The 56687-nt window shown below is 54.7% G+C and carries 55 protein-coding genes, 1 tRNA gene and 1 pseudogene (1 of these 57 running past the window's edge); 20 read left to right on the top strand and 37 right to left on the bottom strand.

Annotated features, from left to right (window positions below; genetic code table 11):
* The 4 genes from phnC to phnE (D6C13_RS15775) all read left to right on the top strand — a co-directional run.
* Positions 1–659 carry the 3' portion of a phosphonate ABC transporter ATP-binding protein gene (phnC, locus tag D6C13_RS15790; protein ID WP_120133664.1) on the top strand. It extends 175 nt beyond the left edge of the window, so the window shows 659 of its 834 coding nt (coding positions 176–834); its start codon lies off the left edge, out of view; its stop codon occupies positions 657–659.
* Positions 660–764: 105 nt separating this feature from the next.
* Positions 765–1697 carry a phosphonate ABC transporter substrate-binding protein gene (gene phnD, locus D6C13_RS15785; protein ID WP_112291356.1) on the top strand — a complete coding sequence of 311 codons (933 nt, stop codon included), beginning with the start codon at positions 765–767 and terminating at the stop codon, positions 1695–1697.
* A 223-nt stretch (positions 1698–1920) separates the two neighbouring features.
* Positions 1921–2784 carry a phosphonate ABC transporter, permease protein PhnE gene (gene phnE / locus D6C13_RS15780; protein ID WP_120133730.1) on the top strand — a complete coding sequence of 288 codons (864 nt, stop codon included), beginning with the start codon at positions 1921–1923 and terminating at the stop codon, positions 2782–2784.
* Positions 2784–3707 carry a phosphonate ABC transporter, permease protein PhnE gene (gene phnE, locus D6C13_RS15775; protein WP_120133663.1) on the top strand — a complete coding sequence of 308 codons (924 nt, stop codon included), beginning with the start codon at positions 2784–2786 and terminating at the stop codon, positions 3705–3707. The genes phnE (D6C13_RS15780) and phnE (D6C13_RS15775) overlap by 1 nt, the downstream gene beginning before the upstream one ends.
* Positions 3708–3786: 79 nt before the next feature.
* On the opposite strand, the gene D6C13_RS15770 is transcribed toward phnE (D6C13_RS15775), so the two are convergent.
* Positions 3787–4908, bottom strand: coding sequence for a ribosomal protein uL16 3-hydroxylase (locus D6C13_RS15770; RefSeq protein ID WP_120133662.1), 1122 nt, complete (start codon positions 4906–4908; stop codon positions 3787–3789).
* 170 nt (positions 4909–5078) lie between these two features.
* Entirely contained in the window at positions 5079–6458 is a 1380-nt protein-coding gene (locus tag D6C13_RS15765; protein WP_120133661.1) for an NAD-dependent succinate-semialdehyde dehydrogenase, read from the bottom strand.
* A gap of 338 nt (positions 6459–6796) precedes the next feature.
* Between D6C13_RS15765 and D6C13_RS15760 the strand changes: the two genes are divergently transcribed.
* Both D6C13_RS15760 and ddlA read left to right on the top strand, forming a co-directional pair.
* Complete coding sequence (locus D6C13_RS15760) at positions 6797–7126, top strand: DHCW motif cupin fold protein (protein WP_120133729.1); 330 nt, start codon at positions 6797–6799, stop codon at positions 7124–7126.
* 58 nt (positions 7127–7184) lie between these two features.
* Complete coding sequence (gene ddlA, locus D6C13_RS15755) at positions 7185–8282, top strand: D-alanine--D-alanine ligase (protein WP_120133660.1); 1098 nt, start codon at positions 7185–7187, stop codon at positions 8280–8282.
* A gap of 54 nt (positions 8283–8336) precedes the next feature.
* Here the strand turns inward: ddlA and D6C13_RS15750 are convergent, their stop codons facing one another.
* From D6C13_RS15750 to D6C13_RS15730, 5 genes are all read right to left on the bottom strand, one after another.
* Positions 8337–9551 carry an MFS transporter gene (locus tag D6C13_RS15750; RefSeq protein ID WP_120133659.1) on the bottom strand — a complete coding sequence of 405 codons (1215 nt, stop codon included), beginning with the start codon at positions 9549–9551 and terminating at the stop codon, positions 8337–8339.
* Between the two features lie 246 nt (positions 9552–9797).
* Entirely contained in the window at positions 9798–10055 is a 258-nt protein-coding gene (gene bhsA / locus D6C13_RS15745; protein ID WP_120133728.1) for a multiple stress resistance protein BhsA, read from the bottom strand.
* Positions 10056–10215: 160 nt separating this feature from the next.
* Complete coding sequence (gene bhsA, locus D6C13_RS15740) at positions 10216–10473, bottom strand: multiple stress resistance protein BhsA (protein ID WP_120133658.1); 258 nt, start codon at positions 10471–10473, stop codon at positions 10216–10218.
* 168 nt (positions 10474–10641) lie between these two features.
* Positions 10642–10899 (bottom strand): multiple stress resistance protein BhsA, encoded by a 258-nt coding sequence (bhsA, locus tag D6C13_RS15735; protein ID WP_120133657.1) that lies wholly within the window; start codon positions 10897–10899, stop codon positions 10642–10644.
* Between the two features lie 419 nt (positions 10900–11318).
* Positions 11319–11576 carry a hypothetical protein gene (locus D6C13_RS15730; RefSeq protein WP_120133656.1) on the bottom strand — a complete coding sequence of 86 codons (258 nt, stop codon included), beginning with the start codon at positions 11574–11576 and terminating at the stop codon, positions 11319–11321.
* 200 nt (positions 11577–11776) lie between these two features.
* Between D6C13_RS15730 and D6C13_RS15725 the strand changes: the two genes are divergently transcribed.
* Together D6C13_RS15725 and D6C13_RS15720 are read left to right on the top strand one after the other, a co-directional pair.
* Positions 11777–12436 (top strand): TetR/AcrR family transcriptional regulator, encoded by a 660-nt coding sequence (locus D6C13_RS15725; RefSeq protein WP_120133655.1) that lies wholly within the window; start codon positions 11777–11779, stop codon positions 12434–12436.
* A gap of 45 nt (positions 12437–12481) precedes the next feature.
* The gene (locus D6C13_RS15720; RefSeq protein WP_244212706.1) at positions 12482–13321 is read left to right on the top strand and encodes an oxygenase MpaB family protein; all 840 of its coding nucleotides are present in this window, start codon (positions 12482–12484) and stop codon (positions 13319–13321) included.
* A gap of 3 nt (positions 13322–13324) precedes the next feature.
* On the opposite strand, the gene abgT is transcribed toward D6C13_RS15720, so the two are convergent.
* The 3 genes from abgT to D6C13_RS15705 form a co-directional block, all read right to left on the bottom strand.
* Positions 13325–14848, bottom strand: coding sequence for a p-aminobenzoyl-glutamate transporter (abgT, locus tag D6C13_RS15715; protein ID WP_120133653.1), 1524 nt, complete (start codon positions 14846–14848; stop codon positions 13325–13327).
* Between the two features lie 80 nt (positions 14849–14928).
* On the bottom strand, positions 14929–16383 hold the full coding sequence (locus D6C13_RS15710) for a M20 family metallopeptidase (protein ID WP_120133652.1): 1455 nt from the start codon (positions 16381–16383) through the stop codon (positions 14929–14931).
* Positions 16383–17699, bottom strand: coding sequence for a M20 family metallo-hydrolase (locus tag D6C13_RS15705; RefSeq protein WP_120133651.1), 1317 nt, complete (start codon positions 17697–17699; stop codon positions 16383–16385). Before D6C13_RS15705 ends, D6C13_RS15710 begins: the two co-directional genes overlap by 1 nt.
* Before the next feature lie 201 nt (positions 17700–17900).
* Here D6C13_RS15705 and D6C13_RS15700 point away from each other — a divergent pair, with 201 nt between their 5' ends.
* Both D6C13_RS15700 and D6C13_RS15695 read left to right on the top strand, forming a co-directional pair.
* Positions 17901–18797, top strand: coding sequence for a LysR family transcriptional regulator (locus tag D6C13_RS15700; RefSeq protein WP_120133650.1), 897 nt, complete (start codon positions 17901–17903; stop codon positions 18795–18797).
* A gap of 141 nt (positions 18798–18938) precedes the next feature.
* Complete coding sequence (locus D6C13_RS15695; protein WP_120133649.1) at positions 18939–20045, top strand: suppressor of fused domain protein; 1107 nt, start codon at positions 18939–18941, stop codon at positions 20043–20045.
* Between the two features lie 175 nt (positions 20046–20220).
* Here the strand turns inward: D6C13_RS15695 and D6C13_RS15690 are convergent, their stop codons facing one another.
* Positions 20221–21714 carry an MFS transporter gene (locus D6C13_RS15690; protein WP_120133727.1) on the bottom strand — a complete coding sequence of 498 codons (1494 nt, stop codon included), beginning with the start codon at positions 21712–21714 and terminating at the stop codon, positions 20221–20223.
* Positions 21715–22074: 360 nt separating this feature from the next.
* On the opposite strand from D6C13_RS15690, the gene osmF reads away from it, so the two are divergent.
* The 4 genes from osmF to D6C13_RS15670 are packed head-to-tail and all read left to right on the top strand — an operon-like array spanning position 22075 to position 25939.
* The gene (gene osmF / locus D6C13_RS15685) at positions 22075–23013 is read left to right on the top strand and encodes a glycine betaine ABC transporter substrate-binding protein OsmF (protein WP_120133648.1); all 939 of its coding nucleotides are present in this window, start codon (positions 22075–22077) and stop codon (positions 23011–23013) included.
* Between the two features lie 60 nt (positions 23014–23073).
* Positions 23074–24243 carry an ABC transporter permease gene (locus tag D6C13_RS15680; protein WP_120133647.1) on the top strand — a complete coding sequence of 390 codons (1170 nt, stop codon included), beginning with the start codon at positions 23074–23076 and terminating at the stop codon, positions 24241–24243.
* On the top strand, positions 24240–25184 hold the full coding sequence (locus D6C13_RS15675; protein WP_120133646.1) for an ABC transporter ATP-binding protein: 945 nt from the start codon (positions 24240–24242) through the stop codon (positions 25182–25184). The genes D6C13_RS15680 and D6C13_RS15675 overlap by 4 nt, the downstream gene beginning before the upstream one ends.
* Positions 25181–25939, top strand: a complete 759-nt coding sequence (locus D6C13_RS15670; protein WP_120133645.1) for an ABC transporter permease — start codon at positions 25181–25183, stop codon at positions 25937–25939. The genes D6C13_RS15675 and D6C13_RS15670 overlap by 4 nt, the downstream gene beginning before the upstream one ends.
* Before the next feature lie 63 nt (positions 25940–26002).
* Here D6C13_RS15670 and D6C13_RS26135 read toward each other — a convergent pair.
* Positions 26003–26104, bottom strand: a pseudogene (locus D6C13_RS26135) (hypothetical protein); the annotation flags it as partial.
* 223 nt (positions 26105–26327) lie between these two features.
* Here D6C13_RS26135 and yedA point away from each other — a divergent pair.
* Positions 26328–27245, top strand: coding sequence for a drug/metabolite exporter YedA (gene yedA / locus D6C13_RS15665; RefSeq protein ID WP_120133644.1), 918 nt, complete (start codon positions 26328–26330; stop codon positions 27243–27245).
* A 2-nt stretch (positions 27246–27247) separates the two neighbouring features.
* On the opposite strand, the gene D6C13_RS15660 is transcribed toward yedA, so the two are convergent.
* Genes D6C13_RS15660 through D6C13_RS15620 form a run of 9 tightly spaced genes read right to left on the bottom strand, consistent with a single transcriptional unit; the run spans position 27248 to position 34158 of the window.
* The gene (locus D6C13_RS15660) at positions 27248–27784 is read right to left on the bottom strand and encodes a DUF3833 domain-containing protein (protein WP_120133643.1); all 537 of its coding nucleotides are present in this window, start codon (positions 27782–27784) and stop codon (positions 27248–27250) included.
* Between the two features lie 22 nt (positions 27785–27806).
* Positions 27807–28334 (bottom strand): hypothetical protein, encoded by a 528-nt coding sequence (locus D6C13_RS15655; RefSeq protein ID WP_120133642.1) that lies wholly within the window; start codon positions 28332–28334, stop codon positions 27807–27809.
* Positions 28331–28834 carry a DUF2878 domain-containing protein gene (locus D6C13_RS15650; RefSeq protein ID WP_120133641.1) on the bottom strand — a complete coding sequence of 168 codons (504 nt, stop codon included), beginning with the start codon at positions 28832–28834 and terminating at the stop codon, positions 28331–28333. The genes D6C13_RS15655 and D6C13_RS15650 overlap by 4 nt, the downstream gene beginning before the upstream one ends.
* Positions 28831–30063, bottom strand: a complete 1233-nt coding sequence (locus D6C13_RS15645; RefSeq protein ID WP_120133640.1) for an SAM-dependent methyltransferase — start codon at positions 30061–30063, stop codon at positions 28831–28833. The genes D6C13_RS15650 and D6C13_RS15645 overlap by 4 nt, the downstream gene beginning before the upstream one ends.
* 2 nt (positions 30064–30065) lie before the next feature.
* A complete protein-coding gene (locus tag D6C13_RS15640; RefSeq protein WP_120133639.1) occupies positions 30066–30782 on the bottom strand; it encodes a DUF1365 domain-containing protein in 717 nt (238 codons plus the stop codon).
* On the bottom strand, positions 30779–32137 hold the full coding sequence (locus D6C13_RS15635; protein WP_120133638.1) for an NAD(P)/FAD-dependent oxidoreductase: 1359 nt from the start codon (positions 32135–32137) through the stop codon (positions 30779–30781). The genes D6C13_RS15640 and D6C13_RS15635 overlap by 4 nt, the downstream gene beginning before the upstream one ends.
* A gap of 1 nt (position 32138) precedes the next feature.
* On the bottom strand, positions 32139–32855 hold the full coding sequence (locus tag D6C13_RS15630) for an SDR family NAD(P)-dependent oxidoreductase (RefSeq protein ID WP_120133637.1): 717 nt from the start codon (positions 32853–32855) through the stop codon (positions 32139–32141).
* A complete protein-coding gene (locus D6C13_RS15625; protein ID WP_120133636.1) occupies positions 32855–33307 on the bottom strand; it encodes a nuclear transport factor 2 family protein in 453 nt (150 codons plus the stop codon). The genes D6C13_RS15630 and D6C13_RS15625 overlap by 1 nt, the downstream gene beginning before the upstream one ends.
* Positions 33307–34158 (bottom strand): MerR family transcriptional regulator, encoded by an 852-nt coding sequence (locus D6C13_RS15620; RefSeq protein ID WP_120133726.1) that lies wholly within the window; start codon positions 34156–34158, stop codon positions 33307–33309. The genes D6C13_RS15625 and D6C13_RS15620 overlap by 1 nt, the downstream gene beginning before the upstream one ends.
* Before the next feature lie 180 nt (positions 34159–34338).
* Here D6C13_RS15620 and D6C13_RS15615 point away from each other — a divergent pair, with 180 nt between their 5' ends.
* Together D6C13_RS15615 and D6C13_RS15610 are read left to right on the top strand one after the other, a co-directional pair.
* A complete protein-coding gene (locus D6C13_RS15615; RefSeq protein ID WP_120133635.1) occupies positions 34339–34908 on the top strand; it encodes a helix-turn-helix domain-containing protein in 570 nt (189 codons plus the stop codon).
* A 25-nt stretch (positions 34909–34933) separates the two neighbouring features.
* Complete coding sequence (locus D6C13_RS15610) at positions 34934–35470, top strand: GNAT family N-acetyltransferase (RefSeq protein ID WP_120133634.1); 537 nt, start codon at positions 34934–34936, stop codon at positions 35468–35470.
* Positions 35471–36064: 594 nt separating this feature from the next.
* Here D6C13_RS15610 and D6C13_RS15600 read toward each other — a convergent pair.
* The 15 genes from D6C13_RS15600 to rutA form a co-directional block, all read right to left on the bottom strand.
* Positions 36065–37063 (bottom strand): ABC transporter permease, encoded by a 999-nt coding sequence (locus D6C13_RS15600; RefSeq protein WP_425272720.1) that lies wholly within the window; start codon positions 37061–37063, stop codon positions 36065–36067.
* 8 nt (positions 37064–37071) lie between these two features.
* Positions 37072–38553 carry a sugar ABC transporter ATP-binding protein gene (locus D6C13_RS15595; protein ID WP_120133631.1) on the bottom strand — a complete coding sequence of 494 codons (1482 nt, stop codon included), beginning with the start codon at positions 38551–38553 and terminating at the stop codon, positions 37072–37074.
* A 684-nt stretch (positions 38554–39237) separates the two neighbouring features.
* The gene (locus D6C13_RS15590) at positions 39238–40098 is read right to left on the bottom strand and encodes a VOC family protein (protein ID WP_120133630.1); all 861 of its coding nucleotides are present in this window, start codon (positions 40096–40098) and stop codon (positions 39238–39240) included.
* A complete protein-coding gene (locus tag D6C13_RS15585; RefSeq protein ID WP_120133629.1) occupies positions 40091–41200 on the bottom strand; it encodes an alkylhydroperoxidase domain protein in 1110 nt (369 codons plus the stop codon). The genes D6C13_RS15590 and D6C13_RS15585 overlap by 8 nt, the downstream gene beginning before the upstream one ends.
* Positions 41197–42258 carry a putative FMN-dependent luciferase-like monooxygenase gene (locus D6C13_RS15580; protein WP_120133628.1) on the bottom strand — a complete coding sequence of 354 codons (1062 nt, stop codon included), beginning with the start codon at positions 42256–42258 and terminating at the stop codon, positions 41197–41199. Before D6C13_RS15580 ends, D6C13_RS15585 begins: the two co-directional genes overlap by 4 nt.
* Positions 42259–42289: 31 nt before the next feature.
* On the bottom strand, positions 42290–43909 hold the full coding sequence (locus tag D6C13_RS15575) for a dipeptide ABC transporter ATP-binding protein (protein ID WP_120133627.1): 1620 nt from the start codon (positions 43907–43909) through the stop codon (positions 42290–42292).
* A complete protein-coding gene (locus tag D6C13_RS15570) occupies positions 43906–44769 on the bottom strand; it encodes an ABC transporter permease (RefSeq protein WP_120133626.1) in 864 nt (287 codons plus the stop codon). Before D6C13_RS15570 ends, D6C13_RS15575 begins: the two co-directional genes overlap by 4 nt.
* Positions 44766–45725, bottom strand: a complete 960-nt coding sequence (locus D6C13_RS15565) for an ABC transporter permease (RefSeq protein WP_120133625.1) — start codon at positions 45723–45725, stop codon at positions 44766–44768. The genes D6C13_RS15570 and D6C13_RS15565 overlap by 4 nt, the downstream gene beginning before the upstream one ends.
* A gap of 17 nt (positions 45726–45742) precedes the next feature.
* A complete protein-coding gene (locus D6C13_RS15560) occupies positions 45743–47383 on the bottom strand; it encodes a TIGR04028 family ABC transporter substrate-binding protein (protein ID WP_120133624.1) in 1641 nt (546 codons plus the stop codon).
* 255 nt (positions 47384–47638) lie between these two features.
* Complete coding sequence (gene rutG, locus D6C13_RS15555; protein WP_120133623.1) at positions 47639–48988, bottom strand: pyrimidine utilization transport protein G; 1350 nt, start codon at positions 48986–48988, stop codon at positions 47639–47641.
* A gap of 25 nt (positions 48989–49013) precedes the next feature.
* Positions 49014–49592, bottom strand: a complete 579-nt coding sequence (rutF, locus tag D6C13_RS15550; RefSeq protein WP_244212705.1) for an NADH-dependent FMN reductase RutF — start codon at positions 49590–49592, stop codon at positions 49014–49016.
* Positions 49593–49624: 32 nt separating this feature from the next.
* Positions 49625–50425 (bottom strand): pyrimidine utilization protein D, encoded by an 801-nt coding sequence (rutD, locus tag D6C13_RS15545; RefSeq protein ID WP_120133622.1) that lies wholly within the window; start codon positions 50423–50425, stop codon positions 49625–49627.
* A 39-nt stretch (positions 50426–50464) separates the two neighbouring features.
* On the bottom strand, positions 50465–50851 hold the full coding sequence (gene rutC / locus D6C13_RS15540; protein WP_113878315.1) for a pyrimidine utilization protein C: 387 nt from the start codon (positions 50849–50851) through the stop codon (positions 50465–50467).
* 26 nt (positions 50852–50877) lie between these two features.
* Positions 50878–51630, bottom strand: coding sequence for a pyrimidine utilization protein B (rutB, locus tag D6C13_RS15535; protein WP_208642905.1), 753 nt, complete (start codon positions 51628–51630; stop codon positions 50878–50880).
* On the bottom strand, positions 51627–52718 hold the full coding sequence (gene rutA / locus D6C13_RS15530; RefSeq protein WP_120133621.1) for a pyrimidine utilization protein A: 1092 nt from the start codon (positions 52716–52718) through the stop codon (positions 51627–51629). The genes rutB and rutA overlap by 4 nt, the downstream gene beginning before the upstream one ends.
* 335 nt (positions 52719–53053) lie before the next feature.
* On the opposite strand from rutA, the gene rutR reads away from it, so the two are divergent.
* The gene (gene rutR / locus D6C13_RS15525) at positions 53054–53743 is read left to right on the top strand and encodes an HTH-type transcriptional regulator RutR (protein ID WP_120133620.1); all 690 of its coding nucleotides are present in this window, start codon (positions 53054–53056) and stop codon (positions 53741–53743) included.
* Positions 53744–53753: 10 nt separating this feature from the next.
* Positions 53754–54743: a metal-dependent hydrolase gene (locus tag D6C13_RS15520; RefSeq protein WP_120133619.1), complete on the top strand. Its 990-nt coding sequence runs from the start codon at positions 53754–53756 to the stop codon at positions 54741–54743.
* Positions 54744–54827: 84 nt separating this feature from the next.
* Here the strand turns inward: D6C13_RS15520 and cycA are convergent, their stop codons facing one another.
* The gene (cycA, locus tag D6C13_RS15515) at positions 54828–56228 is read right to left on the bottom strand and encodes a D-serine/D-alanine/glycine transporter (RefSeq protein ID WP_120133618.1); all 1401 of its coding nucleotides are present in this window, start codon (positions 56226–56228) and stop codon (positions 54828–54830) included.
* 367 nt (positions 56229–56595) lie between these two features.
* Here cycA and D6C13_RS15510 point away from each other — a divergent pair.
* Positions 56596–56671, top strand: a tRNA-Lys gene (locus tag D6C13_RS15510).
* Positions 56672–56687 lie beyond the last annotated feature (16 nt).

Genomic DNA, 56687 nt, shown 5'->3' with positions numbered 1-56687 from the left:
GGTCCGGCGCAGGGAAATCAACTCTGTTGCACGTCCTGAACGGTACCATTGCGCTCACTGAAGGTAGTGTAGTGTGTCATTACGAAAACGGTGAACAGCAGCAGCTGGCTGGTTTAACCGGTAAATCTCTGCGGCGCTGGCGCTCTGGTTGCGGAATGATTTTCCAGGATTTTTGTCTGGTTCCGCGTCTCGATGTGTTGACTAACGTATTGCTGGGCCGCCTGAGCCATACCTCAACGTTCAAATCTTTCTTCAATCAGTTTGACGACGAAGACCGTGCCCGCGCGATTTCTCTGCTCGAGTGGCTGCATATGTTGCCGCATGCGTTGCAGCGTGCTGAAAACCTCTCCGGCGGTCAGATGCAACGCGTAGCGATTTGTCGCGCCCTGATGCAGAACCCGAAAATCTTACTGGCTGATGAGCCTGTTGCGTCGCTGGACCCGAAAAATACGCTGCGCATCATGAATGCGCTGAAAAAAGTCAGCGAAGAAAATATTGCCGTGATGGTCAACCTGCACTCAGTGGAACTGGTGAAAGATTATTGCACCCGTGTTATCGGCATCGCCAAAGGGCAGATTATTTTCGATGGACATCCGGATCAGTTAACTGACGGGATCCTGCAACAGCTCTATGGCGAAGATCACGAGTCACATGAATAACATCCTTTTAATTGAGTAATACATAACAGCCACGTTAAGTGGCTATTAACACCCTTGGCAGTGCTTATTTCTATTTTCTCTCAATCTACACAAGGTCATCATTACATGAAGAAGTTATTACGTCTGGCAGTCTTCGTAGCAGGTTCTTTTACCGCGATGCACAGCATGGCAGAAGATGCTCCTAAAGAATTGAATTTAGGTATTCTGGGTGGCCAGAATGCGACTCAGCAAATCGGCGATAATCAGTGTGTAAAAGATTTCTTCGATAAAGAATTAAACGTGGATACCAAACTGCGTAATTCATCCGATTACTCAGGTGTTATTCAGGGATTATTAGGAAAGAAAGTGGATATGGTATTAAGCATGTCTCCTTCGTCCTTTGCCTCTGTGTATATTAATAACCCGAAAGCCGTAGATCTGGTCGGTATTGTTATCGACGATACGGATAAATCACGCGGTTATCATTCCGTTGTTGTGGTTAAAGCCGACAGCCCGTATCAGAAATTGTCTGACCTGAAAGGTAAATCTTTCGGTTTCGCTGACCCGGATTCCACTTCCGGTTACCTGATCCCGAACCAGACTTTCAAGAAAGAATTTGGCGGCACCACCGACAACAAATACAACAACTTCTTCTCCAGCGTCACCTTCTCCGGCGGCCATGAGCAGGATATCCTTGGCGTGCTGAACGGTCAGTTCGAAGGCGCAGTGACCTGGGCTTCTATGATCGGCGACCGTGAAACCGGTTATACCTCCGGCGCATTCAACCGTATGATCCGCATGGACCATCCGGATCTGATGAAAAAAATCCGTATCATCTGGGAATCTCCGCTGATCCCTAACGGCCCGATTTTAGTGCGCAGTGATCTGCCACCAGCCTTCAAAGCCAAACTGGTTTCTGCCATCAAGAAACTGGACAAAGAAGATCACGCCTGCTTCGTGAAAGCAGTTGGCGGTAAACAACATATCGGCGAAACGTCACTGGCTGAATATCAGCAGATTATTGATATGAAGCGTGAGCTGACTAAAGGCGGTCGCTAACCCGTCATCTTTCACGTTGCAGCAGCGTTGGCTTCCCTCAATCACCCCGGTCACTTACTTAAGTAAGCTCCCGGGGATTCTTTCGGTTGCCGCGTTACTCGGCGAAGCCTCGCCCCGGTGGGGCCAGCGCAAGCGCTGTTCAAAAGGCTAAAACCTTTTGTGCTGCACCATGAAATATTTAGGGTTTAGATTTGATTATTATTTGCAAACCGGAAATATTATTTTGAATAAAGACTTCAATCGTTATTACCAGCAGATCCGCGGAAAACAAAAACGTGAGGCGCTGATCTGGTCAGGGCTGATGCTGCTGTTATATCTTTGGTCAGGCAATGTTTCCGAACTTAATTTAAAAACGATTATTGTCTCCGCGCCGAGCTTCTTTGATTATATCGGTCAGACGGTTCCGGTATTACACTGGTCACTGTTATTTGCTGACGGTCATACAGAAGGCTCACTGGCGTATTGGGGATATCGTCTTAATATTCAGTTGCCGCTGATTTGGGAAACTATTCAGCTGGCGTTATCCTCGACGATATTATCGACCGCGCTGGCGGTTGTTCTGGCGTTTCTCGCCGCAGGGAATACGGATTCACCAAAATGGGTGAAATTCAGTATCCGCACGTTTGTGGCTTTTCTGCGCACCATGCCTGAACTGGCGTGGGCGGTGATGTGCGTAATGGCCTTTGGCGTTGGCGCTATTCCGGGCTTTATCGCGCTGACCTTACACACGGTCGGCAGCCTGACCAAACTCTTCTATGAATCCATTGAAACCGCATCGGACAAACCGGTACGCGGCCTGAGAGCCTGCGGAGCAGGGCGTTTGCAGCGCATGCGTTTCGCCATGTGGCCGCAGGTCAAACCGATCTTTCTGTCCTACAGCTTCATGCGCCTGGAAATCAACTTCCGCCAGTCGACGATCCTCGGTCTAGTCGGGGCAGGAGGGATCGGGCAGGAACTGATGACGTCCATCAAACTGGATCGATATGATCAGGTCAGCATGACCTTACTGCTGATCATTCTGGTGGTCTCGGCGATGGATTTTCTTTCCGGTAAATTGCGCAAACGCGTCGTGGAGGGCACTTTCTGATGTTAACTGATGCGCTTGAACCTCATGTTGTCAGCAGCCTGAAGCAGCAGCACGGACATTTGTTCGCCGCGCAGCGCCGCTATCTGCGTTATCTCGCGATACTGACTGTCGTCATTGCGCTGTATTACGTCTATTTCTTCAGCTATTTCGGTATTCCATGGAGCGAAGTGGTGCGCGGCACCCGTGAAGTCGGGCGGTATTTCCTGCGCATGTTCGTCTGGCATAACGTGTCTGAATGGCCGTTTAAGTATTATTTCACGCAGATTGCGATCACGCTGGCGATTGTGTTTGCGGGCACAGTTACGGCGTCTTTCCTTGCTTTGCCACTATCCTTTCTGGCTGCGCGCAACGTGATGTCAACGCCGGTTCTCAGACCTATTTCCATGATTACCCGCCGTATTCTGGACGTGCTGCGAGGACTGGATATGGCCATCTGGGGGCTGATTTTTGTCCGTGCCGTTGGCATGGGACCGCTGGCCGGTGTGCTGGCGATTGTGATGCAGGATTTAGGCTTACTTGGCAAACTGTATGCGGAAGGACATGAAGCGGTGGAACGCTCGCCGAGCCGTGGTTTACGGGCGCTGGGGGCATCACCGTTACAGACTCACCGCTTCGGTATTTTCACGCAATCCTTCCCGACATTCCTTGCGTTGTCGCTGTATCAGATTGAATCCAACACGCGTTCTGCTGCGGTGCTCGGTTTTGTCGGTGCGGGCGGGATAGGCCTGGTGTATGCGGAAAATATGCGTTTATGGAACTGGGATGTGGTGATGTTTATCACGCTGGTCCTGGTTGCCATTGTCATGACGATGGATAAGATCTCCGCGATGTTGCGCGCCAAATATATTCATGGTGAAGAGATTGATTTATTTGAGCCGGAAGAGCGCAAAATGAAGCCGCCGGTCGAGCTTTACCGTCCGTAACGAAAGCGCATAAAAAAGGCGGCATCCGCAGGGACGCCGCCTTTTGTTATTTTATTTATAGCGAAGGATAACAACGCTATTATTCGTCGAAATACCAGTAACCCTGATTCACCAGATCCGTTAATACAACCACAAATTCCGGATCCTGCAACGCGCTGCCCAGTTCTTTCTGACCGATCAGCGTGTAACGGCACAGCGCGTCGGCGGCGTTATGCTGAGCCGTTTCCAGCGGTTCGCTGTTCACAAAGAATCGTTCACCGACATTCAGCACGCGCAGTCCGCTTAAACGGGTCAGGCTATCGCCCTGCATCAGCGCATCCACAATTTCCTGCGCTTCATAAGGCGGCTCCGCCGGAGCGATATCCAGCTCATGGCGCGGAGTGGTAGCAAAACGGCCAAACCACTGTTTGAAATCTTCCGGCTGGCTGAGCATTTCAACCATCATCTGGCGCACACGCTCCAGCTCATATTCTTCCACTTTTCCGACGTGGTCACGCAGCGTCAAATCCGGATCGCTGTAGTGATTGCCGCCCAGATCGTTTTCCAGCGCATAGTCAGCAAAACTGCTGATGAAATCGCGCGAGTTAGGGCCACGGAAACCGACGGAATAGTTGAGAGCCGTTTCATGGGTGAAACCGTCGTGCGGGAAGCCCGGCGGAATATACAGAATGTCGCCCGGTTCGAGATCTTCATCAATGATTGGCGTGAAAGGATCAACATGCAGTAACGCCGGATGTGGACAGAACTGACGCATCGGTAAGGCATCGCCCACGCGCCAGCGGCGGCTGCCCATACCCTGAATGATGAACACGTCATACTGATCGATATGCGGGCCGACACCGCCACCGGGCACGGAATAGGAAATCATCAGGTCATCTAGACGCCAGTCCGGTAATACGCGAAAAGGCTTCACCAGCTCAGCGGCGGGCAGGTGCCAGTGGTTCACGGCCTGTGCCAGTAATGACCAGCCGGTTTCGCCCAGCCCGTCAAAATGTTCGAAGGGCCCGTTGCTCGCCTGCCATTCCCCATTTTTATGGCTCACCAGACGGCTGTCCACTTCCGGCTCCATCGCCAGACCGGCTAATTCGTCCGGGGAGATAGGATCGACAAAATCCGAGAACGCTTTTTTAATGACAACAGGTTTTTTTTGCCAGTATTTCTCTAAAAATTCCGGCCAGTCGAGATTGAGTTCATAAGCCATGTGATTTACCAGTGGGAAGACAAACGGGTCTGATTATAGGGAGGGTGGAGACACTGGCGCTTTGTCATTAATCAAGGCTTAGCGAATGAGAAAGGAGAGCGTGGGAAAACAGACGGAGAAATAGGGCGCTTCACGACCTCCCCCGCACGGGGGAGGCGCAAAACAGAGGGTCAGGACTTCGCAGTCAGCACCACCAGTTTTTGGTTCACAAACTCTTTGATACCTAAATCAGACAGTTCGCGGCCAAAACCAGAGCGTTTCACACCGCCGAAAGGCAGTTCTGCTGCGGTATCCGTTGGTGAATTAACGTAGACCATCCCGGTTTCAATCTGGCTTGCCAGCTTACGTGCGCGGGTCAAATCGCGGGTGAATAACGAGCCGCCGAGGCCGTAATGGGAGTCGTTGGCAAGTTTCACCAGTTCCTCGTCATTTTTCACCACATACACCTGCGCCACCGGGCCGAAGAACTCTTCGAAGTACGCCGGATTATCGCGGGTAATGTGCGTCAGAATGGTCGGCTCAAAGAAATTCCCCGGATTATCGCTGACTTTCTTGCCGCCAAAGTGCAGTTTTGCACCGTGCTTCACGGCATCATCCACCTGTTTGCTCAGCGTTTTCACCGCATCGGCGGAAGACAACGGTCCCAGCGTGGTGGATTTATCCAGCGGGTCGCCCATCTTCAGCGCTTTAAAGTGCTCGGTGAATTTTTTCAGGAATTCATCGGCGACTTTCTCATGAATGATGAAGCGTTTGGCGGCGGTACAAACCTGACCGGCATTTGACACGCGCGCCTGCGCCCCGGCCTTAGCCGCTTTATCGATATCGGCATCATCCAGCACGGCAAACACGTCATTCCCGCCCAGTTCAAGGGTCGATTTCTTGAGCTTGCCCGCGGCGCGTGCCGCCACAATGGCCCCGGCCTTTTCCGAGCCGGTCAGCGCGACACCCTGAACACGGTCGTCGTCGATGATAGAGGCCACCTGATCCTGCGAAATAAACAGATTGGTATAAGCCCCTTTTGGCGCGCCTGCTTCGACAATCAGTTTCTCAAAGGTTTCAGCACAATGAGGAACGATACTGGCGTGCTTCACGATGACGCTGTTACCGGAAGCCAGGTTTGGTGCCAGTACACGCATCAGCTGATAGAACGGGAAGTTCCACGGCTCGACGGCCATGATCACACCAATCGGATGATGCTCGACCCAGGCTTCGCCGAGATCGGATTTATACGGCACAGGTTTGAGAAATTCCTCGGCGTTTTCAGCATAGAATTTCGCAATATCGGCGCAAATCTGTACTTCGCCACGGCTCTGACCGATGAGTTTCCCCATCTCCACACTGACCACTTCTGCCAGCTCATCGATACGGGAAGCCATCAGTTCTGAAAGTTTATGCAGCACTTTAACGCGTTGCTTAATATCGCCTTGCGCCCAGTCAGATTTATACAGGGCATGTGCCGCAGACACCGCTTCCTCTACCTGTTTGTCATTATGGGTCTGATATTCTTTGATGAGTTTGTTATTGAACGGATTTATTGTTTGATATGGCATATGTTGCTCCTTGTTTTGTGGCGTGTCGTCGACAGCAACGGCACGTTGGAATTGAGGTGCGTTCGCCTTACTGCGTTCTTTCTCAACAGAACATTAAGCATAGACGAAAAAACGTGACCTCTGTCCCACAGACACCTCATGCAACACAACCGTTTTGCGCGCTCAGCCCGCTTCGTCAGTGCCCCCGCCCTACGCGGGCTGTGGTCCGTCTCTAGGAACAATCGGCTTTACGTAACTTTGCGGCAGGCTGTTAATGAATTGTTTTCAGCAACCGATTGATAAATTTACCGCTCACTTTTATGCTGGCTTTCCTTCAAATTCCCGACATTGAGAAACTCATGAAGCTTGATGCGATTCCGTTTTGCACGACTGACTGGAGCGACGTCACCCCGACACAACATCCGGGTGATACCGGTATGGCGCTGTGGCGTACGCAAAAGTTTGGCGGTATCCGGGTGCGTATTGTCGAATATTCAGCAGGTTATGAGGCAGATCACTGGTGCAGTAAAGGCCACGTATTGTTCTGCCTGGAAGGTGAGCTTCATACCCGTCTGGAAGATGGTCGCAAATTTACGCTGTCGCCGGGCATGAGTTATCAGGTGGCGGATAATGCCGAAGCGCATCGTTCTTCCACACCGGTGGGCGCTAAACTGTTTGTAGTCGACTAGTGGTTGGCTGTTATAGAAAATTCGCCGCCAGCCATGTGCTGGCGACAAGGAGCAGCAGGTGAGTAAATTACGGGTTGGTATCATTTTTGGTGGTAAATCGGCAGAGCACGAAGTGTCACTGCAATCGGCAAAAAACATTGTTGATGCCATTGATAAGAAACGATTTGATGTGACATTACTCGGTATTGATAAGAAAGGGGAATGGCATATTAATGATGCCAGCAATTACCTGATCAATGCTGAGAACCCTTCGCTGATTACCCTGAACCGCTCGAATAATCAGGTCGCACTGATCCCGGGACAAACGGAAAATCAGTTAATCGAAACCCATAGCGCCAGCGCGTTATCGCAAGTGGACGTGATTTTCCCGATTGTCCACGGCACACTGGGCGAAGACGGTTCGTTGCAGGGATTGCTGCGCATGGCGAATATCGCTTTCGTTGGCTCGGGCGTTTTGGGTTCAGCGGTCAGCATGGATAAAGACGTCACCAAACGTTTGTTGCGTGATGCCGGTTTATCCGTCGCCCCGTTTGTCTGCCTGACCCGCGCTAACCGCCAGAAACATACCTTTGCCGGAGTTTCTCAGCAACTCGGCCTGCCGCTGTTTATCAAGCCGGCGAATCAGGGGTCATCAGTCGGTGTCAGCAAGGTCAGTGATGAAGCAGGCTTTGTGCGGGCGCTCGAAGAAGCGTTCAGCTTCGATCATAAAGTGCTGGTCGAGTCCGCCATTAAAGGCCGCGAAATCGAATGCGCGGTGCTGGGCAATGATTATCCGCAGGCCAGCGTGTGCGGCGAAGTTATCCTGCACGACGAGTTTTATTCCTACGATACCAAGTACATCAATGAATCCGGTGCTTCCATTGCCGTTCCGGCTGATTTACCGCAGGAAACGCATGACCGCATTCGTGCCATTGCTTTACAGGCATTTCAGGTGCTCGAGTGCCGTGGTATGGCGCGCGTGGACGTGTTCCTGACCGAGCAGGGTGAGGTTATCATTAATGAAATCAACACGCTGCCCGGATTCACTAACATCAGTATGTATCCAAAACTCTGGGCTGCCAGCGGCTTAGGGTACAGCGATTTGATCACCCGCCTGATTGAACTTGCGGTGGAGCAACATCAGCAGGACAACCAGCTGAAAAGCTCAGCCAACTGACGGGCTGGTTTCAGGGGAATACGAAAAAGCAGGGAAGTCCCTGCTTTTTATCACTTAAACCCGATAGCGCCAGAGCAGAATTGCAACACCGGCCAGGCTGGTGAGTGAAACACTATGGAGTGCTATCGCGGCCCCCGCATTTTCTGCCAGATAACCGGCAATGCCGGTGGCAATCGCGGCGATGAACACCTGTCCCCGCCACGCCAGCGCACTGGCACGCGCAACATCCGCGCCCTGAAAATGGCTCAGAACCCCGAAAGTCCCCAATGCAAACACCACATTTGATGCCAGATGTGCGCCGAAAATGAGTGTCAGCGCGGCAAATGGCCATAAGGCGAAGTGCGGCAACAGGAAATATCCGGCCAAAAACAGCATCAGACAGACTAAAAGCCGCAGGTTGCTGGCGCTGTAATGCCGGAGTTTGTTCGCATTGAGTAACAGCGGGCCGCAAAGTTGCCCGAGACTGCGCGCAAACAACAGCGGCAGCGCCAGACTGGCCGTATCCTGCGTGTGCATTTGCTGCGCCAGTGCCGGTAACAATGCCATCGCCGGGGAACCTACCGCTGCCAGTGCCGGCAGCAGCAAGACGCTTCGTTTTTGCAACGGCGTAAACGTTTTCCAGTGAAGTGGCGGTTCGGCATCCTTTTTGGGAGGGGAGTCGTGCGGCGTACACACTGTAAAGTGAGCTAATGATCCGGCCAGCAGAGCCGCGGATGCGGCAAAACTCAGCGCATCCAGAGTCAGCAGGCTCAGCGGTGAAAGCACATCAAACAGTAAAACGCCCAATCCGGTGCCGAGCAATACCTGCGCGGCAAAAATCAGGGTTTCCAGCGCCGTTGCCGCCGGTAACTCTTCGGCGCTAAGACCGCGTTTGAACAACAACGTCAGCGCCGGATAACTCATCCCGCTGAATAATGCCTCTGCAGACTGAACGGCCAGCAGCGCCGTAATGTTATGCGTCAGCACACCATACAGCGGCATTATCAGCGCCAGCATACCGAGTATTTCACACAGGATCAGAATGCGCAGTGGCGACATGTTCCGGCAAAGTCGTTCGCCCCAGAGACTGCCGAGAAATCCGGGCAGTGTCGCCAGCATATACGCCAGAGTCAGTGTCGCGGGCGAAGCTTGCCAGCGCAGCAGTTGCCCAAAAACCACTACCTGCGTCAGACCATTTCCGAGTGAGGATAAAATAAAGGCACAGCCCAGCAGACGCAGCCAGCGGTGGCTGCGTAATGCGCGTATCAGCGCATGCAATAACGAGTTCATGAATGAGATTCACATCTGAAATAACAGAAACCCCCGAAATGCGTTTATGCATCAGGGATAGATAAAACTGTCAGTGATGAGAATTCGTTACATTGGGATTAAGAACCTGAACGGAAACAGAAGAGAAAAATGTAGCACAAGATGGCAGGGCGGCGGGAGGGGAATGAGAAATTTGCTCAATCGCAGATATGAAAAAGGCGGCAAACGCCGCCTCTTCTGCTTATTACCTGACTTTAACCGTCGGGCTTATTTATACAGCTCAGCCGTACCGTACAGGTGGTTGTCACCGGAAGCACCGATGATACGGTAAGAGCTTGCACCGGCTTCACTGGCTTTCGCATTCAGTTTGGCCTGCAGGCTGCTCAGGCTGTTACCTGAAGTTGCGCTGACGACACCAATCGCCTGCTGACCTGACGGAGCGGACTGAACTTCAGTCGCTGCCAGGCTGGAGAATGAAGCGGTTGCCAGAGCGATAGCGGCGAGAGTCATCGTAATATTTTTCATATTGTTTTTCATAATACATATCCTCAATTCATTTATTGAGCTTTGCCAGGCGTTGTCATCAACGTTCATTTAATGTGCAAAGCTGTCTTCTGTCCGATCTGACATCTAGCTTATTAATCGTTAACTAAATGTCGGTAACCCTTGATGCAAAATTTTTTACTTATTTGTACAGCTCAGCAGTACCGTGCAGATGGTTGTCACCAGAAGCACCGATGATGCGGTATGAACTTGCGCCAGCTTCGTTAGCTTTTGCATTCAGTTTGTTCTGCAGGCTGGACAAATCATTGCTTGAAGAAGCACTTACTACACCGATTGACTGTTGACCCGTTGGTGCAGACTGAACTTCAGTCGCTGCCAGGGTGGAGAAAGAAGCGGTAGCAAGGGCGATTGCAGCTAATGTCATTGTGATGTTTTTCATGATGGTATTCCTTTTTATCTCTTTATCAGCAGGTGATGATTCGGTCAGACGTTTTTAATTAACGTTCGATAATTAAATCTTAGACCTGGATCACATTCTGTGCAACTAATTTATTTATTAATCGTTAACTAATTGTGCGGAACAATCTGCTAACGCAACCTTCATCTCTTATTTGTATAGCTCAGCAGTACCGTACATGTGGTTTTCACCGGAAGCACCGATGATGCGGTAAGAGCTTGCACCCGCTTCAGTGGCTTTCGCATTCAGTTTTGACTGAAGGGTACTCAGGTCACCATTTGAAGAAGCGCTGATGGTACCGATTGTTTGTTCACCTGCTGGTGCAGACTGAACTTCAGTGGCCGCAAGGGTAGAGAAAGACGCGGTAGCCAGTGTCAGAGCAGCGAGGGTCATTGCGATAGTTTTCATGATGTTTATTCCTGTTCGTTAATTTTTTCGAGGTGCCTGATGAAGACGCCTCAGTTTCGGGTCAACGTTACTTATTAGTTAACGTTCGATAAGTAAATGGTAAGGGGTGTTGCGACTTTGTGCAAGATGTTTTTTTAATGAGCATTAACTAATTGTGCTGTGACTCAGATCACGCTCAGGAGGGTGGTTGTTTTTGTTTTGTTAAATTTATGTTTTTAAAATGGTTAGCCAAAAAGGAATGGAACAGACATATCCATAATTTCGCTAAATGAATCTTTAATGATCGCTAAGTTAATGGTTGGTTCTGACCGGAGAGGGTGATAAAACAAAGGTCGGCTGAAAAAGATAAGGCGACCAACGTCGCCTTATCGTTATTCCTGCCCTGACTAACTTTCGTCAGGCGCCACGCTTAGTAGTACTTAGTTGTAAATAGAAGCGGGCTGATGACCAGAGGTCGAAGGTGCAGGTGGCTGAGTCGGAGAAGTGGAAATACGGCCCTGCGTAACTTTTTTGTTCGCGCAGGTTGCCGGGTTACAGAAGTTACTGTCACCGGTCACATTGACCATTCTCACTTCCTGACTCAGTAAAGGCATCATGATAACCTGCTGTGCGGCAACATTGGCAACCGGTACAGCGGTTAGTGCCAGAACTGCAAGAAGGGTTTTAAAGTTACTCATGATGTTACGTCCTGGGTTTGTTGCTTATAAAAGCGTTTATAGCTGTGCTGCTTTGCGGGTTTGAGTGATTTTCTTATCGCTCGATAATTAAATAATAAACTCCGCTGGACTTGTGCGCAACTATTTTTAATAATGATCGTTAAGTTATTTCTATAACTATTTTAATAACCATAATCACCATGGTGATGGAAGGAGGGTGTATGAGCACTGAACAGACGGCTTTGGTCCGGAAAAGTCGCGGTCGCCCAAAACAGTTCGACCGTGGAACGGCTCTTAGCAAGGCCCTGAATTTATTCTGGCGCCATGGTTACGAGGCCACTTCATTAGCTGATTTGGTCGAAGCAACCGGTGCGAAGGCACCTACTTTGTATGCCGAGTTCGGTAATAAAGAAGGGCTTTTTCGTGCAGCCGTTGAACACTATCTGAAAAACTTTTACGAAAAGAGCTCATGCTTACTGAGCAGAACAGATTTGTCCGTCGAAGATACGGTCGGGCGTTATCTGCGTGCCATCGTTGAGCTGTTTACCGACTGCGACACGCCAAGTGGCTGCTTCATGATCAGCGCATCATCCGGGATGTCTTCATCTTCTGCGGATATTGCCGAAATGCTGCGCGCCCGCCACCTCTCGCAGGAACGCACTCTGTTTGAATATTTCGAGAAGAAAAAAGAGAGCGGCGATCTGAAGACGGTAACGGACAGCGCCCTGCTGGCGAAATACCTCGCCTGTACCATTCAGGGTTTTTCCGTTCAGGCACGTGACGGAGCAAGTTCCGATGAGCTAAACCGGCTGATCGACGTGGTCATGGATCTTTGGCCGGAGCTGACTAAAGCTACAGTTGTCAGTAAAGCCGCACATTAACCGCTGAGTTTTAGACAATTGTTAAGAAAGAGAATAGAACGCCAGGTGCTGAGTATTTCGGGCCTGGCGTTAGGCGGTATAGACTTTGAGAAACCGGCGGGTGATCCGGGGCTTTTTGGCCCTGACAGCATCACCTGGCGAATTCACGGAGACTTCTCCTCAATGCTTTGCGGTGGTGTCAGTGCCTTACTGCTGCAAATGCTCCATCCGCTGGCGCTTGCCGGTGTCTGGGATCATTCCTCATTTCGTGAAGATATGCTTGGCCGTCTTCGTCGCACCAGTCAGTTTATTTCGGCGACGACTTTTGCACCGGTCAATGATGCCAATGCCTTGATCGAAAAAGTAAAATCCATCCATTTACGCGTCACCGGAACCGATGCTTACGGCACGCCGTATGCCGCCAGTGACCCGGATTTACTGGTCTGGGTTCACGTAGCCGAAGCGTACAGTTTCCTGCAATCGCATCTGCGTTATCGTAATCCTTCACTCAGTCTGAGCGATCAGAACCGCTATTATCAGGAATTTGCCCGCGTGGCAGAAAGCCTCGGTGCGGTAAATGTGCCCGCCAGTGTGGCGGCGGTAGAGGATTATTTGCAGGCGATGCGCTCGCAGTTACGCTGCGATGAGCGCACGCGGGAAGTGGTGAGATTATTGCAAAATGCCCCCGCGCCAAGCCGTCTGGCGAAGCCGGTCGGCAGCCTGATGATCAGCGCCGGAATTGAGCTTTTACCCGACTGGGCGGCTGCGCAACTGGGAATTTCCTTTTCCGCGCCCAAGCGTCGCAGAATTCGTTTTGCCACCCGTCGCATCGCGGCTGTACTGCGCTGGGCGGTGAGAAACGGCTCATGGCATCGCGCCATGCGCCGTATGGGACGTCTGAACTGACCGTTAAAGATGCGGATAAACGCCGGGGCCGATCGGCAAACCGAGCAGGTACCAGCCCACCAGCATCAGCAACCACACCACGAAAAACACAACCGGATACGGCAGCACCAGTGAATAATAGGTGCCGAGTTTCGCCTCTTTGTTGTACCGCTGAAGAAAACCGAGGAACAGCGGCACGAAAGGCGACATCGGCGCGAGCGGGATAACCGAAGAATCGGCCACACGGAACACGATTTGCGCGAAGGCCGGATGGAAGCCGAGCAGCATAAACATCGGCACGAAAATCGGTGCCAGAATCGACCAGATTGCCGAGCCGCTGGCGATAAACATACACAGCAACGCCGACAGGAAAATCAGGCCGAGGAACGCCGGTATGCCGGTCATGCCTAAGTTTTCCAGCACATCCGTCAGCCCGATCGCCATGAACTTCCCCATATTGCTCCAGTTAAAAAATGCCACAAACTGGGAGAGCGGAAACACCATCACAATAAAACCGGCCATCGATTTCATCGGATCGACCAGCAAATCCGGCACGTCGCTGGCGCTGCGGATTTGCTTCGTGACCATGCCGTAAGGTACTGAAATCACGAAGAAGAACAAAATGATCAGCGGCACAATGCCCTGAATAAACGGCGAAGGGATAATCCCGCCGGTTTTCGGGTTGCGCAGCGGCGCGGCTTCCGGTACCACCAGCAACGCCACGAGGGCGATGAATACCAGCGCCGCAATGCCGCTGGCCATCAGCCCGCGGTTCTGCTCCGGCGTCAGCTTTTTCATTTGTTCGTTGCGCTCGCCCTGATACACCGGCAGACGCGGTTCAACGAATTTATCGGTCAGGATAGCGCCGACAATGGTCAGCAGGACTACTGACGCGGCCATAAAGTACCAGTTATCGATAACGCTGACCTGAACCGCCGGATTAATGGCTTTCGCCGCCTCGGTACTCAGGCCGGACAACAACACGTCGGTAGTTACAATCAGCAGATTAGCGGTAAATCCGCAGCCGACACCGGCGATAGCCGCCAGCAAACCGGCTACCGGATGGCGCCCGACCGCGAGGAAAATCAGCGCGCCCAGCGGTGGCATCACCACCAGCGCGGCATCCGACGAAATATGGCTGAAAAAGGCGATAAAAATCACCATATAACTGGCGTAACGGGCATTCACTTTGGATGCCATTTTATACATCAGGCTTTGCAGCAGCCCGACACGTTCCGCCAGTCCGGCACCTATCACCAGCGCCAGAATTGAGCCCAGCGGGGTAAACCCGCTGAAGTTTTTAATGACGTTCGGCAAAATCCACTGAATGCCTTCGACACTCAGCAGATTTTTAACGCGGATGATCTCACCGTTGGTCGGGTTTACAGCCGTGATGTTGAACCATGAAATCACCGCACTGGCGACCATCAGCAAAGCAATCAGATAGACAAACAGTAAGAACGGGTTGGGGATTTTATTCCCGATACGTTCAACCCACTGAAGAAATCCCCCCGGGCTCTGGCCGGAATCTTGCGTTTCTGCACTCATAGTTACCCTCATTATTTTTATATTTATTCCGCCGCTTTTACCGGAACGGGGCAAAAGCGGTCGGCTTAGGACTTACAGGTTTATTTCAGTGGCGAAGGTTTCACACCGGCCGGGATCGGACACAGATACGGACGCCGTGCGCGTTGTGCGTCGCGTTCTTTCTGACAAGCTGCCAGTAAATCCGGCTGAGAGAACAGTTCAATCGCGGTCGAAGACATGACTTTTGCCGCCAGACACATACCTTTATGCGCGATGGAAGTGCGTCCCTGCGACACAATCTGCCAGGTATGCAACGGCGAGCCGACCGCAAAGCACGGGCTGAAACACTGCGCCGTGGGCACCAGCCAGCTCACATCACCGACGTCAGTTGAACCGTAGAGGATATTGCCGTTCGGGGCATACGGCGCAACGTTGTCAGTCAGCGGGGAATGGCGCAGGGTTTCGGCAAATTCCACGCCTTCTGCGCCGCTGGTGCGGGAAATATTCAGCAGGTTATTATCGATATCCTGTTCGGTCAGCGTGGCGTGAATCGACGCCGCAAACGCCCGCTCTTCGTCGGTGTAATGCGGTGTGCCGAAAGCCTGAACGTACTGATACATCGCGCTTTCAAGCGTACGGTTCGGCACATAATTGGAACAGGCTTTATCAAAACGCATCGACATCTGTGTGCCGGTCATCAGCGCCGCGCCTTTAGCAATATCTACCACACGGTCGAATATGGCCTGCGCCTGATCCATCTGCGGGGCGCGCACCAGATACAACACTTCGGCATCGGCCTGCACCACGTTTGGCGAAATCCCGCCAGCGTTGGTGATTGCGTAATGCAGGCGCGCTTCCTGAATGATGTGTTCGCGCAGGAAGTTCGAACCCGTGTTCATCAGCGTCAGGGCATCCAGCGCACTGCGACCGAGATGCGGCGCAGCGGCGGCGTGTGAGGACACGCCTTTAAAGCTGAATGAAGCCTGAATATTGGCGAGTGTCTGGTTGCTGAACATGCCGCTGTAAGTTTCCGGATGCCAGGTCAGCGCGGCATCCACGTCATCGAACAATCCTTCGCGCGCCATAAAGGTTTTGCCGGAACCGCCTTCTTCACCGGGACAGCCGTAAAAACGCACAGTGCCCTGAATGTTTTCACGTTCCACCCAGGCTTTAACCGCCATTGCACCACCGAGCGCTGCCGTGCCCAGCAGATTATGGCCGCAGCCGTGGCCGTTGCCGTTTTCCACCAGCGGTTGCGCGACATCGCAACCGGCTTTCTGGCTTAAACCGGCCAGCGCATCGAATTCGCCGAGCAGGGCGATCACCGGTTTGCCGCTGCCGAAGCTGGCAATAAATGCGGTTTCCATACCTGCGACACCGCGCTCAACGCTAAATCCGCTGGCTTCGAGTTTGTCAGCCAGTAATGCTGAGGAGAAGGATTCCACAAAGCGGGTTTCGGGATGATCCCAGATGGCATCGCTGATTTCTGCCAGCGCAGGTTGCTGGTTATCGATAAAGTCGTTGATGAAATTGACGATGTTGTGTTGATCAGCCATCAGTTCACTCCTTTGAATTCAGCGATATTCAGTGCCAGTGCCGCCAGCGTTTTGATACCCTGCATCATCACTTTTTCATCGAAATCGAACAGTTCATTGTGATGGCCTGCGCTCAGATCGGTACCAAAAATCACATACGAAGCTTCGCCGCCGCGGGATTTCACGCGTTCCATCATGTACGTGGCATCTTCTGAACCGGCGGCACCTTCCTGACGGTCAATGATTTGCTCGAATTCGCCGAGTTTTTCCGCCTGACGGTGGATGTAATTCACCCAGGCCGGCGTTGGTGTGCTGCTTTGCGCCGCGCCCATCAGTTTGATGTCGAATTTCACCTGATGCATTTCAGCTGCGCCTGAAATCACTTTCAGTGCCTGCTGATATATAAATTCGTTCACTTCATTAGTCGTGCCGCGGGTTTCGACTTTCATCGTGGCGCTGGAAGGCACCACGTTACGTCCGGTGCCCGCCTGTAAAACGCCGACATTGATGCGTGAATCACCGCCGCTGTGACGCGGGATGGCGTGTAAACCCAGAGTTGCCTGCGCCGCTGCCAGCAGGGCATTGCGTCCGTCTTCCGGCTTGCCGCCCGCATGTGAGGCCACGCCGGTGAAGCGCACGTCGAGTTTGGTGGTCGCCATAAACGTGTCGTTACCACAAACGATATGATTTGCCGGTACGCCAGTGCCGATATGCACAGCGGTGAAATAATCCACATCGTCTACCACGCCAGCTTCAACCATCGATTTAGCGCCGCGGGTGCCTTCCTCGGCAGGCTGGAAAATCAGTTTGATTGTGCCGCATAACTGGTCGCGCACCTGCATTAGCACTTCCGCGAGCCCCAGGCCAATGGTGGTGTGACCGTCGTGGCCGCAGGCGTGCATCATGCCGTTATTGGCAGAAGCAAATCCTTCGCGGAACGGACGGTGCTCATCTTCCAGCACTTCGTTTAAATCCAGGGCATCCATATCCACCCGAAAACCCATCACCGGGCCGGGGCGACCGGTTTCCAAAGTGGCGACAATGCCGGTGAAACCGCCGGAAAAATGCGGCATCCAGCGGGCAATCGCACCCTGTTCCAGCGCACGTTGTTCCTGTTCAGCCAGCACCGTGGCAGAAGGTAAACCCATGCGTGAATCCGCATCGATGACTTCTTTACCCAGTTGCAGCGAATAACCGAGCTTTTCCAGACGGTCGGCCACCAGCGTGGAGGTACGGAATTCCAGCCAGCCGGATTCGGCGTATTTATGCAGGTCACGACGTTGCGTTTGCAGGGCAGGGAACAGCTTTTCTACACGTTCAGAAATCTCATTAACCATCTCGGACTCTCTTTTTACACAGACATGCAGGCTTTCCGCGCAGCGGCAGAAAGGAGGAAATCAAAGCTTTGAGAAGTGCAGGCTCGCGCGCAGAAAGCGGCGAAAGGCGGCCTTAGATGATTTTCAATGTACATAAAGCAATCAGGGCATATAAGATGCCAAAATCTTCTTAGTGATAATCAGGGGTTATCAAAGAATCTCATGCCATCACAAATAAAAATGCATCAACTGCGGGCGTTTGTGTCAGTGGCGCGTCAGGGCAGTATCCGCGCTGCGAGCCGGACGCTGAATTTGTCGCAGCCTGCGCTGACCAAATCGATTAAAGAACTTGAGGAAACTCTCGGGGCGCGGCTGTTTGTCCGCCGTCGTCAGGGTGTGACGCTAACTGACTGTGGTGAGGCGTTTTTTAAGCGCGCAAGCCTGATTCTGGAAGAGCTTCGTGTCGCGCAGGAAGATATTTCGCAGCGTCTGGGCGGCACCAGCGGCAGGGTAAATCTGGGTGTCGGTGCCAGTATTGCGCGGACCATCATGCCGGAAGTGGTTGACAGGTTTCACCGCGAATTCCCCAATGTGAAGGTGCGGATCGCCGAAGGGCAGTTGGTGTCGATGATCCCCGAACTGCGTCAGGGCGAGCTGGATTTCACCGTGAATACCTATTATCAGGGCCCCTTTGATAACGAACTGTTATATGAAAAGCTTATGGATAAAGAGTATCGCGTGGTGGCAAGACGTGGTCATCCGATGCAAAACGCCCGCTCGATGCATGAGTTGCGGCACTGCGACTGGACCATGCCGACGCCACGCGGCAGCTATTACAAACTGCTCAGCGAAGTGTTCAGTGAAATGGATGCGGAGCCGAATATCAGCGTGATTTGTGAAACCTTTATGTCATGCACCAGCCTGATTGCGAAAACCGATTTTCTCAGCGTGCTGTCTGTAGATGTGATTAATGATCCGGTGATCGGCCAGAGTCTGGTGGCGTTAGATCTCGATCTGCCGTTGCCGAAAGCGACGTTCTATCTCATTCAGCGACGGGATACCACGCTGACGCCGATGGCCGCCTATCTGGCACAGCTGTTCCGCATGTATTGCCGCTGATGTCGATATTTGGATAAAAAAGCGCATGTTTTAATGATTTATCGGGGATTTTTGGGAATATTGCCCGTTATCGGGCTGGCTTATCCGTTCTACACTGACCATCACAGGGAATAATAAGCTTCCTAATATTGTTGAGGTCATATGCGCCAGTCCGACATTGTTGCTGAAGTCAGTAACGACAAACAAACCCTGACCGCGCTGGTCGAGCAGGACAACCGCGTGGTGTATTTCTACATTTTCGCCCGCGAAGATTTGCGCGACCGCTTCCCCAAAATGCGCGCCTGCTGGGTGCGCAATCTGGTGCCCGCGCCGGTGAACGATGATACCGACGCGATGGAGCAGGGGATTGCCCCGATGCTGGCGGCGCAATATTGTCGCAATCTGGAAGGCGAAGCACCGCTGGATCCGGCACAAATTCAGATCCTGTGGAATGAAAGCGATGACGGCGCGGCGTTGTGGTATCAGGGATTGTTGCTGGCGGTGATCCCCGGCTGGAGTTTGTATATCGACCATTCGGTGTGTTATTCCGCCGGCTGCATCAAACAGAATCCGCTGACTTTCCCGCTGGGATCTGCCTCGACTAACGCGCAATGTGAACTGGCTGAAAAAACCCGTCTTTTCTGGCGCGACTGGCAAAATGAATTCACCAATCCGTGGCCGAAAATCCAGCGCAAACTGCTGGAATCCTACGAAGATCGCTTTGGCCCGTCGCTGAAATATTATCTGATCAATCAGGGCAGCTGGCCGCCGATGGCGATTTCCCAGCATGAAGATGAGGAAAATTATTACTTCTTCACCGTCGGCATGAGTATCCGCCCGATGCCGCAAATCGATATTGTGTTCAACGATGATGCGGAAAAGCACCGCCGCATCGAGCTGGCATTTTCGGTCGGCAAAGAATACGTCACTGAAGAAAATGCGGTGCAGATGGCGAGCGCGTTATCCGGCTACGCGCAAGTTCCGTGGACGACTCTCAGCTGGCTGGGTGAAGGCCACACGCTGATGTCACCGATGGCACCGCTGGGCTTTGAAGGTCACGTGATTTCCTCCGCACTCTGTGGCCCTGCGGACAAAATGCGTCTGCCAAAAATTTACGGCGACCCGGTGAATCAGTTTTGGGTAAGCCCGGTGTTCACCAGCGAACTGGAGTTCGCCCAGGCAAAACCGAATGGCGGATTTGAACTGGTCGCCGCGATGATCGAGAACGACATCGGGTTTGTGTTTGCGCCGAGAAGCGCGGTGATGTGATGCTTTGAGGTAGCCGCTCAACACTGGCTTTAAGGTTAAGACCGTGGACTCGCCGCCCACACTGGCCCAGAGAGGGAAAGCACTTCCCTCTCTTGGGCGGTTTCGGCGCGATGTGATAAGTGATCACTGTACGTAAGAAACCGAAATTTTCTCGTTCTGAGCTGAAAAAGCCGTCTTAATGCCCGGCTTCGGCATTAAAATCCTCTGCATCCACATCATATCCCGACGGTTCCCACCGTACCGCTGTCAGCACGATCAGACCCGCCAGTGGCGCTAACGCGATCACCCAGAACACGCCGGTGCCGAGTGCCGCAGAAAGTACCGGAAACAAGAACAGGGAGAGAGTCGAACTGGAGCGCATCAGCGTCTGGTTGAAGCCGACACCCATGCCGCGCAGCGACGTGGGATAGCTCAGTGAGGCAAATGTCATGGTGTGCGAGCCCGGACCGAAGCCCTGGCCGAACAGGAATAACGCCAGCATGGCGATGGAAATTGCCGCTTCGCCGCCGTCTGCCGGACGGCCAACCAGCGCGAGGCCGATCATCGCCACCAGCTGGCAGGCGTAACCGGCGTAGGTCATTTTCCACGCGCCAAATTTCGACACATACCGCACCGCAATCAGCCCGCCGACGAAAGCGAAGCACAGATTCAGGCCGAGCGAGAACAAAATGGTGCTGATCATCGACTGTTTGAGGAAGCTGGATAAGATGACCGGCAACCCGAACGCCACGGCGTTGTAGGCAAAGGATGAGGCCACGGCAGTGACGGTCGCCAGCACGGTGCGGCGCAGATAAACGCCCTGCAACAGCGTGCCGTAGTTGCGCCATGCGGCTTTGCGCACTTTAACCTGCGGCGTTTTATCCGCATCATCCGCGACGACCGCATTGATGTTGTAAGACTTACGCAGTATCGCCGCCGCACTTTGCAGGTCGCCCTGATTTGCCGCCCAGACCGGGGATTCGTTCATATAACGGTGACGAATAACGATAATCAGAATCGCCGGAACTGCGCCGAAACCGAGGATCAGACGCCACAACCAGTCGGTATGCGTGGCAGGTAACACCGCGTAAAGCAGCAGAACCAGCAGATAAGAAACGCTGATTGCTGCGTACCACGTCGGGCACCACATCGCTACGCGCGAGGCTTTGTTACCGCGCCCCTGAAGTTTTGAGAACTCTGCCAGAAACGCCATCGCTACCGGTAAATCGATGCCGACGCCTAATCCCATCACGAAACGCGAGCCGCCGAGCACCCATTCATTTGGCGCAAAGGCACAGGCCAGCGCGGCAATCACGAAGAAGAACATGTCAGCCATGAACACGCGGTAACGGCCGATTTTGTCGGTCAGATAGCCGCCGAACAGTGCGCCGACAATCGCCCCGAAGGTGATGGCAGACGCCACAAAGCCTGCGCCGGAAGGCGTCAGACCGAACTGGCGGGTGATGTCTTTCATCCCGAAAGCCAGCGCACCCAGATCATAGGCGTCGAGGAAAACGCCGCCCAGTGCGATAGCTATCACGATGCGTGCGTCGCTGATTTTCGCCGCGCCGCGGTTCACTAACTGAGTAATATCGGCAGCGGAACGAATCACCACCGGTTTGTCAGACGCAGAATCTGCGCTGTAGTCCCCTGAAGAGGCGGCGGGAGAGGCCGCAAATGAATCAGACATTGTTGTGTTTACGCTTTTTGACAAAAAAACCAGCATAGAGGCGAGGTGATGTTGGTCACAAGTCCTGATTCGCGCAACCTGAAAACAAATGGCTATAAGTTAAAACTAAGTGATCTAAAAAATTGCCATCGGTGGCTTTGGGTAGGGAAACCGCCGCCCCTGTCTCAGCGATATCGCGGATAAGCTTCGAACATTTCGGCATTTTACTCCACTACCGCCTCCTGCTTTTATGGCTCACCCTCCATTCCCCTGCGCGAAATTGGACTATTCTTGTTAGCAGCTTGTTTATTCAGATGAAAGCAGAAAGACAGAGCAGTCGCCGGGCGACAAAAACCACATAACCCGATAAGAGGATAGAACATGACTGTAACAACAGGGCAAGTAAGAGGATTTTCAGGGGCAGCGCTGGCGCTGATTTGGGCGTTAAGTTTCAGCGCACAGGCCGCTGATGATGCCGTACGTGTAGGCTCAAAAATTGATACCGAAGGTTCGCTGCTCGGTAACATCATTATTCAGGTGCTGGAAGCCAACGGTATTCACACCACCAATAAATTGCAGCTGGGAACGACGAAAGTGGTGCGCGGCGCGATCACCGCCGGTGAAATCGATATCTATCCGGAATACACCGGTAACGGCGCGTTCTTCTTCTCAGATGATAAAGATCCGGCGTGGAAAAATGCGCAGGCCGGTTTCGATAAAGTCAAAAAGCTGGATTACGACCAGAATAAAATTGTCTGGCTGAATCCGTCTCCTGCGAATAATACCTGGACTATCGCGGTGCGTCAGGACGTGGCGAGTGCGCACAACCTGAAATCACTGGGTGATTTGGGCCAATACATCAGCAGCGGCGGCGAGTTTAAACTGGCGGCCTCGGCAGAATTTATCGAGCGTCCGGACGCTTTACCGGCGTTTGAAAATGCCTACGGTTTCAAACTGAATCAGGCGCAGTTGCTGTCGCTGGCGGGCGGTGATACGGCAGTCACTATCAAAGCGGCAGCGGAAAAAACCTCCGGTGTGAATGCGGCGATGGCCTACGGCACGGACGGTCCTGTCGCGGCGCTTGGCCTGCAAACGCTGGAAGACCCGAAAGGTGTGCAGCCGATTTATGCGCCTGCGCCAATCATTCGTGAAGCCGCGCTGAAAGCACATCCGAACATTCCTGATTTGCTCAAACCGGTCTTTGCTTCGCTCGACACTAAAACATTGCAGGGCCTGAACGCGAAAATCGCGGTTGATGGTCAGGATGCGAAAAAAGTGGCGGCGAAGTATTTGCAGGAAAAAGGTTTCGTTAAAAAATAACCGGGCAGTGACGCCCGGAGCACGGCCTGCGGGTCGTGCTCTTTAATATCAGGTAATGTTTTGACTTATCACTCACCCGTTAAAAACCGCGTTCTGCTGACGCTGGTTTTGTTGCTGTTGCTGGCCGGTTTCGCACTGGCCTTCGTCAGTCATGCGCCTAACAGGCTGGTGTCCGGCAAAGGCATTTCGCTGGCGAGCTTGCTGAATGGCTATTCTGCGTTACTGCTGCTGCCTGCCGTTTTGCTGCTGGTCTGCGCTTTTCTCAATCTCTATGGCCGCAATCATTTAGTCGTGATGTTGCTGGCGGAAATCCTGCTGACCGCATTGGTCTGGCTGGCGGGGCACAGCGCGTTACAACTGGCGGGAGGCGATGAAGACAGTATCGCGCGTACCTCACTCGGCGGCGGTTTCTGGGCGGGTGCGGCACTTTGTCTGCTGATCGCCTCCGACGCCATTTCCCGTTTTACCCGCAATCACAGCCTGCGCATTTTGCTTAATGTGCAGATGATCGTGCCGGTGGTTTTGCTGCTGGCGTACGGTCAGCTTGCCGAACTTTCGCTGCTCAAAGAATACGACAACCGTTCCGACGTGTTTAACGACGCGCTGTGGCAGCATCTGGGTATTTTGTTTGGCACGCTGGTGCCTGCGGTATTGATTGGCCTGCCGGTCGGATTGCTGTGTCACCGCAAACCCCGCTGGCGCGGGCCGGTGCTGTCGGTGCTGAATATTATTCAGACCGTGCCGTCGATTGCGCTGTTTGGTCTGCTGCTTGCGCCTCTGGCCGGGCTGGCAAAATCGCTGCCGTGGCTGGCGGAGCATGGCATCAGTGGTATCGGACTGGCTCCGGCCATTATCGCGCTGGTGCTTTATTCGCTGCTGCCGCTGGTACGCGGCGTAATTGCCGGACTGGAATCGGTGCCGGAAGCGGTGATTGAGTCCGCACGCGGCATGGGCATGAACCGTGCGCAGGTGTTTTTACGTGTGCAGATGCCGATTGCCTTGCCGGTTGTCCTGACCGGCGTGCGCATTGTGGCGGTGCAAACGGTCGGCATGGCGATGGTGGCGGCGCTGATTGGTGCGGGCGGGCTGGGTGCCATCATGTTCCAGGGATTGCTGAGCAGCGCGCTGGATCTGGTATTACTCGGCGTGATCCCGGCGGTGCTGATGGCGGTGGTCGTCGACAGTCTCTTTAAATTAGCAGTCTCAATTCTGGAAACCACACGCAGATGATTCATTTCAAGCAGGTTAGCAAACACTTTGCCGGAAAAGCGGTCGTGCGCGATCTCACGCTGGAAATGGCTAAAGGCGAATTCACAGTACTGATCGGCACTTCCGGTTCGGGAAAATCCACCACGCTTAAAATGATCAACCGGCTGGTGGAGCACGATCGCGGCGAAATTTTATTTGCCGGTGAACCGATAGAAAAATTCCGCGCGCAGGATTTGCGCCGCCGGATGGGGTATGCCATTCAGTCCATCGGCCTGTTCCCGCACTGGACGGTGGAAGAAAACATCGCCACCGTGCCGCAGTTGCTGAAATGGCCTAAAGCGAAAATCCGCGACCGTGTGACTGAGCTACTCGAACTGCTCAATCTGGATCCGAAGCAGTTCCGCCATCGTTATCCTCATCAGCTTTCCGGCGGGCAACAGCAGCGCGTCGGCGTGGCGCGTGCGCTGGCGTCAGACCCGGAAGTGTTGCTGATGGACGAGCCGTTCGGCGCACTCGATCCGGTGACCCGTGCCACCTTGCAGGAAGAAGTGGCGCGTATCCATAAAATCACCCATCGCACCATTGTGCTGGTGACGCATGACATCGACGAAGCGCTGGCGCTGGCCGATCGCATCGTGCTGCTTAACGACGGACAAGTGGTGCAGCAGGGCACGCCGCTGGAATTGCTGACCCAACCGGCGACGCCGTTTGTACGCGATTTCTTCGGTGGCAGCGACATGGGGATCCGTCTGCTTTCACTGCGCGAAGTCGGTTCACTGACGCGGCGTGGCGAAGCATATTCCGGCAGCCAGTCACCGCTGACCGATTCCATGAGCCTGAGCCAGGCGCTGTCAAAATTTGTCGCGCAGCAGGTGCAGCAATTGCCGGTGATTGATGACCAGGGCCAGCCGCTCGGCGTGTTGCATTTCGCCGATCTGGCCACTGAGAGGAACGGCGCATGAAACGGGTGTTTGCAGATCCTCTGATTTGGTTGTTCGCTTTGTTGCTGGCGCTGATTTTCGGTATGACCTCGCTCGGCGGCCTGTTTCACTGGATGTTCCCTGAGCTCAGCAGGCCGGTATATCAGCAGGAAAGTTTTGCCTCGCTGGTGGAAGCGCACCTGCTGCTGGTCGGTATTTCCAGCCTGATTGCGGTGGTGATTGGTGTGGCGGCAGGCGTAGGTGTGACGCGTCCGGCGGGGAAAGAATTCCGCTCACTGGTTGAAACGCTGGTGGCAATGGGACAGACTTTTCCGCCGGTTGCCGTGCTGGCCGTGGCCGTTCCGGTGATGGGATTCAGCGAGAAACCGGCAATTATCGCGCTGGTGCTTTACGGATTGCTGCCCATTTTACAGGGGACCATTGCCGGGATTGAATCGGTACCGGCGTCTGCGCGTGAGATTGCGCAGGGCGTCGGCATGAGCCGCTGGCAGATGTTGCGGAAAGTGGAAATTCCGCTGGCCGCACCGGTGATTATTTCCGGCATCCGCACGTCGGTGATTATCAATATCGGGACGGCGGCGATTGCCTCGTCGGTCGGCACGTTAAGCCTGGGTTCACCGATTATTATCGGCCTGAGTGGCTTTAATACGGCTTACGTCCTGCAGGGCGCGGTGATTGTTGCGTTGCTGGCGATTTGCGTGGATATGCTGTTTGAACGCTGGAGCCTCTGGTTACAGCGCTGGCAACAGCGGTCAGTGGACGGATCAGTTCGTTGATGCAGAAGACGGAGCCGGAACAACGGAAGGGGCGTCGTTATCGCTGACTGTTTTAACGTCGTCCTGAATCACCACCGCATAACCGGCAACCATCACGCCACCAATTGCGCCAATCGCCATCAGACCAAACAGCGCGATAAATAATTTTTTGCCAAGCGAATTCATGTGCAATACCTCAGAAATTTGAACGACGAATTATAAATCGTTTCGTTACCCCTGCAACAGACTATTCATGCTGTGACTACATTATCGCGCTATCAGCGAATTTTTTGTCATATGCAGAAACTTTTTAGCAACATTTTGATGCGATCGCACAGATTCCCTTGCTGAAAATCAGGCCAATAGCGTTAACTGTTGGCCTTCATTATCACGCTAATAAGTTCTCCCTATGACTGGTTCCGCTACCCGTTCTTTGCTGCCATTAATTGCCGCACTGTTTGCACTGTATTTTATCTGGGGTTCTACGTATTTCGTTATCCGCGTCGGTGTGGAAAGCTGGCCACCGCTGATGATGGCCGGTCTGCGTTTCTTCGTCGCCGGATGTATTCTGTTTACGTTTTTGCTGCTGCGCGGGCATAAAGTCCCGACGCTGAAACAGTGGATGGCCGCCGGTGCCGTGGGCATTTTGCTGCTGTCTGTCGGTAATGGTCTGGTGACGGTGGCGGAACATATGCAGGTGCCGTCAGGCATTGCCGCTGTGATGGTGGCAACCGTTCCGTTGTTTACCCTGTGCTTCAGTCGCCTGTGGGGCATGCCTAACAGCCGTATGGAATGGACCGGTGTCGCCATCGGCCTGTTCGGGATTGTGCTGCTTAATACAGGCAGTAACCTGGAAGGGAACCCGTGGGGCGCGGCGCTTATCCTGCTCGCCTCATTAAGCTGGGCGTTCGGTTCGGTATGGAGTTCGCGTCTGCCGCTGCCAACAGGCCTGATGGCCGGTGCCGCGGAAATGATTATCGCAGGAGTGGTGCTGCTGGTTGCCAGTCGCGTTACCGGCGAACATCTGACCGCGACGCCATCACTGCACGGTTTTCTGGCGCTCGGCTATCTGGTGGTTTTTGGTTCGATGATTGCCATCAGCGCGTATATGTTTTTGCTGAAAACCGTGCGTCCCGCCATCGCCACCAGCTATGCCTACGTGAACCCGATTGTCGCGGTTCTGCTCGGTATCAGCTTCGCCGGTGAATCCCTTTCACCGGTCGAGTGGGTAGCGTTAGGCGTGATCCTTTGCGCAGTTCTGCTGGTCACGCTGGGGAAATTTGTCTTCGGGCGCAAGAAAACAGTGATTAAAGAAGTGAAGGTTTAACCTCACTTCTTCTCAAAGAAGATCGACACCCGCGCGACTTCTACGCCGAATTTTGTCAGTGACGTCACGTTGAACAGGTGCTGTTCGTCCTGCTGATAAATCCAGTCATCGAAGGTCAGGCGGTAGGTGCTGTCGCCTGATTTCACATCCATCACGTATTTCCAGTTGAACGCGTTACCGGCACTATGCCCGGTGGCGGTGCCGATAATATCGCCCGCCGTGCCGGTATAGCTGCCGTCGGCGAGTTTGCGGATGTGCCAGACGCGGGTTTGTTTCTCGCCGTCGTCATACACAAAATCTTCATGCAGCGTCAGCGTATTGCCTGCCACATCACCACGGATTTTTGCGGTAAAGCGTCGCGTTTGTTTATTGCTGTGATCCTGCACCATGCCGTATGCCCGGCTTTCACCGGCGAACCAGGTGAAAATATCCAGTTTCGGCTGCGCCTGGGCGTAATCCTCAATGTTGGCTTTGCAGCCACTGAGGATCAGAACGCAACCCATCAGCAATGTGAAAAAAACTTTGCGAAAAACAGGCATAAAGCCTCCGGTCAGAGGGATATTAATCCGATGCGCTGGCACCGGTCAGTTTGCTGCGTAAATCCGGATATTGCGTTTGGGGAGAGAGCCAGATGGCCAGGAAGGCGTCGCGGAAAGCCGGGCTGAACGTTTTGCCTGCCGGGTTGATTATCACGCTATTGGCCGCACGGCTGTAAAACTGCCCGCCATTTTCTGTGGCGACAAAAATGATTTCGCTGCCATTACTGACGTCCGGCCAGGTGTCTTCAACGGCTTCCAGCCAGCCATTTTTTTGCGCCTGCGCCAGCAGTCCGAGCATCTGCCACTGTTCTTCGGTCGCTTTGGTCAGTTCCGCACGGTCAATATTACGCAGGTAATCAATGTCTAACGCCAGCGGCCATTTTTGGGGCTGATATTTACCGTCAGGAGTCAGCAACTGCGAATTATAAACCTCGAAAGGCCCCCAACTGAGCGTGGCGTGTCCGACGGGTTTCCACTGTTCCCACGGCACAGCGGCGAATAGCGGAGAGGAAAATATCAGTATCAGCGCGGCGGTTAAGAGTGATTTCATCTTCTTCTCCGCAGGGAATTTTGGCTGAGCAGAACCGGCAGGCTGATCAGCGGTAAAAACAGCGCCCAGCCAGCAGCCAGCAGCGGCCAGACATGCCACGGCGTGGCCTGAAGTTGCATCGCGCCAAGGTGCATACCGACAAAGTAAGCAAACGGACCGCTGACGGCACCGAGCGGTATCAGCCAGTACACTTTCAGCCGCAAAACGCCCAGCAGCCACAGCCACCAGGCACTGAAACCCAGCCACAGCGTCATCATCCACGACGGCACGGCGGCGGAATCCGTGAACTCAAACAGACCTAAAATACACCACAACGAATCCATCATGATGCCCAGCGTGCAGGCCACAGCCACCCACAAGCGGCGGCGGGATGGCGTGAACGCCAGCATCAGAAAACTGCTGATCAGCAGAAAAAGAATAAACCGTTCGCGCCCCCAGACTGCCAGCGTCCACCAGACGTCGAAGCCTGCTGCCAGCAACCAGAAGCGCAGGGACGTCATCCGCGTCGCTCGGCGGTCAGTTGCACGGTGCTGATGGTGCGGGCGCGGAAACCGGCCTCGCAATAGCACAGATAAAACAGCCACAGGCGGCGAAAATGTTCGTCCTGTCCATCGCCGGTTTGCGCATTCCAGTAACGTTGCACGCGCTCGCGCCATTCATGCAGGGTGCGGGCGTAATCGGATCCAATATCAAATAAATCACGAACCACCAGACTGGTGCAGCGCGTCATGGTGTCATTCATGGCGGTGATGGAGGGCAGAAAGCCGCCGGGAAACACATAACGCTGGATGAAATCGACTTTGCGGCTGTAAGACGCATAACGCTGGTCGGCAATGGTGATCGCCTGAATTGCCATCCGTCCCTGAGGTTTAAGCAGCGCGTTACAGCGTTTGAAGAAGGTCGAGAGATAACGCTTACCGACCGCCTCAATCATCTCAATCGACACCAGTTTATCGAACTGGCCCCGCAGCGAGCGGTAGTCCTCGCACAAGACGGTTACGCGGTCGCTCAGCCCGGCTTTTTCAATACGCTCGCAGGCAAAGCGGTATTGCTCGCGGGAAATGGTGGTGGTGGTCACCTGACAGCCGTATTCGCGCGCGGCAAATTCCGCCATCGCGCCCCAGCCGGTACCGATTTCCAGCAGATGATCCCCCGCATGCAGTTGCAGCTGTTCGCACAGCCGGCGCATTTTGGCTTCCTGCGCCTGTTCCAGCGTCATTTGCGGTTCCTGATACCAGGCGGAGGAATAGAGCATTTTCTCATCGAGAAAACCCTGATAAAAATCGTTGCCCAGATCGTAATGGGCGGAGATATTTTTTCGCGCCTGAGAAGGGCTGTTACGGCGGAAAAAGTGGATCAGATTATTGGCGGGCGTACTGAGCCAGCTCAGGCGCGCTTCGAGTTTATCCACCAGTTTCAGGTTTTCCGCCAGCAGTTGTAACACCGTCGTCAGGTTCGGTGTGGTCCAGTCGCCATCAATAAAACTTTCACCCGCCGCAATGCTGCCGCCCAGTAAAACCCGGCGGTAAGCGCGCAGACGATGAACTTCGATTTCGCCCTGCAAAGGGGCTGCGTGATCACCAAAAAAAATGGCGTCTTCGCCCGGTTCCCGCAGGGTCAGACCGGCCCCTTTCAGCTGCTTCAGCACGCTGAGAATCAGTGCGCGTGCAGCCTTGCTGCGCCTGTTGTTCGCCCCGTCACGGGCGAGATGCACTTCAGGTTGGCTCATGGTCAGTCCTTATCAACGGGAGGATGAGAATAAACAGGTGCCCGTTTCAGCCACAGTTTCAGCGCCTGCCAGTAAATGGTCAGCGCGGTTTTTGCAGTCATCAGGGGCAGCCGCCACAACTGCTGACGTAGCGCCGCGCGTGTCAGCGGGCGGGCGGTCAGAGAAAGGGCAGCATCGAATTCCCGTTCTTTGCGGTGATTTTCGATAGTGATGTGTAACTGTTTTCCCGGGGGTGTCAGGCGCCAGTGATAGACCATGTCCATCGGATTGAAGGGCGACACATGAAAGGCTTTCGGAACCGGTTGTGAGCCGTCAGGGAGCACCGCGTAGGTGTGGCGTTCATTCCAGGGCGTATTGCGCACCTCAGCCAGCATCCAGCGCAGAATTCCGCTCTGATCATAAAGGTAGTAGAAGTTCACCGGATTGAAATAGCAGCCGAAATAACACAGCTGGCATAACAGCATTACGCGCCCCTCGGGACGTTCGCCGGTCAGCTCGGCAATTCTCGCCTGAGCCTTGGTTTTGATGTCACCGCCGCCGAGATAATCTTTGCGGCGAAAACTGGCCGGAGAAAATTTTTCCAGCCGGATACCCAGAGCGGGCAGCGCATCCAGCTCATCAAGATCAATCAGCGGCATGAAAATGTCGTAGTCAAAACGGTGCTCAACCGGCGTAAACCGCCGGTGGCGGACGGTGCCAACATACAGCTGGCTGTTCATGACGCCTCCCGTTTTTCCTGCCCGCGTTCGGCCTGCAAACTGAATAACCGCAGGCTTAGCGGTTCTGCCACGTCGCGCGCGCTGTTAACGCCATCTTCATGAAAACCGTTGTACCAGTACGCGCCGCAATACCAGGTGTTGTGTTGGCCGTTGATCCGGTAACGTTCCTGCTGCGCATGATGGCTGGCCAGATTGAGAACCGGATGCATATAAGTGGTGCGGAACAAAATTTTGCTTTCATCTATCGGCGTCAGCGGATTGAGGGAAACACAAAAGGTTTGCGGTGCGTTCAGTCCCTGCAAAATATTCATGTTATAGGTCACGCTGGCACGGCGGCTGTGGGCCGGAAAGCTGTCGCGAAAATCGCCGCGCCCCGACGCAGAGAGCGTATTGGGTAACTGATAATTCCAGCTCGCCCAGGCGCGTTTTTCGCGTGGCAAAAGATGAGTATCGGTATGCAAAATGACGTCATTGGCCTGATAGGACAGCGCACCGAGAATGTTTTTTTCTGCCTCCGTGGCGCTCTGGCCCAGAATGTTCAGCGCCTGATCGGAATGGCAGGCGAAAACCAGCTGTTCAAACCGTTCTTCGCCGCGTGCAGAATGCAGCGTCACACCGGACGGCGAGCGGACAACGTGCGTGACCGGTGTGCTGGTCAGCAGTTTTACGCTGACGGGGATTTTCTCCTGCATCCGGCGGATATACTCGCGCGAGCCTCCCGGCACCACCATCCACTGCGGACGGTTGGTCACATCCAGCAGCCCGTGATTGTTGAAAAAGCGCAGAAACATCGACAGCGGAAAATTCGCCATATCGCCGAGAGAAGATGACCAGATCGCCGCGCCCATCGGCAGTACATAATGCAGGGCGAAGAACGGCGAAAACCCGTTTTGGTCGAGCAAATCGGCCACTGTGTCTTCGTCGTGATGCGCATTGAGCAGGCGTGCTTTACACAGTTTGTTAAAGCGCAAAATTTCGAAAATAAACCGCCAGAATCGCGGCCTGAACAGGTTGCGCCGCTGTGCAAACAGGCTGTTGAGGGAATGCCCGTTGTATTCGAGTTTACTGAGCGGATTACGCACAGAAAAGCTCATTTCCGTCGGCTGGCCCTCAATACCCAGCTCTTTGAGCAGGGCGATAAAATGCGGATACGTGCGCGAGTTATAGACGATAAAACCGGTATCGATGGCGTATTCCTGACCGTCAGAAATTACGTCCTGCGTGGCGGTATGTCCGCCTAATGTTGGCGACGCCTCAAAGACGGTAATTTCGCAGTCCGGCTGATTTTTTGCCAGCAACCAGGCACAGCTCAGCCCTGAAATTCCGCTGCCCACGATAGCCACTTTAGTCGTCATTTTATTTCACCATTTTCCGGCATAACCATTTTTGCAGGCCCACCGGCAGCAGCGCGGCAGTTTTCAGCAAACGGGCAAAAAGAGGAGGGAAAGCAATTTCACTGGCTCCGTGCGCCAGTTTTTTACGGATGTGTTCTGATGCCTGCGCCGCAGTCACCATCATTGGCATCGGAAAATCATTGCGTGCCGTCAGTGGCGTTTCGACAAATCCCGGCTGGATCAGGGAAATGTGGATCTGGCGTTTGGCCAGATCCACCGCCAGAGAGCGCGCGAAAAAGGCCAGTGCGGCTTTCGATGCGCCGTAGGCTTCACTGCGTGAAAAAGGTAAAAGCCAGGCAGTGGAACCGACCAGCGCCACGCGACTGCCGGGCGCTAAGCCGGGCAGAAGGGCATCGAGACAATTAACCGGGCCGATGAAATTGGTGTTCATCACGCGGGTGACTTTTTCAGCCTCGACCACGCCGTCATCCAGGTATTCGCAGGTTCCGGCGCACAGAATGACCAGATCAGCCTGCGTGTTCTGCAAAGCCTGACGGGTTTCTGATAAATCGGTGATATCAAAACGTAGCGGGATAATCAGCGGACTGGCGGCGGCGACCGCATTGAGTTTTTCGCCGTCACGCCCGCAGGCGATGACTTCCCAGCCTTCTGCGGCATAGTCCTGAGCCAGCTGTTTTCCGATACCCGAACTGGCACCGGTGATCAGGACGCGGCGCATTATTTCAGCCTGGCTTTAACCGCGCGGACAGCACCGCCGAGGACCGGCACATGCTCATACAGCATGGCACCGAGATCGTAATAATCGCGCTGATAGGCAATCCGGTTATCGGTCAGGCGCAGATGGCTGGCGCCGTTGAGAAACATGGCCTGACCTTTTTTCAGCGCCGGATGCGAAAACTCCATCCGCCAGAACAGCGACGCTTGCGCGCCATTGGTCAGCGGGGGCTGAATTTCAAAGCGGCAGTAATTCACTTTTTTAAGCAACTGTGCGAAATAGCGTTCGAGCGCATCGACGCCGTCGTAATGCGAAACCGGATCGATAAACACCACGTGCGGGTGATAAATCCGCGAAAGCTGCGGCAGCTGGCTCACATCCAGGTGGCTGTAAAATTCGCAAAGCCGGGTCAGAACATCAGCGGGCATCGCGGATTCAGGAAAATGTTTAATCATTATTTTTTCCTTTCATTACGCACTGGCACTATTTGAAGAACAGGAGGCGCGCCTGCACCGTGAAGGTTTTCGACATTATCGTTGGCGTCTTCGTTTTCTTGTGAGCCCAGCAGCAGGGCGGCGCTGCCCAGAAGAAGGATCGACAGGCCCTGTTCGACCCAGTTCAGCAGGCGCTGGCGCTGAATTTGCGTCAGCTTGCCTTCCGCCCATAACAGGATTTGCGAACCGCTGAGATTTTCCAGATGCGGGTCATCGAGCGGAGCGGGCATGATTTCGACCTGCATCCCTTCCTCGCAGCGCACAATGGCTTCGAGCCAAAGTTCCGTGCTGTCCAGATGTCCCCAGCCGACCAGCGTTGCCGGATTGCCGGGACGTTTACGGGCGGCACCCATGCACATGACCGCGTGCTCGATGATCAGCCCGTCGAGCTGGCTGCGTAACATCAGCAGGCGAGGATCCCCGGCACTGAGGCGCGAGCGCAACGGCCGGAGCACATTATTCACAAACGATACCGCCGGATATTCGCGGCCCAGTTCCATAATGAGCTGGCGCACTTTGTTGCTGCGGCCTTCCTGCAATGCGGTCAGTAAACGATGTTCTGACTGCGACCAGCCGCCCGGCAGCGCATCGACTTTCCCTTCGAGCAGGGATTTCACCTGACCGACCGGGATCCCGCGATTAATCCAGCCCAAAATAGTGCGGATAGTATCAAGGTCATCATCATTAAACAGACGATGGCCGCCTTCGGTACGTTGCGGCTTCAGCAGGCCGTAACGGCGCTGCCAGGCACGCAGCGTGACCGGGTTGATACCACAAATTCGGGCGACTTCGCCGATGCTGTAAAGAGACATAATGATTTCCAAAATTTTCCTGCTAACCAAAGTTAACTCTAGCGCCAGATCGCAAAACTGTACAACTTTATTATTTTTGTACAACTTAACTAATACTCACTTATTACATTATTTTAACTTGTTTAATTCCCTGATAAGAGATAATTTCCCGATATTGAGAATTCATGGCAGGGAATGAAAATGGAAGAAGGGCAGGATAGTGACGATCTGCGTCTGGCTGAGCGTCTGGCAGAATTGCGGATCGGGCAGGGCTGGTCGCTGGAACAACTGGCGCAACAGACCGGTATCAGTCGCGCCACGCTTTCACGCATTGAACGGGCCGAAACCAGCCCAACCGCTTCATTGCTCGGCAAACTGAGCGCGGCCTACGGGCTGACCACTTCCCGCCTGCTGATGGCGCTGGAAGATAACCCGCCGGAGCTCATCCGCAGCGCACAGCAGCCGGTCTGGCATGACCGTGAAACCGGTTTTGAACGCCGTTCGGTCTCCGCGCCTGCTCCCGGTTTTCGCGCAGAACTGATTTCCGGTTTGCTGAAATCAGGTGCGACTATTTCCTATGATTCCCCGCCGGTGGACGGCCTCGAGCAACACCTCTGGATGCTGGAAGGCGTGCTTGAATTCACGCTTGATGGCCGCTGTTACCGGCTCGAGGCGGGCGACTGCCTGCGTTTTCATCTGCACGGCACCTCGTCTTTCCACGTACCCGGCCCGCAGGATGCCCGTTACGCCATCGTTATTTCACGTCCTTAATATCTGACAAGAAGGGTTAATTTGCATGCAAAACAACAATGATGTGGTGATAAGCGAAGTGCGGGGCGGTGTGCTGACGCCTGCGGGTCTGGATGCGCTGGCGGAAACGCTGATGCAATCCGTCGCACTCGGCGCGAGTATCGGATTCATTTTACCTTTTGGTTTTGTGCAGGCGCAGGCGTTCTGGCAAAAGCTGTTACCGGCTTTTGAGCGTGGCGAAAAACGCCTGCTGGTCGCGCGGATGGCCGGGAAAATTACCGGTACCGTGCAACTGGTGGTCGATCAGCCTGCCAACGGCGCACATCGCGGTGACGTGGTGAAACTGATGGTTCATCCCAACGGCCGCCGTAAAGGGATCGCCCGTCAGTTGATGACTGCGGTCGAATCGCTGGCACGCGAAGAAGGCAAAACCCTGTTGGTACTCGATACCGTCACCGGCAGTCCGGCACAGACATTATATGAAGATCTGGGTTTCAGCCTGAGCGGGACGATACCGCACTACGCCATGTCGACGGAGGGCCTGCTGGAATCGACGAGTGTGATGTATAAGGTGCTGATGTGAAATGTTTTAAAGTCAAAACCGTGGGCGTCGGCCCACACCGACTTGGGGGGCGGCCTATCGCCGCCGCCCCCCAAGACCCCCCGGGCTCTTTCACTGCACGCTCCGCTCGCTGACTATGTTTCATAAGCCGCAGTGATAGCCGCAAAATCCCGCTGCTGCGCGGTTCCCTCCCATCGGGTTACAACCCGCGCAAAAAGATGCGCGGTTTTCCACCTCTCGTCCGGCGGTATTTTGGAACCGGCCTCAGGCTCTTAATTCACAACCTGACTGATTTTGAAATCTAAAAACTGTCTGCCCTTGAATTTAAGATGCTGCGGGCGTTTCAGAAAGCTTGCTGAATGAGAGGTTGCAGACCTAAGGCTGCAATCCCGAAATGAAGATACCGCGCAGCGGCAAGATTTCCAGCCTGTCGCGGTGGTTGCTGAAACATAGTGTCTAGCGATAGCGCGCAGTGTAAGAGCCCGGGATTCTCAAGGGGTGCGACGACAGGCGCCCCTTGAGGCCAGTTTGGGTGGCAACCCAAGGTTTTGTGGATGTGGGCGGCGAGCCCACGGTGTTGACTTCAAAAAAGCCGAAATATAGCGGCGGTCTCTGCTATCTCTTCTGAATATATGTCAGCGCTAAAGCCACTGCCAGCACCAGTCCTTTGATGATATCCATCGCATAATACGGCACCGACAGCATCACCAGCCCGTTCGACAATACGCCTAAAATCACCGCGCCCAGCAATGTTCCGAGAGCATTTGGCTTGCCGGAACCGGCCAGCGAGAAACCGATATAAGCGGCGGCAACGGCGTCCATCAGATAGCCGCCACCGGCATTCACCTGTGAAGACCCGATGCGTGATGCCAGTAAAATACCGCCTGCACCGGCCAGTACCGACGACATCACATACGCAATGACGCGGTAACGCGCGGTGCGGATCCCCGCCAGACGTGCAGCCAGCGGGTTGCCGCCGATGGCATACATGCGGCGGCCATGCTTGGTCAGTGACATAAACAGTTGTACCACAAGGGTTACCACTGCCATCACAATCACAATCACCGGCACCTGACCCAGCAGGCTGAATACCGCAGGCACCGTCCCTTCAGCCATGTCACCACTTGGCAGGAGCATGTTTTCAGTGATCGAACCGCCGTAGCTGTAAGTCATCGCTGCGCCCTGAATCACAAACAGGCTGGCGAGGGTGGCGAGCATGTCAGGAATCTTCAGGATGACGATCAGGAAGGCATTGAACAGGCCGACCAGCGTACACAGCGCCAGCGTGATTAAGATGGCTTCGGTGGTGCCGAAACCGTGCCAGACGAACATTGAAATCACCAGCGCATTGGCGAGTGACGCCGTAGAGCCGACCGATAAATCAAAGCCGCCGACGGAGAGCGAAATCGAGACGCCGATGGCAATCACCGTCACGATGGCAATCGAGCGCAGAATATTGATGATGTTTGACGGTTCGAGGAAGTTATCGGATGCCACGCCAAAACCGGCGATCAGCAATACCACGGTCAGCAACATGCCCCATTTATACAAAAACTCGAACAGCTGATGACGCCACGGCTGACTCGCTGCGGGCACGCTTTCTTTACTCACCACGGCTTTGTTCACGCGGGTGTTCCTCCGGTTGAATAGACTAGTAAGGTTTCTTCGTCGACGTTGGCGGCGTCGAGTTCAGCCACAATGCGGCCATCCCACAACACCAAAATGCGGTCGCATAAACCGACCAGTTCGGCGAACTCACCGGAAGCATAAATAATGCCTTTTCCCTGTTGCGCCAGGCCGTCGATCAGCCTGAACACGTCCGTTTTGGCCTTGATGTCCACGCCTTTGGTCGGTTCGTCAAAGATCAACACCTGACTCTCACTGCGCAGCCATTTCCCGATAGCGACCTTCTGCTGGTTACCACCGGAAAGCCGTGCCAGCTTTTGCATCGGCCCGGAAGCGCGAATGCCTAAGCGGCTGATAATGTCTTTTGCCCATGACAGCGACTGGCGCGTATTGAAAATACTCCAGCGCGAAAAGGTGTCATCGGCGGTCACGCTCAGGTTCATCGGGATGTTTTCATCAATGAAAATCCCTTCCTTGCGTCGTTCTTCCGGCACTAACGCCAGCCCCTGTTCGACAGAAAGGTGCGGCTCTTTCGGCTTCCACGGTTTGCCGTTCAGCTCGCCGCTTTCCACCTGACTTGGCGTCGCGCCAAACAGCGCTTTGCACAGTTCGGTTTTTCCTGCACCCGCCAGCCCGGCAACCCCGAGAATTTCCCCGCGATGCAGACGCAGCGAAATATCGCGCAGTTTGTCTTTATCGTGCATGCCGTGAATGCTCAGCAGCGTTTCACCGCTGTGCGGCGGGCGGCGTGGCGGATAAATATCGTGGAGCTGGTGGCCAATCATCTTCTCGATAATGTGCTCGTTGCTCAGGCCGTCCATGCTGTCATCGCTGACCAGACGCCCGTCGCGCAGCACCGTCATGCGGTCGCAGATGTCACGCAGTTCATGAATGCGGTGCGAGATAAACACAATCGCCATTCCGGCGGTTTTCAGCTTGCGCACCAATGCGAACAGACGCGCGCTCTCAGCCTGATCAAGTGGGGCGGTGGGTTCATCGAGGATCAGGAACCGGCATTTATGCGATAAAGCACGTGCCAGCAAAATCAGTTGTTTCTCGGCCAGCGTGCAGCTTTTGATTCGCGCCCGCAGGTTGATGTTCAGCCCAAGCTGTTCGGTCAGCAGTTGTGCCTGACGATACAGCTGCGGCCAGTTATGCAGATGGCCCGGCTCTGAAAGGCTGTCCAGCATGATGTTTTCGGCAACGTTCAGCGTCGGCACCAGTGCGACGTCCACTTCCTGCTGAACCAGATGAATACCGTGCTCGCGTGCATGATGCGGCAGGCAGATATTCACTGCCTTGCCATCAATAGTGATCTGGCCGGTGTAATGATCATGCGTGCCGGAAAGCACCGCCATCAGCGTGGATTTCCCCGCGCCGTTCGCGCCCACCAGCGCGTGGACCGCTCCGCCTTGCAGCGTGAAATCCACCTGGCGCAGGGCAGGGAAACCGGCAAATGAAATCGAGATATCGCGCATCTCAAGGAGGGAGGTGGTCACTGGGCGTTGGCCTTATTAAATAGACGGATAGGGATTTAGACGTTTAGCCGTCTACTGAATTTTAATTGCAAATTTTTAACATATCGGGGGATTAAATCAAGAGATTAAAAAGGATAAGTAAGAGATAAAAGATCTAAGCTTTATGGTCAAGACCGTGGGCGTCGGCCCACACCGACCAGAGACCCGGTAACGCGCGGGCCTCTGGACTCCGCGCTTTTTTCACTGCGCGCTATCGCGGGTATGACGGACATGTTCTGACGCAATCGTGCGTGGCGCAAAATGTCATCGCTGCGCGATTCCCGAATTTCAGGTGTCGAGCCATAGGTCTCGAACCGTTCATTCGGTGCCATTTTTGAGCACGCCAATCCACTTTTCTAAAAGATAAACATCAGTTTGATGTTGAATTTAAGATCGTGCGGGCGATTCAGAAATCTTGCTGAACGGAGCGGCTTCGAGACCTATGGCTCGAAGACCGAGAGAAGGAACCGCACAGCGGCAAGATTTCCAGCCTGTCGCTGCGATACCTGAAACATAGCCAGCGAGCGGAGCGCGCAGTAAAAAAGCGCGGGAGTCCAGAGGGCGCGCGCTTACGCGTCCTCTGGGCCAGTTTGGGCGGCGAGCCCAAGGTGTTGTCGGTATGGGCCGACGCCCACGACCTTGACCTTATTCCTCGCTGAATTTTAGCGCGACCCCTAGCCCGTCCGCTGCCCGGACAGACACGAGATCAACGTCATCCCTGAATGTAATTTCCCCCACCCGCAAGCTATTACGCACTGCTTCCAGCGACCGGGTGGCAAATTCCAGTCCGATCATGCGGGCGCTGCCGTTTTCGCCTTCAGGCACAGTGCCGAATTCTGCTGTTGCCTGCTCAGGCGTCACGAACCGCACTGTGGCGCGGCCTGCGCGCAATGTCACTTCCTGAGGTTGTATAGCTAATGCGCTGGCTCCGAATAATTCGCCATACACCTGAGCGGCGTCCTGCGGATTAACGGCTGAAATCACAAAGCCGGTGATGTCGGCGACGCCGTTCGGGTGGCGCTGCCATTCATTGCGCCACACCAGTTCCGGCGTCAGGTGGTGACAGAAGAAACTGCGGCCATTCGGCACGCGGCTGGCGGCCAGCGGTACGGTACGAAAACGGGCATTCGGCGATGTGCCGTCGTTCAGTTCTACCGGACGGAAAAATTCTGCCGGTGCGGAACCCGCAATGTTTTGTTGTTGCAGATGCTCGTAAACCGCCGACGAATTCTGCGTTTTCCATACCAGACCGCTCAGGCCGAGCGGCGCCTGCCAGAGGTCTTTACGGGTATGAGCGTTGCCCGGTTCATAGCCGAGCAGTTCCAGATAATTTTCACCAAAAATCGCCAGATGATTGCTGGACCCCAGCGAATGATGGCCGCGCGGCGTGAGATGAAACCCCAGACGGCGAAATTGTTGCCCGGCCTGATTCAGTTGTTCGGCGACGTTAATCACCACATGATCAAGCTGCGGGATAAGTTTTTGCGAGCTCTGTACTTCAGTCATTAAACGGTTCTCCCAGCGTTAACATCAGGCGGTTAGCCCAGGCGAAGAAGGCCGCTGACTGCGCCAGATCGACAATCTCCAACTCGTCTAAACCCTGTTCGCGCAGCGATGTAATGTGCTGCTCGGTGGCAACCGGCGGGGTGGCAGAAAGCGCGGCAGCAAAATCAATTTCGGCCTGCCAGCGCGGGGACTGTTCTTTACTGAGAATGCCGCCCGGTGGGGTGTCGATCAGGCGCTGAACATCTTCCGTTTGTTTCGACAGCTGGCTGGCTTTGCGCGCATGCACCGACGCACAGTAAATACAGCCATTGATTTTGCTGGCAACAGTCGCCGCCAGTTCACGCTCTTTGCGCGGCAAGCCGCCGGAGGTGTAGAAAATCCCTTTATCGGTCAGTGTGCGCTGTTCGAGAACCGGCAGATTGCGCCCTAACAGGCGGAAATAATCAGAATCCGTATGGCCGAATTTCGCCAGAATCGCCTGCTGCGCTTCATCAAATTCTTCCCGTTTTTTCGCCGGGATCCACGGCTCCCAGCCGAGTTCTTCCTGAGTGAACGCCTGCGGCGCATCGCGGCCACTGTGGGTGTTCGGTTCGGTGCGCCAGAAAGCGGCACCGACCGGTTTGTTGCTGCCGTTCTCCACCGTTTTTCCGCCAATCAGCCGGTAACTGCGCAGCACACGGCTCTGGAAGCTGACGAAGGCGATCAGTTGCGACAGCGTGACAATCGCGTCCGCCGACCAGCCGGCTTTTTTCAGCGCCTGCAAATGCGCAGGCGTGGCGCTGGCGGGTTTGAAACTCAGACGCTCACCGTGCGTCAGCGCGGCGTCAAGACGGGCGGTTTCGTCGATATCCGGTAAATCCTGCAAACGTTCGGAATAGTGATTGGTCAGCTGCGAATCGCCATGCCAGCGCGCAACGTTTTGCGCTAAACGCAGGCGTTCAGCCAGCGAAAAATCCACGCCATCCTGCTCGGTAAACAGCGCGTCGTAGCTGCCCTGCGCGTGACGGGTCGCGGCGTCGCGGGTATCGCGTGCCTGTTTCAGTGCGGAATCCGGGGCGATGTCAGCCAGTTTTTCCAGCAGGTCGGTCGAATAGGTAGTCATAGGGCTTCCCTTGAAAATGAGGAATCAGCGGATGAGGAAGAAACATGGCGTTGCGGCGTGCGGCGAACCCAGCCGAGCGCGGGCGCAACGTGACGGGCAATCAGTTCGATGGAACGTAAAATGTACGGATGCGGCGGATCGATGGAATGCACCTGAAACGCCAGATCGGTGACGCGGGCGAGTGCGGTATCGGCCTGCAAGGTCGCGGTCACCTGCGCTGCTGTACCGAGATGCACGTCGAAGGCGCGGATGTAATCATCCAACGTATCGCCTTTCACAATCTGCCCGCTGGCACGGTGGTTTTCAGCCTGACGGCGTAAACCTTTTTGCGCCAGTTCACGCGCTTCGTCGCCGCTTTCGGTCACGAATGCGGTACGTGACCCCATGATACGCGGCGCAACGCCTTGCGGCAGGGCGTCCAGATAAGCGTCAATAATCGGATTTTGCAGTTCATCGAGACGTAAATCTGGTGCATCAGACGGACGTGGCTGGGTGCGTGACAGCATCAGCCCGTCGCCGGATTTACCCGCGCGCGCGCCGCCGTCTACCGAGAAAGTTGCCTGCCACACGCGGTTCGCCAGCTGCGGTGCCGCCGGATATAACCGGTTGCCGGTGCCCGCCAGCGGTTCGCCGCGCCAGGCGGTGAGCAGGGTGTGCAGATTGTTGCCAAATGCTTTGCCGCGATCCTGACTTTCCAGCCCGAACGGCGGGAACGATGTCGGCGTACCGCCTGAACCTAAGCCGATTTCAAGCCGTCCGCCGGAAAGTAAATCCAGCACGGCGGTATCTTCGGCGACGCGCAACGCATTCTCCATCGGCAGCGTGATAACGCCGGTACCCAGCCGGATAAAGCGGGTATGCGCCGCCACCTGCGCGAGGAAAACCAGCGGCGCAGGCAGGCCGCCTTCGGCTTCGTGAAAGTGGTGCTGCGCGACCCAGGCGGAATCAAAACCTAATTGCTCGGCGTGAATAATTTGCTCGGTCGCCAGCCGGTAACGTTCCTGCGCGCTGGTGTTGTCCAGAAGGCGGGTGAAAAACCCAAGACGTTTACTGCTCATAATGTCCCTCTTTTCTTTTTCATGTGCTGAGTCAGGCGGCGCGGTGACGGCCGGGAATGGCATCGATAAGCTGACGGGTGTAATCGCTGGAAGGCAGAGCGAAAACATCTTCCACGTTGCCGAAATCTACCTGCTGTCCGCGGTTTAACACCGAGACGCTGTGCGAGATTTGCCGGACGGTCGCCAGATCATGCGAGATAAACAAATAAGTCAGGCCGAGCGAATCCTGTAACTGCGAAAGCAACGTCAGAATTTGCGCCTGCACGGTGACATCGAGCGCAGACGTCGCTTCATCAAGGATCAGCACTTTCGGCTCTAAAATCAGCGCACGCGCAATTGCCACCCGCTGGCGCTGGCCGCCGGAAAGTTCGCGCGGTTTGCGGCTGAGTAATTCTTCCGGCAGCGCTACGCGGCGGGCGATATCCAGCACCCGTTCACGCCGTACGTCAGCGGGGATTTTTTCGAAATTCAGCAGCGGCTCTTCTATCACTTTGAGCAGCGTTTGCGACGGATCCAGCGAGGCAAACGGATTCTGATATACCAGCTGAATTTTCCTGCGCAGTTGGCGCAGCGGCTCGCCTTTCAGGCGCGTGATGTCTTCGCCGTCTATCAGCACGCGTCCGCTGTCCGGTTTCTGAAAACCGAGCAGAATGCGTGCCAGCGTGGTTTTGCCGGAACCTGATTCGCCGACCAGCGAATGGGTGGTGCCGCGCGGAATGCTGAAAGAGATATTATCGACCGCGCGGAACGCGGCCTGATTTTTGCCGCCCAGCGTAAAATCATGCGTAATGTTTTCGACCACCAGCACCGGATCCTGTGCCGCGCGAAGTTGTGCGCGGTGGCGGCCGGAAAGGGCAGGGACATCGGCGAACAGCTGTCGGGTGTAATCACTTTTCGGCGCGCTCAGGACTTCGGCTGTTACGCCCTGTTCCTGCACTTTGCCGTGACGAAACACCAGCAACCGGTCGGCGCGTTCGGCGGCAATCGCCAGATCATGCGTGACCAGTAAAACAGCGGTGCCAGACTCGCGGCGCAGTTCGTCGATCAAATCCAGAATGCGTTTTTGCACGGTGACATCCAGCGCACTGGTCGGCTCATCAGCGATGATCAGCGCCGGTTGCAGCGCAATGGCAATGGCGATTAATACGCGCTGTTTCATTCCCCCGGAAAGCTCGTGCGGATATTGTTTCGCCCGCTGTTCAGGATGCGAAAGTCCGACGCGCGACAGCAGTTCCACCACACGGGCATCGCGCTGCGCACGTGGCAGACGCTGGTGGATATCCAGAATTTCTGCGACCTGCGAACCGATGGTTTTGACCGGATCCAGAGAACTGGTCGGATCCTGCGGTATCAGGCTGATGCGCGCGCCGCGCAGAATATCGAGACGGCGCTGCGACCACTGGCTGATGTCGGTACCATTGAGGCGAATTTCGCCCTGTTCGATATGGCCGTTCTCCGCCAGTAAACCGATGATCGCCTGCGCGGTGGTGGTTTTCCCCGAGCCGGATTCGCCGACCAGCGCCAGCACTTCACCGGCGTTAATCGAAAACGATACGTTATGCACCACCGGTTTGCCGTCGTAGGCGATCGACACGTTTTCCAGTTCGAGAACCGGCGGAGCGTCATGCGTAAAAGTGGCCTGTGCGTTCATCGCGTTCTCCTGCGTAATGACTGGCTGATGCGGTTGGCGGAAAGCACCACTAAAACCACGACCACGCCGGGGAAGGTGGTCAGCCACCAGGCGGTCGAGATGTAATTACGGCCTTCGGCAATCAGCAAACCCCATTCCGGCGTCGGCGGTGGTGTGCCGTAACCGAGAAAACTCAGGGTGGAAATCGCCAAAATCGCGCTGCCGAACTGCAATGCCGAGAAGGCGATCACTGACGTCAGCGAATTGGGCAAAATGTGTCGCCACAAAATGGAGAAGAAGGAACCGCCGCTGCCGTACGCCGCTTCGACGTAATCGCTGTGGCGCACCAGCACCACTTCGGCGCGTGCCAGACGGGCGAAGTTGGCGACGGAGGTGACACCGACGGCAATCGCGGCGTGAACCGTGCCGAAGCCGAGCAAAATAATCACGCTCAGTGACAGCAGCAGGCCGGGGATGGACAGCAATACGTCGTTGATGCGCATGACGATGGCATCCACCAGACCGCCGCTGGCACCGGCCGCCAGACCTAACGCAGTGCCGAATACCAGCCCGAGCGCTACGGCGACCAGTGCGCCGGAAAGGGAATGCGCTGCGCCGTACACAATGCGGGCGTACACATCGCGGCCGAGCTGATCCGTACCCAGCCAGTGTCCGGCCTGCGGGGCGAGACGCTGCGCACCGGCAATCCCTTCAGTGCCGCTGTAATCTGTAAATAAACCGGGGGCAACCGCCCACAGAATAACGGTCGCCATCACCAGCCACGCGAGGAATAAACCCGGTGGCAGGCGGGCGGGTTTCCAGCGGCGGCGCTGGGAGAGCGGTAATGAAAGCGTGCTTTTGCCCAGCGGTAAGCTGCTCATGCGGTGGCTCCCCGAGAGTTTTTAGAAGCGGATGCTTTAAGGCGCGGATCCAGCAACGGATAAAGTAAATCGACCAGTAAGTTGATGGCGACAAACGCGGCGGCGGAAATCACCACAATCGCCTGAAGCACCGCGACATCCTGGTTATTGACCGCCTGCTGAGTCAGTTGTCCGAGGCCATTAAGACCGAACACCGTTTCGGTGATAAGCGCACCGGCAATCAGTTCGCCGAATAACAAACCGGCAATGGTCAGCGCCGGAAGCAGGGCGTTACGCGCCACATGACGCCACAACACACCGCTGCGGCTGGCCCCTTTGGCGCGGGCGACGGCGACGAACGGCTGGGTTTGCACCTGATCAATGCTGCGGATAAGGATCTGCGCCAGCGGGGCGGAGATCGGGATCGCCAGCGTAATAATCGGTAAAATCAGCCCGACCCATTCACCCGGATTAATCACCGGGATCCAGCGCAGATGGAACGAAAAGAACTGGATCAGCGCGATGCCCAGCCAGAATGTCGGAATGGAAATAAACAGCGACGGCACAGCCTGTAAGGTGTTCTTCAGCCAGCCGAAATGCAGCAGGCTGGAGAGAAATGCCAGCGCAAAGGCCACCACGGCGGCCAGTGCAAAACCGAACAACGCCAGACGCAGCGTCGGCGGGAAGTTGCTGCTGAGTAATTCAGTCACCGGTACGCCAGCCTGAATCGAATAGCCCAGACTTCCGCGCAGGAAATCGCCCAGCGTGTGCAGATATTGCTGCCAGACCGGCACATCCGCACCGTACGCAGCACGCATATCGGCGATTTGCGCCGGGCTTAATCCCATGTCCGGGTTCTGGAATTTAATCAGGATGGCGTCGCCGGGCAGCACCTGCAACAGGATGAAGGAGACGGTAAACGCCGCCCACAGCACCAGCAAAGCCTGTCCGAATCGACCGCTCACGTATCGGCTCATGATTTACCCCCTGTCAGTTAATGCTTTTCCAGCCATGCGCCGTAGAAGCTCGGACGCCCGACCGCTTCGAAGCTCACACCTTTGAAATACGGTGCACCGGCAAAGACCTGCGGCTCTTCGAAAATAGGAATGACATACGCCTGATCGAGCAGGTAATTCTGCACGTCGCCGGTCAGTGCCAGACGTTTTTTCGGATCCACTTCGGCAGAAATCGCGGTCAGCAAATCGTTAAGCTTGTCGTCGCGGAAACTTTTCACCTTGCTGCTCAGGCCGCCTTTTTGCAGCAGCGCATCGCGGTTGGTCGGGTAGAAGGCGCTTTTGATGACGTCCGGATCGGCGCGCCCGACTTCCACTACGTTCGCCGGAGTTTTCTCAGGGTCGAGGTTATCCGCCACGCGGCTGCCCGCGTCGCCCGCCAGAATATTCAGCTTCGCGCCCACCTGGCTCCATTGCTGGGAAACCAGCTGCAACACCTCTTTGTTCTGCGGCTGTGGCAGCGATTCGTAGAGGGTCAGAGACAGCGTTTTGCCGTCTTTCTGGCGGATGCCGTTGGGGCCAGGTTTCCAGCCCGCTTCACCGAGCAGTTTTTTGGAAAGCGTCGGGTCGTAAGCCAGTTTGTGGCTGAGATCAACATAACCGGCTGCGGTTTTGGCGATAACCGACGTGGCCTGCGGATAGTTAGGTGAGAACAGCGTATCCACCACCTGTTTACTGTTAGTGGCGTGCAGCAGTGCCTGACGGACTTTCAAATCTGACACCAGCGCGTTGTCCGGGCGGAACGAAATGCCGTCGTTGACGCCTTTGGTCGGCGCGGCATAAATCGGGAAGTTCTGGTCTTTGGCCTGTTTCTCGTCATACGCCTGAACCTGACGAATGAAATCTGCCTGACCCGCCAGCAGCGCGCCGATACGTACGCTGTCTTCGCCGGTGACGATCACTTTGATGCCGTCGAGATTGGCGCGCCCCTGCTGTTTGAGGTTTTTCGGCCCCCAGTTGTAATCCTTACGGGCGGTCAGATCGACTTCACGACCGAGCGTTTCTTTGCTGACCACGAACGGTCCGGAACCGATGATGTGTGTGGCGTCGCCCAGCGCATCGAAATTACGATCCAGCGTGCTCAGCGATACCAGACCGGAACCAATGGTGGCCGTGCCTTGCAGGAATCCCGGTGAGGATTTTTTGAAATAGAACTTCACGGTCAGCGGATCAATGACTTCGCTGTGGTCGTAATTATTGATGACTTCGGAAACCGGCAGGTGATGCTCTTTGTTGCCCAGACCGTAGGTATCAAAGTTTTTGGCCACCGCGTTGGCATCCAGCGGTGTGCCGTCGGAGAAGGTCACGCCAGGGCGCAACTTAAAGGTGTATTCGGTTTTGTCGGCGTTGAACGACCAGGATTCGGCGATCCACGGCTCAACTTCCAGCGTCTTCGGGTTCTGGTAGGTCAGTTTGTCGGTGATCTGATTGAGGATGCCGCCGTTGGGGTAGAAACCGCCTGCAGGCGGATAGAGATTAGTGTGCGCCTGCTGTTCGAGGTAAATCAGGGTGCCGCCCTGAACCGGTGTGCCGTCGGCGGCAATTGCGGAAAACGTGCTGGTGAGAAGTGCCGCTAAAGCCAGTGCGCGGGTGACCGCGTTAATCCGGCGAATGTTCTTCATCGTTAAACCCTTTTTATTATCTGGCATGGTTGCAGGTGAATGACTTTGGCGTTCTTAGAACGAAAGTGCTGAACCCATAACAAACCAATTTAAAGGGGAGGTGAACGAAGGAATTTTGCAATCGTTAGCTGGAAACGGCATTAGGGAAAATGTGTGGGAGACAGAAAGAAAAAAACCAGCGGCTAATCCGGACGGGTGGACCGGATAACCGCTGGCGATCATCAAAAATGATGAGCTAAGGAGAAACTGAGGTCGTCAGTGATCTTTTAATGCAGCTTCTGTGCCAGTTTTTATTTCAGGCTGCGTTTTTGCCTGTTTGCTGCGGCTCAGAAACGCATTCAGTAAAATCGCGCCAAAGGTCGCCGTGCCGATACCGCCCATGCTGAAGCCGCCCAGACTCAGGGTAAAGTTGCCTGCGCCCAGTACCAGTGTGACCGCCACCATGATCAAATTTCCGTTAAGTCCCAGATCCACCTGATTTTGTACCCAGATGCGGGCACCCGCCACGGCAATCAGTCCGAACACCACAATCGACGCGCCGCCGAGTACCGGCCCCGGAATGGTGTGGATCAGTGCACCAAATTTGGGCGAGAAGCCCAACACGATGGCAACAATTGCCGCAGCGACAAAAATCAGCGTGGAGTAGATTTTGGTCACGGCCATCACGCCGATGTTTTCGGCATACGTGGTGACGCCGGTACCGCCCGCAGAAGCTGACAACAGGGTTGCCAGACCGTCACCGACAAATGCCCGGCCCATGTACGGATCGAGGTTTTTGCCGGTCATCCCTGCCACCGCTTTAATGTGGCCGAGGTTTTCCGCCACCAGGATCACTGCCACCGGCGCAATCATCAGCATGGCGTGAGAACTGAATACCGGTGTGGTAATGGTCGGCACGCCAAACCACGGCGCCTGCGCCACGGCGGAGAAATCCACCGGCGCACCCAGCCCGAGGCCGTTGGTGATGACCATATAAATCAGATACGCCGCCACCAGCCCGAGCAGAAGCAACAGGCGCTGCACCAGACCGCGGGTGAATACCGCCACTGAGCCGATACACAACACGGTCATCACCGCCATCCAGCTGTCGAATGAAGACGCCGACACGCTGTTAATCGCAATCGGCGCGAGGTTTAAACCAATCGCCATCACCACTGCACCGGTCACCACTGGCGGCATCAGGCGTTCAATCCAGCGCGTACCGACTGCCATCACCACAAAACCGATCAGCGTATAAATCACGCCGCAGGCAATAATCCCGCCCAGCGCCACCCCGATATTCGGATTCGCCCCGTGACCGCTGTAGCCGGTGACCGCGATCACCAGCCCGACAAACGCGGCGCTGGACCCGAGATAACTCGGCACGCGTCCGCCGACCACCAGGAAGAACAGAAGGGTGCCGATGCCTGACATCAGGATCGCCATGTTGGCGTCAAAACCCATCAGCAATGGCATTAAAACGGTGGCACCAAACATTGCCACCGTATGTTGCAGCCCCATGATCACCGTCGATCCTAACGGCAGCCGTTCATCCGGCGCGATCACCGCGCCGTCAAGATTGCCTTCTCTTTTACGCCATTGTGGAAACCAGGAGGTATTTGCCATGCTGTAAGTCCCTAATCAGGTTGAGTTAACAGGCTGTCTGACGCATCAGCGGGTGATAGCGCCGGTCGAAATACACCAGTCCGTGGCTGTCGTCGTTGCGCCGTAACGCGACGGCTTCACAAAACAAAATGTCGTGGGTGCCGACGCTGGTGATCTGCGTGACTTTGCAGTCAAACGACACCAGCGCATCGGTGAGGATCGGCGAGCCGGTAGCGAGGCGTGCCCATTCAGCGGCTTCAAAGCGTTGCTTCATCGGCGTTTTTCCGCCGAATAAATTGGACAGTGACTCATGACAATCGGCCAGCGTGTTCACGCACAGCACCTGATTGTGCGTAAAGGCCGCATGCACCGACGCCGAGCGGTTCAGGCACACCAGCAGCGTCGGCGGGGTATCGGTGACGCTGCATACCGCCGAGGCAGTGAAACCTGCGCGGCCGCCGGGGCCATCGGTGGTGATGATGTTGACGGCGGAACCGAGGCGTGCCATCGCATCGCGGTACTCTTGTTTTTCAACGATGGCCTGCTTTTCAACGGCAGCCTGCTTCTCAACGGCAGCGTGTTTTTCGACGGTGGCGGGCAATGTGGCGTTCAGGGTTGATTGCATGGTCTGGTCCTCAGGGGCTTGGTCCGTACTGATTACAACGTGGCAGAAGCTTGCGATGAATGCCGCAGTAGCCAGTCCAGTAAAATCGGGTTAAAGGTTTCAGGGTCGGTCACGCTCATCGCATGACCGCCGTACAGCATTTGTATGTGTTCGCCGTTTGGCAGACGGGTGGCGAGAATGGCAGATTGCATCCACGGCACCAGCAAATCATCTTTACAGCTGAATGCCAGCGTCGGCTCAATGACCTGCCCGAGGCTGCCGGTCAGGTCTGAATCCATCAGTGCCTGCAAGCGGTGCAACAGGTTTTCCATTCCCTGAAAATGCGCCACCTGATGCTGGCGCTCTTCCTGCAATAAGGCGTCGTTTTCGCAAAGCCAGTCAGCCGGATACAGAAACAATGGCTGCGCCTGCACGTAGGCATCGACGCCGCTGTTGAGCAGCAGATTTTGCCGTACTTCAAAGCAGCGTCGCGTCTGGCTGTCGAGCTTTGTCCAGCCGTTAATCACCACCAGACTTTGCAACAACGCCGGATAACGCAGCGCCAGATGCAGGCCGATAATGCCGCCGAGCGCGTGACCCACCAGATGACAGCGGCTGATATCCAGCTCGTTAAGCATGCCCGCCAGTTCATCGGCCATATCTTCCATCCGGTAACCGGCAGGCACCGTACCCTGACTGTCGCCGGTGCCGTGCTGGTCGTAAACGACTACGCGAAAATGTTCTGCGAGCATCGCCAGTTGCGGCTGCCAGAAGCCGCCGGAACCCCCGAGCCCGGATGAGAGCACGACGGTTTCTGCATCAGCATTTTTCTTACCGGATATCTTGTAATACATGCTGTTTCCTCAGGGCGTTCAGACAGGATATAAAAGGACTTACTTGCCGATATGGGCAATGGAGGCGATCTCGATCAGCGCATCCGGTTTTACCAGACCGCACTGAATGCAGAACCTCGCCGGTTTTTCGCCCGGAAAGTATTCGGCGTAAACCTGATTCACTGCGCCGTAGTTCGCCCAGTCGGTGATGAAAATCGAGTTCATGGTGACGTCATCCATCGTGCCGCCCGCGGTTTCGATAACGCTTTTGATTATCTCCAGGACATGACGGGTTTGCGCGGCGGCATCGCCGACATGCACCACGTTATTGTCTTTATCAAAAGGCAGGGTACCGGAAACGTACACCACGCCATCGGCGAGAGTACCCGGAACAAAAGGTGCCAGCGGAACGCCGCTGCCAGCCGGAATAATGGCACTTTTAGGCATAGTTCATTTCCCTTTTCAGAAAGCCGTTACGCGGCGTTTTGCTCAGTTTTATAACCCACAGCGTCACAGAAATTACGCACGCTGGAGACCCAGCCAAAGAAGGTTTCGATGTTATAAATCGCGGCTTTCTGCGCGAATTCCGGCCCGGCCTGATGGGTAGCGTCTTCCAGCACCACGCCGAAATATTCCAGGAAGAAACCGTCGCGCAGCGTGGATTCGACGCACACGTTAGTGGCGATACCGGTGAACACCAGATGATGAATGCCGTAGCTGCGCAGCAGGCTGTCGAGCTGGGTATTAAAGAATCCGCTGTAGCGTGGTTTCGGCAATACGATGTCGCCCGGCTGCGGCTGAAGTTCATCTACCAGGTCATAATCCCAGTCACCTTTCGCCAGCAGTTTGCCCATCAGTTCCGGGCGTTTGCGCATGGTTTTCAGTGCGTTGGATTTATGGAAGTTAGGCGAACCGGCACCACCGGCTTCGACGTACTGATTGTCCCAGCCATTCTGGAAGAAAATCACTTTGATGCCTGCGGCGCGGGCGGCGGCAATCGCCACTTTGATATTGGCAATCACCGGCGCGGTGGCCGAAACGTCAAAACCGGCCAGATCCAGATAACCGCCCTGTGAGGCATAGGCGTTTTGCATATCCACCACAATCAGCGCCGTTTGCTGTGGCGTGAAAGCAATGGCTTCCGGACGTGCTGTGAGGATCGTTTCCTCTCCGGTATTTTTGGGTTCGCGGCGGACCACAGTTTGATTCTCAACAACGTTCATCATGCGACCTCTTTCTGCTCAGTGCCGATATGCTGGCGGGTTTTCATTAGTGGCTGGATATAACGGCCAAAGTTTTCGATGCCCTGCACAAAATCGTCGAAGGTCAGCAGTACGCCGCCTGCGCCGGGAACGGTGTCGATTTCATCGAGCATTCTGGCGACGCTGGCATAAGAACCGACCAGGGTGCCCATGTTGATATTGACGGCTGACGTCGGGTCGGCCATCTGGCGGACATTGGTATCGCTGCCGGATTTGGTGTCTTTGCTGCTCTGGTCAGTGAGCCAGGCCAGCGCATCGGCGTCGGCACCGGATTTATACAAATCCCATTTGGCGCGGGCGGCGGCGTCGGTTTCGTCGGCAATCACCATGAACAGCACGTAAGAGGAGACGTCGCGGTTTTCCGCTTCTGCCGCCGTTTTCATGCGGGCTGCGGTCGGCGCAAAGGCGGTTGGCGTATTGACACCTTTACCGAAACAGAAGTTGAAGTCGGCGTGTTTCGCCGAGAAGGCCATACCGGCATCGCTTTGTCCGGCGCAGATCACTTTCATTTCGCTTTGCGGACGCGGACTGACGCGGCAGTCATCCATTTTGAAGAATTCGCCGTCGAGCGTGCAGTGACCGGTGCCCCACAGATCGCGCAGCACGCTGACGTATTCCGTCAGGTAATCGTAGCGGCGGGTGAAATAGTCATCGCCCGGCCACATACCCATTTGCTCGTATTCCGGTTTCTGCCAGCCGGTGACAACGTTGACGCCGAAACGGCCATTGGAAATGGAGTCGATAGTGGCGGCCATGCGCGCAACGATTGCCGGAGGCATCACCAGCGTGGCGGCGGTGGCATAAAGCTGGATGCGCGAGGTCACGGCGGCAAGACCGGCCATCAGCGTGAACGACTCCATATTGTGTTCCCAGAATTCGGTTTTGCCACCGAAGCCGCGCAGTTTGATCATCGAAAGTGCGAAATCGAAATGGTAATGCTCCGCTTTCTGCACAATAGTTTTGTTCAGTTCGAAGGTCGGTTTGTACTGTGGCGCAGTTTCTGAAATTAACCAGCCGTTGTTGCCTATAGGAATAAAGACACCGATTTTCATAGCTCACCTCATGATGCAACACGAATGAAGGAATTCAGATTCGGTATTGCAAGGCGGATGCCAGTTTTTAAATCACTATGATTATCAGTCTGTTAAAAATAACGTCGGATTACTGATGGAGCAAACGGTCTGTTTCAGACCATCTGGTCAAAAATAACTGCACATTTATCAGGCAGGATTGAACGGAAATGGTGCAAATTTGTTAAATTAATAACCCTTTCTGGTTATGTGGTGTTGTCTTGGGTGTTACTTTCATCATCCATATGCATAGCGATAGTCGCCTGTAGCGCCATTTGTTATGATTTCCGCCTTGCTGTTTGTCTCAGGGAAACGTTGTGAAGCCATTGGTCGAACCTCCGCAGCCCGACGCCGGAGAGAGAAAATCCCGCCAGGCGTTGGCGAAAGCCCCGACGCGACGCTCGCGGGCCGTCGCGGCTAAACGCGGCAATATCATGGCGGCGGCGCTGGAATTTTTTTCGCTGTACGGTATTCATGGCACCAGCCTGGATCAGGTGGCCGAGCGTGCCGATGTGTCGAAAACCAATCTGCTGTATTACTTCCCCTCGAAAGAAGATTTGTATATCGCGGTGCTGAAAGGGCTGCTGGATATCTGGCTGGCGCCGCTGAAAGCGTTGCAGTCGGATCAGCATCCGCTGGAAGCCATCCGGGAATATATCCGCCTGAAACTTTGTGTCTCACGCGATAATCCGCAGGCGTCACGGCTGTTTTGTTTGGAAATGGTGCAGGGGGCGCCGCTGCTGAAACAGGAACTGGGCGGCAGTTTGAAAACGCTGGTAGAAGACAAATCAGATGTCATTCGCGGCTGGATTAAAGATGGGCTGATAGCCCCGGTGGATCCGATGCAGCTGATTTTCATGCTGTGGGCCACCACCCAGCATTATGCAGATTTTGGCGTGCAGGTCGAAGCCATCACCGGCAAAACGCTCAGTGATCCTGAGTTTTTTGAACAGACGGTGAAAAACGTGCAGCACATTATCACCGAAGGCATTCAGCTTCGGGTTTAAAGAGGTCAGGATGGATTCGGTTTCTCAGTTCGTATTGGGCGCGGCGGTCGGTATCGCGGTGATGGGCAAACGTGCACCGGTGTGGAAATCCGCGCTGGCGGGTGCGATTTGCGGCACGTTGCCCGATCTGGATGTGTTTTACGATCACGGTGATGCCATCAGCAATATGACGATGCACCGCACTGAAAGCCATGCGCTGTTTTATCTGACGCTGATTTCGCCGCTGCTGGCGTGGCTGATGGCAAAATTGCTCAGCGGCGGGCAGCATTTCAAACACTGGTGGGGCGCGGTCTGGCTGGCACTGATTACCCATCCGTTACTGGATCTGATGACCGTTTACGGCACGCAGCTCGGTCTGCCGTTTACAAACTATCCTTTTGCGGTCGGCAGTGTTTTCATCGTTGATCCGCTCTATACCTTGCCGCTGATTATCGGCGTCGGGCTGGCGCTGTACCGTGAGCAACAGCGCGGGATCATGTGGAATAACGTGCTGCTGGGCGTGAGTTGTCTGTATCTGGCCTGTACTGCCTTCGAGCAACATCAGGTGACTCAGCACGTGGACGAGGAACTGCAACGGCAGAACATTGAAAGCACGCAGATTCTGGTGACACCCACTCCGTTCAATACGCTGGTATGGCGGGTGGTGGTGATGAATAAAGACAGTTATGGCGAAGGATTTACCTCGCTGCTGCATCCTGATTCGCCAATCCGCTTCCGCTTTTATCCGCGTGGTGAAGCACTCTATGAAGCGCACAAAGATAATGCGTTTCTGGCGCGCGTCGCCTGGTTCAGTCACGGTTTCTTCAGCGTTAAAGAGCAGGGCGGCCACATTCTGGTCAGCGATTTACGCATGGGACAGGAACCGGATTACACCTTTGTGTTTGACCTCGGCGAGATGAAAGCCGGCGCGCCACCTGAATTGCCGGTGAAAGTGGCATCCGCCCGTCCGTCGGCCAGAAAAATGCTGGATCAGTTCTGGCAGGCGCTGGAAGTGGAGTAATCCGTAATAAAGCAAAAGGAGCCAGATGGCTCCTTTTTAGTATCAACGACTTAAGTATCAATGGCTTTAATATCAATGGCCTGTTCAGGCTTTACGACTTCTCGTCCGCAACCAGTAACCTATCCCCAGTACCACAAACCACAGTGGCGTGACGAGCAGCGCCTGACGGGTGTCATCCTGTAAGGTCAGCAGCACCAGCACGAAGGCGAAGAACGCCATACACACCCAGCACATCAGTTTGCCGAGCGGCATTTTGTAGATAGATGCTTCGTGCAGTTGCGGGCGTTTGCGACGGTAGACCAGATATGAGCAGAGAATGATGGTCCAGACGAACATAAATAAGATCGCAGAGACGGTGGTGACCAGCGTGAAGACCGTGACCACGTTCGGGATCAGGTAAATCAGCACCACACCGCCAAGCAGGCAGATGCAGGAGAAGGTCAGGCCGTTTGACGGCACCGCACGGGAAGAGAGTTTGCCGAACGCTTTCGGCGCGTTGCCTTCCTGTGCCAGACCGAACAACATGCGGCTGGTAGAGAACACGCCGCTGTTGGCGGAAGAGGCCGCAGAGGTCAGCACCACAAAATTGATAATGCTCGCCGCCGCCGGAAGACCGGCCAGCACGAACAGCTCAACGAACGGGCTTTTATCCGCCACCACGTGGCTCCACGGCGTCACCGACATAATCATGATCAGCGAGAAAACGTAGAACATGATTATGCGCAGCGGGATGGCGTTGATGGCGCGCGGCAGAGATTTTTGCGGATCTTTGGTTTCAGCCGCAGTAGTGCCGACCAGTTCTATACCGACAAACGCGAACACGGCTATCTGGAAACCGGCAAAGAACCCGCTGACGCCTTTCGGGAAGAATCCGCCGTCATTCCACAGATTGCTGAAGGAAGCGACGGTGCCGGTTGGCGTCTGGAAGTGCGTCAGTACCATCACCAGTCCGGCGATAATCAGCCCGACGATGGCAACGATTTTAATCATCGCAAACCAGAATTCCATCTCACCAAACATTTTCACAGTGGCGAGATTCAGGCTGAGCAACACCAGAACGCAGAGCAGGGAGGCGACCCATTGCGACAGGCCGGGGAACCAGAACTGGCCGTAGGCGGTAATCGCTACGACATCTGCGATACCCGTGACCACCCAGCAAAACCAGTAGGTCCAGCCGGTGAAATATCCTGCCCAGGGGCCCAGCAGATCGGCGGCAAAGTCGCTGAAAGATTTGTATTCGAGGTTGGATAATAACAGTTCGCCCATTGCACGCATGACGAAAAACAGCATAAAGCCGATGATCATGTAGACGAAAATGATGGAAGGACCGGCGAGGCTGATAGTTTTGCCCGAACCCATAAACAGGCCGGTACCGATAGCGCCACCGATGGCAATAAGCTGGATATGGCGGTTGGAGAGATTGCGCCGCAGACCTTCCGCGCTCTCTTCCTCCGGCCGGGCGAGGATTTTTGACTCTTCTTGCATGTTGTATAGATTCCTGTTTTTTGCTTTCTGCGTATGAACTCCGCCATATCGCATTCATTTACGTCAATATTTGAGCTCTGAGGCTCTTTTATCATCTCCGCTGGAACGACAGCGGGAGTGAGTGAATGTAATACTAATGTTAATTTCAGAGATGTTATAACCGACATACAAAATGCCAGTGGTGAAAAATGTATCGTATTTTTTACATAGTGGATAATTGAGTGTTAATTAATCAGGCATGGCATAAAGTTGAGAATATACCTTTTTTCACTGTGATGGGCTTCACAAATATTCAGCGTAAAGGCAGTAAAAAAGTAGGGTTAAGCGTTTGACATCATCGGGGTAGAGGAGAATAATTCGTCCCGTTGGGTCGTTAGCTCAGTCGGTAGAGCAGTTGACTCTTAATCAATTGGTCGGCGGTTCGAACCCGCCACGACCCACCAACGAAAACAATAAGTT

This window comes from Rahnella woolbedingensis (assembly GCF_003602095.1).
Classification (GTDB): domain Bacteria; phylum Pseudomonadota; class Gammaproteobacteria; order Enterobacterales; family Enterobacteriaceae; genus Rahnella; species Rahnella woolbedingensis.
Note: the sequence above shows the minus strand (reverse complement) of the source record. Positions and strands in the feature narration are given on the sequence as shown.

Coding starts and splice junctions, on each gene's coding strand:
- phnD (WP_112291356.1), top strand. CDS start 765: ATGAAGAAGTTATTACGTCTGGCAGTCTTCGTAGCAGGTTCTTTTACC.
- phnE (WP_120133663.1), top strand. CDS start 2,784: ATGTTAACTGATGCGCTTGAACCTCATGTTGTCAGCAGCCTGAAGCAG.
- D6C13_RS15770 (WP_120133662.1), bottom strand. CDS start 4,908: ATGGCTTATGAACTCAATCTCGACTGGCCGGAATTTTTAGAGAAATAC.
- D6C13_RS15765 (WP_120133661.1), bottom strand. CDS start 6,458: ATGCCATATCAAACAATAAATCCGTTCAATAACAAACTCATCAAAGAA.
- D6C13_RS15760 (WP_120133729.1), top strand. CDS start 6,797: ATGAAGCTTGATGCGATTCCGTTTTGCACGACTGACTGGAGCGACGTC.
- D6C13_RS15750 (WP_120133659.1), bottom strand. CDS start 9,551: ATGAACTCGTTATTGCATGCGCTGATACGCGCATTACGCAGCCACCGC.
- bhsA (WP_120133728.1), bottom strand. CDS start 10,055: ATGAAAAATATTACGATGACTCTCGCCGCTATCGCTCTGGCAACCGCT.
- bhsA (WP_120133658.1), bottom strand. CDS start 10,473: ATGAAAAACATCACAATGACATTAGCTGCAATCGCCCTTGCTACCGCT.
- bhsA (WP_120133657.1), bottom strand. CDS start 10,899: ATGAAAACTATCGCAATGACCCTCGCTGCTCTGACACTGGCTACCGCG.
- D6C13_RS15730 (WP_120133656.1), bottom strand. CDS start 11,576: ATGAGTAACTTTAAAACCCTTCTTGCAGTTCTGGCACTAACCGCTGTA.
- D6C13_RS15725 (WP_120133655.1), top strand. CDS start 11,777: ATGAGCACTGAACAGACGGCTTTGGTCCGGAAAAGTCGCGGTCGCCCA.
- abgT (WP_120133653.1), bottom strand. CDS start 14,848: ATGAGTGCAGAAACGCAAGATTCCGGCCAGAGCCCGGGGGGATTTCTT.
- D6C13_RS15710 (WP_120133652.1), bottom strand. CDS start 16,383: ATGGCTGATCAACACAACATCGTCAATTTCATCAACGACTTTATCGAT.
- D6C13_RS15705 (WP_120133651.1), bottom strand. CDS start 17,699: ATGGTTAATGAGATTTCTGAACGTGTAGAAAAGCTGTTCCCTGCCCTG.
- D6C13_RS15700 (WP_120133650.1), top strand. CDS start 17,901: ATGCCATCACAAATAAAAATGCATCAACTGCGGGCGTTTGTGTCAGTG.
- D6C13_RS15695 (WP_120133649.1), top strand. CDS start 18,939: ATGCGCCAGTCCGACATTGTTGCTGAAGTCAGTAACGACAAACAAACC.
- D6C13_RS15690 (WP_120133727.1), bottom strand. CDS start 21,714: ATGTCTGATTCATTTGCGGCCTCTCCCGCCGCCTCTTCAGGGGACTAC.
- osmF (WP_120133648.1), top strand. CDS start 22,075: ATGACTGTAACAACAGGGCAAGTAAGAGGATTTTCAGGGGCAGCGCTG.
- D6C13_RS15675 (WP_120133646.1), top strand. CDS start 24,240: ATGATTCATTTCAAGCAGGTTAGCAAACACTTTGCCGGAAAAGCGGTC.
- D6C13_RS15670 (WP_120133645.1), top strand. CDS start 25,181: ATGAAACGGGTGTTTGCAGATCCTCTGATTTGGTTGTTCGCTTTGTTG.
- yedA (WP_120133644.1), top strand. CDS start 26,328: ATGACTGGTTCCGCTACCCGTTCTTTGCTGCCATTAATTGCCGCACTG.
- D6C13_RS15660 (WP_120133643.1), bottom strand. CDS start 27,784: ATGCCTGTTTTTCGCAAAGTTTTTTTCACATTGCTGATGGGTTGCGTT.
- D6C13_RS15655 (WP_120133642.1), bottom strand. CDS start 28,334: ATGAAATCACTCTTAACCGCCGCGCTGATACTGATATTTTCCTCTCCG.
- D6C13_RS15650 (WP_120133641.1), bottom strand. CDS start 28,834: ATGACGTCCCTGCGCTTCTGGTTGCTGGCAGCAGGCTTCGACGTCTGG.
- D6C13_RS15645 (WP_120133640.1), bottom strand. CDS start 30,063: ATGAGCCAACCTGAAGTGCATCTCGCCCGTGACGGGGCGAACAACAGG.
- D6C13_RS15640 (WP_120133639.1), bottom strand. CDS start 30,782: ATGAACAGCCAGCTGTATGTTGGCACCGTCCGCCACCGGCGGTTTACG.
- D6C13_RS15635 (WP_120133638.1), bottom strand. CDS start 32,137: ATGACGACTAAAGTGGCTATCGTGGGCAGCGGAATTTCAGGGCTGAGC.
- D6C13_RS15630 (WP_120133637.1), bottom strand. CDS start 32,855: ATGCGCCGCGTCCTGATCACCGGTGCCAGTTCGGGTATCGGAAAACAG.
- D6C13_RS15625 (WP_120133636.1), bottom strand. CDS start 33,307: ATGATTAAACATTTTCCTGAATCCGCGATGCCCGCTGATGTTCTGACC.
- D6C13_RS15620 (WP_120133726.1), bottom strand. CDS start 34,158: ATGTCTCTTTACAGCATCGGCGAAGTCGCCCGAATTTGTGGTATCAAC.
- D6C13_RS15615 (WP_120133635.1), top strand. CDS start 34,339: ATGGAAGAAGGGCAGGATAGTGACGATCTGCGTCTGGCTGAGCGTCTG.
- D6C13_RS15610 (WP_120133634.1), top strand. CDS start 34,934: ATGCAAAACAACAATGATGTGGTGATAAGCGAAGTGCGGGGCGGTGTG.
- D6C13_RS15595 (WP_120133631.1), bottom strand. CDS start 38,553: ATGCGCGATATCTCGATTTCATTTGCCGGTTTCCCTGCCCTGCGCCAG.
- D6C13_RS15590 (WP_120133630.1), bottom strand. CDS start 40,098: ATGACTGAAGTACAGAGCTCGCAAAAACTTATCCCGCAGCTTGATCAT.
- D6C13_RS15585 (WP_120133629.1), bottom strand. CDS start 41,200: ATGACTACCTATTCGACCGACCTGCTGGAAAAACTGGCTGACATCGCC.
- D6C13_RS15580 (WP_120133628.1), bottom strand. CDS start 42,258: ATGAGCAGTAAACGTCTTGGGTTTTTCACCCGCCTTCTGGACAACACC.
- D6C13_RS15575 (WP_120133627.1), bottom strand. CDS start 43,909: ATGAACGCACAGGCCACTTTTACGCATGACGCTCCGCCGGTTCTCGAA.
- D6C13_RS15570 (WP_120133626.1), bottom strand. CDS start 44,769: ATGAGCAGCTTACCGCTGGGCAAAAGCACGCTTTCATTACCGCTCTCC.
- D6C13_RS15565 (WP_120133625.1), bottom strand. CDS start 45,725: ATGAGCCGATACGTGAGCGGTCGATTCGGACAGGCTTTGCTGGTGCTG.
- D6C13_RS15560 (WP_120133624.1), bottom strand. CDS start 47,383: ATGAAGAACATTCGCCGGATTAACGCGGTCACCCGCGCACTGGCTTTA.
- rutG (WP_120133623.1), bottom strand. CDS start 48,988: ATGGCAAATACCTCCTGGTTTCCACAATGGCGTAAAAGAGAAGGCAAT.
- rutF (WP_244212705.1), bottom strand. CDS start 49,592: ATGCAATCAACCCTGAACGCCACATTGCCCGCCACCGTCGAAAAACAC.
- rutD (WP_120133622.1), bottom strand. CDS start 50,425: ATGTATTACAAGATATCCGGTAAGAAAAATGCTGATGCAGAAACCGTC.
- rutC (WP_113878315.1), bottom strand. CDS start 50,851: ATGCCTAAAAGTGCCATTATTCCGGCTGGCAGCGGCGTTCCGCTGGCA.
- rutB (WP_208642905.1), bottom strand. CDS start 51,630: ATGATGAACGTTGTTGAGAATCAAACTGTGGTCCGCCGCGAACCCAAA.
- rutA (WP_120133621.1), bottom strand. CDS start 52,718: ATGAAAATCGGTGTCTTTATTCCTATAGGCAACAACGGCTGGTTAATT.
- D6C13_RS15520 (WP_120133619.1), top strand. CDS start 53,754: ATGGATTCGGTTTCTCAGTTCGTATTGGGCGCGGCGGTCGGTATCGCG.
- cycA (WP_120133618.1), bottom strand. CDS start 56,228: ATGCAAGAAGAGTCAAAAATCCTCGCCCGGCCGGAGGAAGAGAGCGCG.